The organism is Faecalispora jeddahensis (genome assembly GCF_000577335.1).
Lineage (GTDB): Bacteria > Bacillota > Clostridia > Oscillospirales > Acutalibacteraceae > Faecalispora > Faecalispora jeddahensis.
Window position 1 is genome coordinate 1 of record NZ_CBYL010000002.1, and the last position, 57,671, is coordinate 57,671.

Below are 57,671 nucleotides of genomic sequence, written 5' to 3' on the forward strand. Positions count from 1 at the left end.
TATCCTCAACACTTATTTTTATAAGATCGTTATACTGATTATAACATGCAACGCTCATTTTTCGATATCTAATTTAGTAAAGAGAAAAGCTAATAAGACGAAAAATCCTCAGCGTGCTGAGAGCTTTTGTCTTATTAGCTTCTTTAATAAAAATCAATTTTTCCGTTCCTGCTTATTATTTCTCTATATGAATTGGAATTTGATATCATACCATTATGCTCAGAAGGATATCAGTTTCAATTTACTTTTCAGTCTACTCGATTGATCGGCTGTCCTTTGGAAAAAGCTCTGATGTTATCTTGGATCAATGAAACCAAGCGTTGTCTTGTTTCTAATCCCCGCCATCCCATGTGCGGAGTAATGATAACATTATCCATTGTATACAACGGACTTGCATCATCTAATGGCTCTACTTCCTGCACATCTAATCCTGCGCCTGCAATTACATTATTTTGTAATGCGTCAATCAACGCTTTTTCATCAACCAATGCTCCCCGTGCAGTATTGACTAAATATGCTGTCGGCTTCATCATTGCCAATGTTTCTTTATTGATCATATGTCTTGTTGATTCGTTTAAAGGGCAATTAAGAGAAATAAAATCACTTTGCATGAAAACTTCTTCATTTGTTGTAAAGTGAATATTCTCTACATCTGCTCTGGGAGTTCTGGTCGTTACTAAAATTTTCATTCCCAGTGCCTGCGCTACTTTGACGATTTCTTTCGCAATATTTCCATAACCGATAACTCCCAGTGTTTTACCGTTTACTTCTACATGGTTCACCATTAAATGTTTATGGAAATTATCATGATTCCCTTCTGAAAGCATACGAATCTGTTTTTGCATTGAGCTTGCCAGATTTAAAATCATAAGGATTGCTGTATGGGCCACTCGTTCACTGCTATACGCAGGGATGTTGCATAATATGATTCCTTTTTCACGTACCGCGTCCAAATCGATATTATTATATCCGGTTCCGGCTTCACAAATCATCTTTACACTATCAGGGAATTTTCTGATAATGTCACTTGTGACTTTCATTTCTTTCGTTACAACGATTGTAAAACCGTTGACTCGCTCCAAAATTTTATCTTCGGACGTTTCATCATAGATTACCACTTCGGATGCAATTTTTGAGTAATCAACGTTCCCATCATAATTGACCAGGCCGGCATTTAATACCACAGTTTTATCATTCATAATTTTGTCTCCTTCATGTCATCTATATTTCACCTATTTTTAGGAGGTAAAAAGCAGCTCCTTTAGTTCTTTTTCACCTCAAAATCGTCCCTAATCCATAATATTTTGTGATCAAACCCTACGGCTTGCTTTCCGAACTACAACGCTGCAGCAGCACCACACACTCCACATGCCTTGAGAGGTCAAAAAAGATGCCGTTTGAGCTTGGTGGGACCTTGGAGGAAAGTTGCTTTCTCTTATTCTATATTTCGACTTCCGTTAAGGTTAAATTCATCGCTCTCCCTCCGACCTTAACTTCAAAAATTTTATTTTCCTTTACACCTAAAGACACTCGGATTTCAGATGGCCTTTTCATAGAATAACCTTGTTCAAAAATAATGTGTGAAGCTTGCTCCTCGTTGATTTTTCCATAGTGGTACAAATAACAACCAAGTGCACCGCTCGATGTTCCTGTGGCAGATTCCTCCGGGATACCATATAAGGGAGCAAAGTTTCTACAATAAGCGTTAGCACCATGTAAGGATTTCAAAGAAAAAACATGGTATCCAACAGTATTGTACTTTTGGCTGATTTCTTTTACTTTTTTCATATCCGGTCTGATCGAATCTAAAATCTCAATGCTTCTTACAGGAACCATAATATCCCGAAGCCCTGTTGATACAACTTGAACCAACAAGTCTGCTGAAATTTGGGAAGTACTGATGTTCAAGGAATCTGCTACTTCATCTTTATCTATAACTTCCGAAAATACAGGAATCGATTGATCCATCATAACAAAATTATCGTTATGAATTTCAATGCCAAGTATTCCTGCTCTGGTTTCTTGCTCATACTTACCTTGTTTTAACAAATTTAGACTTGACATTGCATAGAAGGTGGCAATCGTAGCATGACCACATAAGTCCACCTCTTCATTCGGTGTAAAGAATCTCACTTTAAAATCTGCCGCGTTTGATTGTAATACAAAAGCAGTTTCACTGAATCCAAGAACAGCAGCAATTTTTCTCATTTCTTCCTCAGATAATGAATCTGCATTCATAACAACACCTGCTGGATTTCCGCCTTCTTTTGTTTTAGCAAAAGAATTTAATGTGAATACGTTTATTTTCATATATTTCCAAGCTCCAATTTATGATATATTACGACTTAATCCGACAATTACTTCTGTATGCTTCGTCCTCGGAAACAGATCAACTGGCGCGATCGGCCCGGCGGCGTAGCCGAGCTCGCGGAACAGCTTCAGATCGCGCGCAAGGGTAGCGGGGTCGCAGGAAACATAAACGATGCGGGAAGGAGCCATGTCGGCCACCGTGCGGATCAGTTCGGGCGCGCAGCCCTTTCTGGGGGGATCGAGCACCACAACGTCAGGGTGCTCGCCGCGCTGTACCAGCAGCTGCGCTGCCTCGGCAGCGTCCATACACAGGAATTCCGCGTTTTCAATATTGTTGAGCGACGCATTTTCACGGGCGTTTTCTACGGCCTGCGCTACAGCCTCAACTCCGATGACCCGTCCGGCGCGGCCCGCCATCGAAAGGCCGATCGTACCGGTACCGCAGTACAGATCAAGTACCGTTTCTTTGCCGGTGAGACCGGCATATTCGCCCGCCAGCGCATACAGCCGCTGGGCCTGGGCATGATTCACCTGGTAAAAGGACAGCGGAGAAATCCGGAACTGCAGGCCGCACATCCGGTCGGTCAGAAAATCCTGCCCCCAGACCGTGCGGAAACGCCTGCCCAGCACAACGTTGGTGTCTTCCCGGTTACTGTTGATCAAAACGCTTTTCAGGCCGTCCACTCTCTCGCGGAGCAGCGCCGCAAGAGAATCCTCTCCTTTGAGGCCGTTCCCATTGACGACCACGCAGACCATCACCTCGCCGGTACCTTCAGCCATGCGCAGGTATAAATGGCGCAGCTTCCCCTTATACGTCGTTTCGTCATAGGCACTCTCTCCGCTTTTACGTGCCCATTCCAAAAATGCATCCAGCGCCTGCTCAAACGGCTTTGGCTGCAAGGCGCAGCGCTCACACTGAACAATGCGGTGGCTGTGGTTCGCATAAAATCCCGCGATCAGATTGCCCTGCTTGTCCTGCCCGATCGGAATCTGCGCCTTATTGCGGTAACCGTCGGCATGCTCCGCCCCCACAATCGGGCGGATATCCGGATTCTGCAGCCCGCCGATCCGCTCTATGGCATCGCGCACGCGGTTTTCCTTTGCCCGCAGCTCCCCGGCATAGGTAATATGGCGGAACGCGCAGCCGCCGCACTGCGCAGAACAGGGACAGTCCGACTCGATCCGTTCGGGAGACGGCTCCAGAATTTCTTCTATTTTTCCAAAGGCATACGTTTTGGCCGTTTTCAGGATACGGACTTTTAAACGGTCGCCGGCCGCCGCACCCGGAACAAATACAGCAATTCCCTCTACCCGGCCCACGCCGCTGCCCTCAGCGGTCATGCCTGTGATTTCTATTTCAACTATCTCATTCTTTTTCAGAAGCATCGTTTTCTCTCCGATCGTTTTTTGCTCTGATATCGATCTCTAATAAAAACAACAAATCATAATCGTGATATCTCCCCCGCGTTCGGCAGGGGAGATATCACTGTTTTCACTTTTTGATCGCAAATAGATTCTTTCAAAAGTTTAGCATTTTCATGCTATAAATACAAGAAAAGAAAATTCTGTAAAAATTTTTTCCTTTTTGAATATTCTAATCTATTGTGTCAATCATAATAAATATTAAATCGCTTCCCCATGCAATTTATGAAAAAAGCAGATTCATTATTAACCTTTTGTTAATTTCTTGACTTTGCTGTATTTAGTGGTTTATACTAAGGATAAAGAAAAAAGATATTTCCATATCCAAATTTTATTTGCTTATAAGACCGCGGCGGATGCCGTACCTTTTTCAATACAACTCCTCCCCAAAAAGGCTGAAACCGGTAACTTTTTACCGGTTTCAGCCTTTTTATCATGCCATCTGTCGTTTTTTCCTGCGCCTCGCCGCTTTCGCCAAACAAAGGCACTGTATCTTGTACTTATTCTTTTTAGAAGAGACTTTGATAATCGATATTTTTTTGCATGAAGCTTGACCCGTTTCCTGCAAAAATTCGCAAGAATAGGATTAATTCTCAAATTTTATCATCATTTGCACAATCCGAAACCAGGCAAACTGCAAAAAACAAACGATGACAACAGCGGCATGCAGAATTCACTCTGCATACCGCGAAACGCAGTGATGAAGAAAAGCCTGTTATTCCTGGGAAAGCGGCAGGCGAACCGTAAACGTGCTGCCTTTACCGACCTCGCTCTCTACGCTCACCTCGCCATGATACAGCGCCGCCAGGTGTTTTACAATGGAAAGCCCCAGGCCCGTGCCGCCGATTTCGCGCGAACGGCTGGTATCAACCCGATAGAAGCGCTCGAACAGCCGGTCCAGATGCTCCGGAGCAATCCCGATGCCTGTATCGCGCACGCGCACAATCGCCATATGCCGCTGCTGCCGGGCAGTTACAGTAACCTTGCCCTGCGGAACATTATACTTGATCGCATTTTCGATCAGATTAATAAACAGCTGCCCAATGCGCGTGGGAGAGCAATCGCAGTACAGCGACGGGTCTGCGTCCAGCTCCAGCGTAACCGAAGCTTTTTCGGCAACGGGATGCAGCCGTTCTATGGTGGCCATCAGCTCCTCCTTCAGATTGCAGCGGCGGGCGGATGGATCTTCTTTCGCGTTTTCGATCTGGGAAAGCACAAGCATATCGTCGATCAGATGGTGCAGACGCTCCGCCTCAATATCCAGCACATCATAAAAGTACTGACGGGTCTCTTCATCCCGGTCGCCGCTGCGCAGCAGCTCGATGCTTCCACGGATCGAAGTCAGTGGCGTTTTCAGCTCATGCGTCACATTGGCCACAAATTCGCTGCGCAGCTGCTCCAGCCGGCGCATACGGGTCACATCGGCAATTACGGCCAGCACCTCGCCATCCTCCCGCTTCCCGGGGATCGGCGCGATATACACGTTATACTGCTGCTCCTTGGGGCCTCCGGTCGTCAGCGTTTCACGGCGCGCGGCCTCCTCTTCCCCCTGCTCTCCGGCGCTGCGCATCCGGTCGGCAAGCTGGCGGATGAGCAGGCTTCCATCCAGAATACCGCCTTCCTTGAGGTCGCGGGCATTCAGCAGTTCGCGCGCACGCTGGTTCAGGAACACGATCCGGTTATTGCGGTCAACGCATAGCACGCCGTCATCCATTCCCTGAAGCACGCCCTCCAGCTGCTCCTGCTTCTTCTGCGTCTGCAGCACCGCCTGCTCGGTGCTTTCCGCCATAATATTGAACGAATGGGTCAGATCGCCGATTTCGCCGGTATACTGTCCCTGCATGCGTCCCGAAAGGTCGCCTTCGGAAATCCGCCGCGCCACCTTGGTCAAGCTGCGGATAGGCAGGGTAAAGCGGTCTGCCATAAACCATGTGACAGTACAAATCAAAATCAGGCCCAGCAGCAGGCTGAGCAGAGAGCCGACCCAGAATTTCCGCGTTACACGGTCAAGATCTGCAATCGAAAGCGCCGCGCGCAGATATCCCTGATCCGGCAGCCGCACTGCTGCATAATAAAAACGCTCGCCGGCATTTTCAGAAAGGCGGACGTCGTAACCGCGCCCCGATTGATCCGCCTGAAGAATTTCAGGCCGGCTCAGGTGGTTTCCCTTGACGGTATCGTCGTCCACATCTCCCGGCTGTTCGCTGTCCCCGAGCACATTTCCTTTGGAATCAAGCACCGTAATGCGGATCTGCTGCCCCACAGCGGAAAGACGGTCGCTTTCCTCCCGGGCATATTTCTGGGGATTCGCCCAGATTTTACTGCCCTGCGTCTCCATAATCGCAAGGGAAGCGTCGAGCCGCTTGGTAAACTCCTCCTGATACTGCTTCTGTACCAGCAGCGCCACGAGCGCAAACGCCAGGCAAAAGCCCACACACAGGATGATGGAGCTCGACAGCATCAGCCGCTGCTTGACAGAGCCGCTTGAAAAATGGATACGGATGCGGTTCTTCTGTTTCACCCGCAAATCCCTCCTTTTCTATTGGGAAAAGCATATCACTTTTCCCGAAAATATGCTATGATATTATTCAGCCGAAAGAGCGAAAGTATTTATTTTCCCCTTGCTGCCGGCAAGAGGGAAAGAGATACGGTTTTATGTGCGGATGACAATGAGAAAGGGTGGTCCGATGACTTCAGCCGAACGACGTGAAAAAATCCTACAGCTTTTGCAGCACAGCCGCCAGCCGGTCAGCGCCGGGGCCATCGCCCGGCAGTTTCAGGTCAGCCGGCAGATCATTGTTGGGGATATTGCCCTGCTGCGCGCCGCCAACGAAAAAATAGCGGCCACGCCCCGGGGCTATGTATTGGAATCCGATGTTCCGGCCGGGGAATACCGTGTGATCATCGCCTGCCGCCACAACGGCAGTGAGATGGAAGATGAGCTGACCACAATTGTGGACAACGGCGGCAGGGTGCTGGACGTAACGGTGGAGCACGCCGTTTACGGGCAGCTGAGCGGCCAGCTCCGCATTGGTTCGCGCCATGACGTACAGGATTTTATAAATCGCCTGAGCGCCAGCAATTCCGCCCCGCTTTCCGACTTGACCGGCGGCATCCACCTGCATACCGTCGCGTTTTCCAATTTGCAGGACCGTGACCGCACACTGGCCGCACTGACTGAAAGAGGGTATCTGCTTGAGCAGCGGGAATCCGACTAAATGATTTGAAAAACAAAATTTTTTACAAAGGTGTCTTGACACCTTTGTTTTTTTGTTCTAGAATACTGTCAAGACACATGTATAGTCAATTGTTATGGAAGTGGCTATACGGGGAGGAAAGCAAACGCTTTTTGAAAGCGGCAACCCTGTAAAAACTTTTGAGGTGATTGAAATGAAACAAACGAATCAAAAAATTCTGACGATGGTGATCGCGGCGCTGCTTTGCGCGGTGGGTATTGTGATCCCCATGTTTGCGCCGAAAATCGTACTGGAGCCCATGTCGTTTACGCTGGCCAGTCACGTGGCGATTTTTATTGCGATGTTCATTTCGCCGCCGGTAGCGGTGGCGGTTACGCTCGGCACCAGTGTGGGCTTCTTCTTTGCGGGCCTACCGCCGGTGATTGCGCTGCGCGCGCTGAGCCACCTCGGCTTTGTGGCAGTCGGCTGCCTGATTTTGAAAAAGCACCCCGATGTTCTTCTGCGGCCCGCGTCTACCGTGCTGTTCAACTCGATTCTGGCGGTCGTTCACGCCATTTGTGAGGCGCTCGTCGTCACACTGTTCTATTTTGGCGGCATGCTGAACAGCGGCTTTTACAACAAGGGCTTCGCGTTCTCCGTCCTTTTGATGGTCGGTGTGGGCACGATTGCACACAGCATGATCGACTTCGGCATCGCGCTGGTCGTGTGGAAGCCCGTCAGCCGTGTGATCCAGATTCCCGTCAGCGCCCCCATGGCTTCCTCTCAGAAGCGCGCGGCACTGTAAGGAACACAACCCCCAAAACAAAATATCTCGCCCGGTAAATCTGATTCCAAAGGATTTACCGGGCGTTTCTATTTGGGCAAAAGGGTCACTCCTGCTCCGTGAATTTATAGCCGACGCCGCGCACCGTCTGCACCAGACGGGGGGACTCGGGGTCTTCCTCAATTTTCTGCCGCAGGTAGCGAACGTGAACATCCACCGTGCGGGTATCGCCGTAATATTCCACGCCCCACACCTTGTCGAGCAAGGCGTCACGCGTCATCACCCGGCCCCGGTGCTTCATCAGCATGACGAGAAGATCAAACTCCTTCGCCGTCAGCTCGCGCAGCTCGCCGTTTTTGGTCACCGTATGGCGTGCAATATCCACTGTCAGTCCGCCGCCGGTAAGTACCTCTTCCTCTACATCCTGCGCTGCGCGCTCGCTGCGGCGCAGCACGGCACGCACGCGGGCAGCCAGCTCTTTCATACTGAACGGCTTGACAACATAATCATCCGCGCCGATCTCCAGCCCCAGCACACGGTCGAATTCCTCTCCCTTGGCGGTCAGCATCAGAATCGGCAGATGCTTTCCCTCGGGGCTTTCCCGCAGGATGCGGCAAACTGCCAGCCCGTCCGGGGGCGGCATCATCCAGTCCAGAATCACGGCGTCGGGCCTCTTTTGCCGCACCGCCGCCAGCAGAGAGGTTCCGTCGGCAAATTCCGCGCTCTCGTACCCCGCGTCTCTCAGGCCAAAGGCCACCAGCTTACGGATATTCGGTTCGTCGTCGGCGATATAAACCAGCGCCATTCCTTGTTCTCCTCTCGATTTTAGGATAAATTCCGATACAAACTCATAACGGTTCCGCCCGTTTTCCGGAATCATGCGGCCGACGATTCAATGCTCTTCAGCCACCCGAAAATACGATTCGGTTTCGTGGACGATCTATCTGCTATATCTTTTCATTCAGCTCAGGGTGCACGCCGTTTTCGATGTAGATGACCCATTCGGCAATATTCGTGGCGTGATCCGCCGTGCGCTCAATATATTTCGTAATAAAAATCATGTCGACCTCACACATCACATTCCGGGGATTCTGCGTGATGATGTCGCAGACCTCCAGAATGATTTTGGAAAACATGGAATCTACCACGTCGTCGTACTGGCAGATCGCTTTCGCCTCTTCCACATCGCGGGAAATAAACACGTCGATCGAGCGGCGGAACATGCCGCGCGCCTCTTCCAGCATGCGCACCACATGCGACAGCGCCAGACTGTTGCCGTTGAAATCGCCGCCCGCGACAATCTCGCAGATATCGGCACACTGGTCGGCCACACGTTCCATATCCGTCAGGATTTTCAGGCACGCCGCGATCATGCGCAGATCGCCCGCGATCGGCTGCTGCAGGGCGATCAGGTTCAGGCACATTTTTTCGATCTGATGCTCCTGAATATCGATCTGTTCATCACTCTGCGCCACCTGCTGGGCTTTTTCCAGATCCAGCGTGCGCAGGGCCTCAATCGTTTCAAGCAGGCGGCCGTCCACGTCGTTTCCCATAGAGATCATTTCCTGCGCAAGCTCCTGCAGCTCGCGCTCAAACATTTTCCTCGCCATCTATTCCTCTCTTTCCGCCGCAGGCCGCCGGCGCTTGTCTCTTTTCATAGTATCAGACCGACCTGGAAAAATCAACCGAAGCGACCCGTGATATAGCGCTCGGTGCGCTCATCCTTAGGCTGCTCGAACATCAACTTGGTTTCGGTGAACTCCACCACCTCACCCAGCAGAAAGAACGCCGTCCGGTCCGAAATACGCGCGGCCTGCTGCATGTTGTGGGTAACGATAATCACCGTGTATTGGCCGCGAAGCTCGTCGAGCAAGTCCTCGATTTTCTGTGTGGAAATCGGGTCGAGCGCACTGGTGGGCTCATCCATCAGCAGAATGTCGGGGTCTACCGCAAGCGCACGGGCAATACAAAGGCGCTGCTGCTGACCGCCCGAAAGGCCGAGAGCCGACTTTTTCAGGCGGTCTTTCACCTCGTCCCACAAGGCGGCGCTGCGAAGCGACTTTTCAACGATCTGGTCGAGCTGGCTCTTGCTCTTGACTCCGTGCACGCGCGGGCCGTAGGCAATATTGTCATATACGCTCATGGGGAACGGATTTGGCTTTTGGAACACCATGCCGGCGCGCCGGCGCAGAAGGTTAACGTCGGTGCGGGGGTCATAAATATCCTCCCCATCGATGGAGACCTTCCCCTCGATACGACAGCCGGTGATCATATCGTTCATGCGGTTGAGTGTTTTCAGGCAGGTGGATTTTCCGCAGCCGGACGGGCCGATAAACGCCGTGATCTGATTTTCCGGGATTTCGAGCGAAATCCCGTGCAGCGCCTGAAAATCATTATAAAACAGATCCAGATTTTGAATCGAAATTTTTGTCGCCATATTTGTTGCCATAAATTATTCGGTTCCTTTCTGCAGAGTTTTCGATAAAAGCCCTGCCAAGCGATTGAGCAGAAATACCAGAATCAGCAGAACCGACGCAGTGGCAAAGGCGATGTTCATGGCGTCGGGAGTGGTGGCCTCGCGGGCCGTCTGGTACAGGTGCAAAGTCAGCGTACGGCCGCTGCTGAAAATCTGCTGGAAAAAGCCCTTGGGCATCTGGTATGCAAGGCCCGAGGTAAACAGCAGAGCGGCGGATTCGCCGACGATTCGCCCCATGGCAAGGATGACCGCCGTCAATACACCCGGCATGGCGCACGGCAGCACAATGCCGAGAATCACACGCAGCTTGCCCGCGCCGAGCGCAAACGCCCCCTCTTTATAAGAGGACGGCACCGAAATCAAGGATTCCTCCGTGGTGCGCACGATCGTGGGCAGAATGCACAGCGTCATGGTCAGGCAGCCGGCCAGAATCGAAATCTGCAGCCGGAACAGGATGCAGAATACGGTATACCCGAACAGTCCGAACAGAATCGAGGGAATGCCGGAAAGAATCTCGGTGGTAAAACGAATCGCCTTTACGAGTCTGCCCTGCTTTGCGTACTGCGTGAGGTAAATCGCAGAGCAGATGCCGATCGGCGCCGCGATCAGCAGCGTGATCACGACAATGTACATGGTATTGATGATCATGGGCAGAATGCCCTTCAGATTCGCCTTGGTTTCGGAGTACGGGGTGGAAAGGAACTTCCAGCTGACATACCCGAGGCCGTTGACGAGAATATAGCCCAAAATGCCGACAAGCACCACCACGCACAGAAAGGCCGCGCCGTTGATCAGCAGCTTTAAAACAACGTCCACGGGCTTGGCGCGGCGGTTATAAAGGGATTTGCCTTCCATGACAAAATTCGCGTTCGGGGCGTTTTGCTCCAATACTCCGGATTTATTCGGCATGAATCTGCACCCCTTTCTTTGAAATGTAGTTAAACAGCAGGTTGACGATCATGATAAACACAAACAGCACCAAGCCGATGGCGAACAGCGCCTCGCGGTGCAGGCCCGACGCATAGGACATCTCCATCGCGATGCCGGTGGTGAGCAGGCGCACCGTGCCAAGCAAAGTCGGCATGTTGGCCACGTTGCCGGCCACCATGATGACCGCCATCGTTTCGCCGATGGCGCGTCCCACGCCCAGAATCACGCCCGCCAGAATTCCGGACTTTGCCGCGGGCAGCGTTACCTTGAAGATGGTTTCGGTCTGCGTGGCGCCCAGCGCCAGAGACGCCTCGCGGTAGGCGGCCGGCACCGCCCGCAGAGAGGTTTCCGTCACGCTGACGATCGTCGGCAGAATCATGATCGCCAGAATCAGAATCACGGCGAGCAGGCTGTCGCCGATCGTATGCTCCGGGAACATATTCCGAATCACCGGCACGACCACGAGCATTCCGAAAAAGCCGTAGATGACGGACGGAATGCCCGCCAACAGCTCCACGGCGGGGCGCACCAGCATGGCCAGCCGAGGGCTTGCCGTTTCAGACAAAAACACCGCCGTCAGAATTCCGACCGGCACACCGAGCACGATCGCGCCGATCGTACCGACGATCGACGAGAGGATCATCGGCAGAATGCCGAAGATGTCGGACGCGGGCCGCCAGCTCTCCCCGAGCAGGAACTGTGTCAAGCCGATTTGCAGAATCGCCGGCAGACCGGCGGAAATAATGTACACCGTCAGCAAGATCACGGAACCGATGGAAACGCAGGCGAACACCTGAAACACCGATTCCGCCAGCCGCTCCGTGCCCTGCGTGCGCAGCGCCAGAACAGACGATATAAGGCCGCCCAGCAGCGTGCAGAAAAACGGCCATAAAAACTGCAATTCAATCTGGCTGACATTCAGGCTCGTCACCGCAGTCTGAATCGCCCCCGAAGCCGCCATGACCAGCAGCGGAGAAATACCGGACAGCAAAAACAGCAGGCCGGCTGTGACCGGCTTCTTCAGCAGGATCAACACAAACCCGCCCACCGCACAGAGCAGCCCCAGCACAATGCTGGCCCGCACGGCCAGCGGAATGGTAACAAGGCCGCTCTGCTGCGGGCCCACCACCCAGAAGCCTTTTACAAACGCCAGCTGAATCCCGCTGACGGTATAGGTTAATCCGCGGAACACAAAGGTGATATACGGTAAAAAGAACGATAAAATCATTACCGCTCCCAGCCCGGCGGCGATCCACCGGTATGCCGCGTTGCGCCTTTTTTCCCGCTCCCGGCCCTCCTGGCCGTCCATCGTACGATCCATTTGCACCCTCCTTCGCCCGATACCAAAGCAGCCCGGGGTATCCTTTTAGATACACCGGGTGCTTTTGTTTTCAATCAGGGTCAGTCATTTATTTGATTACCAAACCGGCTTCTTTGATGATCTTCTGTCCTTCGCTCGAAGCGATGAAATCGAACCATGCTTTTACCAGCTCATTGTCGCTGCCTTTTTTGTAGATTTCAATAAAGGGTCTCTGCAGCTTGTAAGTACCGTCTTTTACCGTATCCTCCGAAGGCTTTACATTGTCCACAGTAACCGCCTTGACGGACTCGTTCACGGAATCCAGAGAAATGTAGCCGATCGCCGCAGGGTCACTGCCTACCTTGGAAACCACCTCGCCGGTGGAGGAAAGCTCGGCAGCCAGCTTGGTTTTCTCTTTGATTTTCAGAATGGACTCGAAGCCGTCGCGGGTACCGGAGGTAGCCTCGCGGCCGATGACGGTGATCTTCTGATCCGCACCGCCAACATCCTTCCAGTTGGTGATCTCGCCGGTGTAAATCTTTGCGATCTGCTCGCTGGTCAAGGTGTCAACCTTGTTCTGGGGATTGACCGCAACAGCAATACCGTCGATCGCGATCTGTACGATCTCAAAATCAGCAGGCTTTTCCTCATCCTTCAGGTTGCGGGAAAGATCGCCGATCAGTGCGGTGCCGCTGTTGACTGCCTTTACCGCGTCGCCGGAGCCCGTGCCGCCCTTTTCTACCGTTACCTGGGGATATTTCTCCATAAATCCTTCGCCCAGCGCCTGGCATACCTTCGCCATGGAAGTGGAACCGTTCAGTGTCAGCTTGCCGCTCAGGGACGCGGTGGACTCTGCTGCGGATGCGGTAGACTGTGCGGGTGCGGCGGACGGTGCATCACTTTTTCCTTCAACCGTGGAAGAGCAACCTGTCGCCGCAGTGGCTCCCACCAACAGCATTGCAAGCAACGCCATCATTTTTTGTTTCATATTCCTATTTCCTCCTGATTGTTTTAATTTCTCTTTTGCGCATTCTTATCTTAAAGGACAATTGTTAAATTTAGGTTAAACGCGATTTAGAAGTCGTTAAAAACGAAAAAGAGATTGATTTTGCGTAAAGTTTCTTTTCCTAAAGAATTGATTTTCTTCGGAAATAAGGAAATGTGCCTGCAATTTGTTTTTGATTTTAGAAGGAATTGACAAATAGGCAACTTATGCTTATAATATAAGTTGTTACTTGACAGGAATGACCAATTCTCCGCCGGTCATTCGCAGACGCTTACGATTACTTTCAGAAAAAGGAGTGAGAACATTGTCGAAGCAAGATACCGTGAACGTAGGAATTGGCTTCGCCACGGGGCGAAGGAGCTTTCGGAAGGTTTTGAAAACCAACATACTGAGCTGGCGGGAATGCGGACTGACACAGAACCCGAAATTTAACCTGAATCTGTTTGTGGCATATGACCTGAAATATGCGAATACCAAGGTAACGGACTACACCGGCATTCCTCCGCACCTGCTCGGGGACCTTAACGGAACCTTTTTTCTGGGGAAAACAGCGCAGGCCCGCGAAATCCGCAGCCTGGTGCGCAGCGGCGTTCTGTCGCCGGAAGAGGCGCGCCTCTTCTTCTGCGCAGGCTACGCCGGGCAGCGCAACACCGTCCTTTACTGGGCGATGAAGCAGCGAATGGACTACCTGCTGTTCCTGGACGACGACGAATACCCCATGGCGGTCACCAATACCCGCAACTGGGCCATTTGGAGCGGGCAGCATGTTCTGCTCTCTCACCTGCGGCAGATGATGGACACCGGAGCCGACATCACCCACGGGCACCACTGCGGTTATATTTCACCGATCCCGTCCATCGAATTCAGCAGTTCGCTGACAAAAGAGGATTTTCGGAACTTTATTGAGGCGATCAGCAACGACATCATCAACTGGCAGTCGCTGGAATCGCTGATGCGGCAGGGCGGCGTCACCTATGCGGATACCGCCATACTGACCGGCGATGAGCCGCAGGAGGTTTTGTCAGTCAATCACTGCAAATTCATTTCCGGCTCGAATTTGTGCATCAATTTAACGGACAGCGCCCGGGTTCATCCTTTCTACAACCCGCCCGGGGCCAGAGGCGAAGACACCTTTTTGAGCACCCTGCTGGAAGACAGCAAAGTGCTTCGCATCCCCTGCTATACCTTCCACGACGGCTTTTCCGCGTACGACCACCTGATGGACGGCGTGCTGCCGATCCGGCTCAAGCCCGTCTGCGCCGACCTGAGCTTTGTGACGGACCGCTTCTGCCGCGCCTGCGTGGGCTGGGTGCGCTACAAGCCCCTGCTGCTCTACCTCACGCAGCGCGAGAACTACGAAAGCAGAATCGAAGAAATGCGCCGCCAGCTGGCGGCCACCCTGCCGAAGCTGGCCGCCTACCTGGGCCGCGAGGAATTTTTGAGCATTGCCGACGAGCTGGAACGCTACCACCAAAACGTAGAGCTTCACGCCCGGCAGTTCCGGCAGACGATTGAAATCTGGCGCAAGCTGGTTTCTTATCTGGAAGCCGAACGAAAAACACAGGGATTCCCCGCTATGGGGAGGGGACTTCCGGCGGACGATCCCCTTCGCAGTGCGCTGTAACAAGCAAAACGCCTCCCTTTGTCCGCCAAACGGCAGGCAGGCCGTATTGGCGGCAAAAGGAGGGCTTCTTCTGGATATTAAAACACCGTCTTTCCGCAGCCGCAGCAGAAAGACGGTGTTTTATTCGGACTTTGCCCTCCAGTAGCTGGAGCCGTCCGCCTTACGGCACAACAGGCCGCAGTCGATCAGCTCTCTCCTGATCAGAAAATAGTCCCCGAACGTATGCGAGGCTTCGCAGATGGCGTTGATCTCCCGCTCGGTATAGCGGCGCCCCGGCTCAAATTTCTGTGCCAGATATTCCAGCACCGCAAACCGAACACTGCTTTTCTGGGGCAGCCGCGTAATTTTTCCCTCGGGATTCAAAAAGGGGGCGATCTTTTTATTCTGTTCCATCGCTTTCCCTCCCCTCGCCCTGCTTTTCGTTCCAAAGCTCCAGCAGAGCCGATATATCCTCTGAAAATTCGCGCGGCGTCTGCGTTTCTTTCTTCTTGATTTCTTCCAGTATTTCAAAAGTGAAGCCGGCGGCTCCGTAACGCTTCCAGGCCGGCGACATGGCCGTTTCGGGGCACAGATTGGTAGCGCACTGAAACGCGAAACGGTTTTTGGCCCCCTGTAAATCCGCGCTCGCGCGAACCCAGCTCTCGTCCGCCCCATCACAGCGGATGCGGTAGATGCCGCCGATCTGCCTGCTGTTCTTGTATTGGTTCTTCATTTCTTTTTTGGATGCTTCCTTCATCTCTTTTCCTCCATCCCCTCGCAATATTCCTGCTCCCGCAGGTTGAATTCTACGGCGGTACAGGATTATTGTAACGCGCCCCGGCTCCGAGCGCAATCAACGCTCCGTAGAGTATGCGCCGAACCGGGGCAAAAAATCAAAAACGGGGCCTCTTTTCCAACCAGAAGAAAAGAGGCCCCGGGAATTATTCGGCTTTCGGTTTGCTTTCGGTTGATAAAATGAGGACATCGTCCAGCCTGCGCTTCGGAACGTAATGCACATCGTTCTCGTCGCGGTAATAGGCGACGCTCTCGCCTTTTTCCACCTCCGTGAGCACGATGGTTTCCTCCGGCTTGCCGACGGCGACGATCAGCATCGGGATCAGGTGAGCGGGAAGGCCAAGCGCTTCCTTTAACGCGTCGGCGGAAAACGCGCCCAAAATGCACCCGCCAAGCCCCATTACCCGGGCGGAGAGTGCGATTGTCTGGCAGACGATCCCCACGTCGCGCACAAACCCCGGGCCAGCCGCGGCGATCTGCGTATCGTGGCAGACCACGATAAACGCGGGCGGGCAATGCCCCTCGTGCGGCAGGTGAATCCCCTTGAGCGCGCCGGCCCACTTGGTGAGCGACTGCACCTTTGCCACCTCGCCGGGCTCAAATACCAAACGGTAGCGCAGGGGCTGCATATTCATGGTAGACGGCGCATACCGCGCGCAGTCTACGAGCTCCGTGAGCTCCTCACGGCTGACCCTGCGGCTTTCGTCATACCCGCGCGTACTGCGGCTGCTTTTCAGCAGGTCTTTCCATTCATTGAACTCCATGAATCATTCTCTCCTTTACCGGTTTCTGTTTCAGCCCTCAGGCAAAAAACGGACGGCTGCAAAAAGGCCGTCCGTTTGTTAAAAACACGTTTGGCAGGATCGGGCAACCCGCGATACGGCACCCATAAAATCCGCTTGTTCCGGAAAGGGCGTTAGAAGCAGCTTTCCGGCTCCGGACGGAAACCCCGAATCACGCAAAGACAACAACGGCCTGTTTCTGCTTGATGCGCGGCAAAACGGTTTCGAGCACGCGGAAGCTGTGATTGAGATCTTTCTGCTCCAGATAAGCGGTCGCCATATCCTGGCCGATCACAAGATCCATGTTCTTTTCGTCGGAAGCGACCAGCACCGCCTGATCCGCGCCCAAAACCTGAGATTGGTAAAGACGGCCGCCCACAAGCCTGGAAATCCGGTCGGCTTCCAGAAGCCCGGTCCCCGGCTGCAGCCTTTGCAGCTGCATGAAAAGGCGGGGGCTCACCACAAGTGCGTAATCCCCGTAGATGCCCTTTTCCGCAAAATAAGCGATCCCGGCGGCGATATCCTCAAAAGCGTTTTCGCCGGCGCTCCAGTCCTTCTTTTTGATCCGATTTGCGCCCGACACGGTCAGAAGGCCCTCATATCCCAGCTTTTCATTCCCCAAAAAGATGAGCTTGTCTTCCTTGATGGCGCATTCCTGCGCCGCCTTGGCCGCTCTGGAAAGATCCAAAGGGAGAGAGGATGCTTCCGCTCGTTCCAGATCCTTCGCAAGCAGGGTAAAATCCGCATAGACCATCGGGATCTCAACAAATTTTCGGCCCCTGGTCGTGATCAGACCATCCGTTTCCGCTTCCTCCACCGCGTCAATGTCGTCGAGAGCGACATCCGCGACGCCGGCGCCAAGCGGCCCGAACACAGAAAGAAATCTTCTTCCGGTCAACATTTTTCTCGCCGACGCTACGACGGTGGCGTCAATTTTTTCCCATAATTCTTCCGGCAACGGGGAAGACTCTCTGGATAAGTAACTCATTGTCAAAACCTCCTTCAGCGATACGTTCAGGATTTATCGAGCAGACTGCCCACGGTTGCAGGCGCAGAAAAGCCGGAACCAGATTTGTCCTCGGGAACGGCGATCCCCAATTCGCTCAGCATTTCGCGAACCTCCGCTTCGCCGGATGCAAATAGCTCCGCTTCCTGAGGATCAAGCGTGCGCAGCAGCGTCATCAGCTCACCGATGTGGGCCTTTTCCTCATCACGGATATCCGCGAGTACTTTCTTGGCAATTTCTATATCGGTTGCCTGAACGTGCGCATCATACAGATAAATTGCTTCCAGCTCGCCCGCGATATCCAAACGGAGCGCCTGAATCAGTTCCTCTTTGTTCAGTTTACGGTCGACATTCCCTTGAAATGGATTTGCAAAAGCCGGCATGTGTATCATCCTCCTATCAGTTTCTGCTGACAAAGCTGTCATCGGTGTTTTTTCAACGAATCACCTGCATTTGGCCGTGATCCATCCGAATGGATTCTGCATAATGAACACTCGGTATCCATTCAAAATTTTGTGTTTTTATTCTAGCACTGAACTTTTTATCTGTCAATCATTGCGGGTCTTTCCGACTGATGGCCGCAGCGCGATAAATTTCTCATTTGACTGTTGAAAAATTGAAATTTTACGCGGCGCGTGGTATACTGTCAAAGTATTTTCAACATTGTAGTCAATTCAATTAAAAAGTGCGAATCTCTTCCCTCACCACAGACGGGGGAAGAGATTGCCGTGCCTGTATCATACTATATTTAAATTTCATTTACTATACTGGATAGACGGAGGAACCTGACTTGAGTGACTATCGATCTTTGATTCAAAAGCGGAGAACCTTTGCGATCATCTCGCACCCTGACGCCGGCAAGACAACGCTGACCGAAAAATTCCTGCTGTACGGCGGAGCAATTGCGCTGGCCGGCTCGGTAAAGGGAAAAAAGAACTCCCGGCATGCGGTTTCTGATTGGATGGAAATCGAAAAGCAGAGAGGAATTTCCGTTACCTCTTCCGTTCTGCAGTTTCAATATGAGGGATATTGTATCAATATTCTCGACACCCCCGGGCATCAGGACTTCTCGGAGGATACGTACCGCACGCTGATGGCTGCGGACTCGGCCGTGATGGTGATCGACGCCTCGAAGGGCGTTGAGGCGCAGACGAGAAAGCTGTTCAAGGTCTGCCTGCTGCGCGATATCCCGATCTTTACGTTCATCAACAAGATGGACCGCGAGGCGCGCAACCCCTTTGATCTGCTGGAGGAAATCGAGCAGGAGCTGGGCATCAAAACGTACCCGATGAACTGGCCGATCGGCTGCGGCAAGGAGTTCAAGGGCGTGTACGACAGAAACAACAACCAGATCATTTCGTTCCGCGGCGACAGCGGCAAGCATGAGGCTGAAGCCACCGTATCGGGCCTCGATGACCCCGGCCTGAAGGATTTGATTGGGCCGTACCTGCATGAACAGCTGTGCGACGACATCGAGCTGCTTGACGGCGCGGGCTATGAATTCAATATGGACGCCGTGCGCCACGGGCGTCTCTCTCCCGTGTTTTTCGGTTCCGCCCTGACCAACTTCGGCGTGGAGCCGTTTCTGGAGGAATTCCTTCGCATGACGAGCTCGCCGCTGCCGCGCAAAACCACCGACGGCGAGGTAGACCCCTTTGACCCGGATTTCTCCGCCTTTGTGTTTAAAATTCAGGCCAACATGAACAAGGCTCACCGCGACAGAATCGCATTTATGCGCATCTGCTCCGGTAAATTCGAAAAGAACATGGAAGTCCTGCACCAGCAGGAAGGCAAAAAGATCAAGCTGTCGCAGCCCCAGCAGATCATGGCGCAGGAGCGCGAGATCATTGAGGAAGCCTATGCCGGCGACATCATCGGCGTATTCGATCCGGGTATTTTCTCCATCGGCGATACGCTGTGCGCGCCCGGCAAAAAAATCCTGTTTGAGGGCATTCCCACCTTTGCGCCGGAGCATTTTGCCCGCGTGCGCCAAATGGACACCATGAAGCGCAAGCAGTTTGTTAAGGGCATGTCGCAGATCGCGCAGGAAGGTGCTATTCAGATCTTCCAGGAACTCGAGGGCGGCATGGAGGAAGTGATCGTGGGCGTCGTCGGCGTTCTGCAGTTCGATGTGCTGGAATACCGCTTAAACCACGAATACAATGTGGACATCCGACTGGAGTCTCTGCCGTATCAGTATATCCGCTGGATTTCGAACGACGCTGTCGACCCCAAAACGCTAACGGTTACCTCCGACACGAAAAAGATACAGGACCTCAAGGGACATCACCTGCTGCTGTTCACCAGCGAATGGAACATCCGCTGGGCGCTTGAGCGCAACGAAGGACTGGAGCTGACCGATTTCAGCCGCGGATAAACCCGTCATACTATTATAAAAAAAGACCCGCCTTTTCACAGGCGGGTCTTTTTTTATATCAATACAGGTATTGGTTACAACATTTTAACTAAAAAAGGGGTTGAAAAATAGAGGAAAGAGGAATATTATGTGATTACTAGTTATTAATTATTGATAAATAACTAGTAACTATTATATTTTATTTAAATAATTTTGTATTCTTGCCAATCGGGCCGGATATCCGTAATAGAAAAATTGATTGAGAAAGCGTGATGCCATGAATTTCGCCCAGCATCCTGTTCTTTGTACGAATAACTGCTGAATGCGGGGTTTCCTTTGCGTAAAGTCAGAAACAACCGCAAACAATCAAAACGGAGGATGAAAACAATGAAAAATTCAAAAAGAGTATTGAGCCTTGCCTGCGCGGCCGTTATGCTGAGCGCTGTCTTAGTCCCCGCAAGCGCGGAAACCCTTGTGGAACAACAGGGGAATTCCATTGCTTTGACCAGAGAATCTGCGGCCGCACAGCAATTGCAGGCGAGAAATTACAAAAAATATGGGTACACAAAACTGGTAGCTGTAAGCTCTAATGGAAATGCTAAGACGTTGGTACAAGGCAATAAAGAAGGGAAATATTCCAGTGTGGCAGAACACGTTGTTGAGACACTGCGTAATGTGGATACTTTGGATTTTAGAGTTGCTGTGGCTAAAGAAACAAGAACTGATTGGTATACTGCTGGTGAAGAAGAATTTAATATGGAATATAAATATTATGGTAACCAAGGGTATACCGGCAATGCTACTCTTGAGGCGCGTAACTTTGAAAAAAACACCGCAAGAGTCAAAGGAAAGATACAGTTCAATTAGTAACCGGACAAGGTCTAGAACCGTACGGAAACGTGCGGCTCTGGACCTAATCTGTAAGAATCGAGGGTTAGAATGGAGTATTTTTCGAAATTATTCCGATTTCAGTTTAAGTATATGATAAGCCGTAGACGCTTTCATTTTCTATTTCTCTTTGTCGTTATCATTATTGCACTGTCTTTTTTAGAGATCTGTTTTCGATACTACGGTATGGACATCAGCATCATCCCTTCCGCCGCTTTGGGCTGGATTGGCCGAACGCCGAAAGGAACAGGAGACGTATGGAATCCATATATTTTTGCTGAATTTTTAGACTATCTGCTTCTACCGATTGGCGCTCTGGTTTTTGCGGATTTTTATTTAACGGATCAAAAAGAAGGAGCTTATTTTATTATTATAACGAGAAGTTCCTCTGACACATATCATCTTTCCGGCGCACTTCTTTGTTTTTTGGGCGCCTTTGGACTTGTTCTTATTCCTTTTCTGATGTTTTATCCCGTCTGCTTTGTGTTATTTCCACATGAAGCAATGATAAATCCATTTTCAAATACAAGATCTCTTTTGGAGCTCAGCTACATAAAAGAAAATGCTGTGTTGTATCCCAATTTGTTTTACACCCACCCCCATCTTTCTAACTTAATCTATATTTTTTACAACAGCATGCTTGCTGGAGCATGGGCTTTGTTTTCATATACCCTGAGCCACTTTTTGCAGTTCAGCCGAATCCTTATTTACGTTTTACCAACAGCGGTGCTTCTCTTTTTGGGAAATCTAACGAATCTGTTGGATTGGAGAAATTCTATCTCAATCGACCTTTATATGAACCCTACCTGGTATAGCGGCCCCAGATACCCCTCCATCTTTTGGGCCTATCTTCTAATCCCCTTGTTTTTTTCTGCCTTTGTCATTATGGTACGGATCCACAAAAGGAAGGTGGATGAGCTGTGAACTATTTTTACCGGCTGTTCCGGCGGCAAAAGCTGACATGGTTTTTATTGATCGCTTTATTGGCTATTTCATTTGGGGAAACCTACCTATATGTTTATGACAACTTTATTTCTCAAAATGAAATATTTACAGGACTCGAAGAAGACGCTTTCTTTATCTATTATAGCTTTTTTTATTTTATGGCTACTGCTCTTATGCATACTCCCGTATATGCCATGTGGATTTACGCAATGACACGTTTTTCCATGGACATTAAATACTGCACACGGACAAAGTCGCGCTCGAGCTGGCTGCTGCGTTACCTTTGTCTGTCCGTCGGTCTGGCAGTCACTTATCTGGCCATTTTGAATATTCCCGCCCTGATCGGCGCTTATATTGCAGGGGGTGTTTTCTGGGCGGTATTCCCCTACTACCTGTATAGCTTTGTTCTGGAATTAATTCTGCATATGACCTTTTCATTGATCTATTTTCTCGCTTACTTATTGTCTGACAGCCCGGTCGTTGCCTTTTTGGCCCTTGTTCTTTATGGCAGTTGGGACTCATTTTATGGATTTTTAGAGGTCAATAAAGGAATTACGTTCAATGTGAATTTATCCGTTGGCTGGGGACGAGCCATTACCGATTATACTTTGTGGATGGAAGAACGAACCCTGGATTGGTTTGCCTTCTTTCTGTTGGCCGGCATTTTCCTTTTGTTCTTTGCGCTGTGCCGGCTCGCGGTACGCCGCAAAGACTTTTTAAGTGTGCAGGAGGCGGCACAAAAAGCATGACGACCGCCGGAATGAAAAAACAAAGGAGAGAAGGATATGAAACAGATTACGGTAACCGGCGCAGCCAAAACGCTGAAAAAACGTCTGGTACTCAACCATATTAATTTGGAGCTGGAAGAGGGCGGAATCTACGGTTTTTTTGGCCCCAACGGTTCGGGTAAGACTATGTTGTTCCGGGCCATCTGCGGACTGATTTATTTGGACTCCGGCTCAATTGATGTATTCGGACAAAAAGTAGGAGAAAAAAGGTTCCCAAAAAATTTGGGACTGGTTATCGAATCCGTAGGATTTTGGAATGAATTTACCGGATTTGAAAATTTAAAATTTTTGGCTTCGATCAAACAAAAAATCGGAGATCAGGAAATCAATCAGGTTCTGGAACGGGTCGGCCTTGACCCCAAAGATTCCAGAAGCTATAAAAAATATAGTCTGGGCATGAAGCAGCGCCTTGCCATCGCACAGGCCGTGATGGAGCAGCCCCGGCTTTTGGTGCTGGACGAGCCCACGAATGCTTTGGATGAAGACGGAATTCAGGCGGTACATCAAATCATCCGCGAAGAAAACCAGCGCGGATGCACCGTACTGATTGCAAGCCATAACAAAACAGATTTAGATCTTCTGTGCCAAAAAAAATTCAAAATGACGGAGGGCCGTTTGGAAGAGACACCGGCAGAACAGAAATCTCCGCAAGCGGAGGACACAATATGAAAAAATACAGTTGGGTCTTTCTCTGCCTGTTTTTATACCTCGTCTGCATTGGGGCCGGAGTTGCAACTCGAAATTCTTACACCGATATTTGGGCAGAGGTTCCTGCACAGCCACAGGATCGGATAAAATATGTATTTCGCGAAGATAAGGACGCTTACTTTACCGCTTCTCCACAATCCATACTGGATCAGGCGGCGGTGATCGTATCGGCTACCGCCAATTCCGAAGGGGAAAACAAAGGCAAAACCTTTTTAACCGAAATGACAGTCAACAAAATCTACAAAAACGACGGCAGCTTCATCGGCACCACTCTGGTCGTCTGTGAACCGATTCGACTCAATAAAATAACGAGCCAAAAAGACGGAAAACCGCTTTATACCATGGAAATGCTGCAAGGAAGAGGACACCGCGCCAGAACCAAAATTACACCCGGCAAAAACTACATTTTGTTATTAAGGGAATTTCTGCCGAAAGGATACCGTACCGAAATACCAACCTACACCATGATAGAAAGCCCTTACGCGAAACTGTCCCCAGATTCCATTACCACAGCGGAGCAATACGCAAAGCCCACTTGGCCTATCGACTATGAGCAATCAAAAGAATACGAAATATTATTGCAGGACAAAAATCAAACGAATACCTTTTTTGATACAAAGAAAAAGGTTTTATCCTTATTACAGTAATTGATTTCAGAAAGCATCACGCCCCGGTTTCTCCCTTAAAGAGCAGCAAAAAAACCGGGGCGTGTCTTTTTATTTTATGCGGCTTTTTCAGCGGCCTGTGCCAGAGCGGTTGTTCGATTGCGTTTGGTAACCCCCAAAAACAGCAGGAGCAGCACTGTGGTAACGAGATCAGCCACAGCCTGCGTGTACAGGATTCCTGTTACCGCAAACAGGCGGTCAAACAGGAACAGCAGCGGCAGAAACGCCAGCCCCTGCCGGAAAATGCTGAATACAAAGCCCGCCTTGCTGTACCGAATGCAGAGCAGGTACACCGTCGCCATCGACTGAAAGCCATAGGTGAAAAACAGCAGGCTGCCCGCGACCAGCGCCTGAATGCCCACGGAGATCACCTCGGCATCGTTCGAAAAGGCGGACACGATTCCGCCGGAAAAACCGATCTGTACAATGGCAATCGCGAGACCGCCCAGCATGCCCCACAGATACGCCGTTTTGGTGGCCTGCCGGATGCGGTCGGGCCGGCCCGCGCCGTAGCAATAAGAAATAAAGGTCTGGTAACCCCTGGAAAAACCTGTTACCGCCAGTGTTGTCATGCCGATCACTCGGTTGGCGATTCCGAGTCCTGCCACCACCGCGTCGCCATACGGCGCAGCGGCAATGTTTGCAGCCGCCATCGAAATGCTTTGGAACAGGTTGATGCACAGAAGCGGCACACCGATTTTCAGAACCGGCTCCAGAATCCACCACTGGAAACGCACCTTGCGGAAGTCGAGCTTTAAATAGCTTTTGCCGCGCAGGTAATACTGCGCTAAAATGCAGAACGCGGTGAACTGTGCCACCGCCGCCGAAGCTGCGGCCCCGCGGATTCCCCAGCCGAAGCCGAACAGAAAAATCGGCGTGAGCACCACGTTCAGCACCGCGCCGGTCATCTGGGAGATCATGCTCAGCGACGCGTTACCCTCGGCCCGCACCAGATTATTCATACAGACGGAAGGGATGTGGAATAAAAACGAGATCACCAGAATCTGACCGTACTGCACCGCAAGCGGCAGAACCCCGGAAGACGCGCCCATATGAACGAGCAGAACCGGCATCACCGGCAGCAGTAGCTGGGTCATGATACTAAAGAAAATACAATAAAACGCAGTGGAGGCCAGCACGGTTTCCGCTTTTTCCTTTTCCCCTGCGCCCAAAAGTTCCGCCATGTAAGCCGCTCCGCCATTGCCGAACAAAAGCCCGATACCCGGCATAATCAGAACCAGTGGGTACACAATGGAGATGGCCCCCATGGCCTGCGTCCCCATTTGCGCCACAAAAAAGCTGACAGCCAGCTGATAAAAGCCCGTTACGGAAAGCCCGACGATCGTCGGCAGCCCCAAATAAGCCAGCGCCTTACTGACCGGCGCGCTCTTCATAATTTCAAGTCTACGATTCATTTCCTACCCTTTCAAACGGCTGATCGTTCAGCGCTGCTGCGCATGGAACACACAGCGGATTCCCCTGGTGCGCGGCAAAGCAAAGCACTGGTTGCAGCTGATGCACCGCGCCCTTTCCCCCGAAAGCAGGCGGGGGATCAGATCGCCCTGGCAGATCAGCGGCCGGCTGAGCGAAACCATCGGGATACCGGCATCGATCACCTTGGCGATGTCCTGCAGCGAGCGCACCCCGCCGACCAGAATCAGCGGCATACTGAGCTGCTGCTGCACCCGCGCCGCCCTTTCCAGATAGTATGTCCGCTCGTTGGCGCTCTTCTTTGTAAAATCGCAGCCCGAAAGCTCTGCGGCGGCAACCCCGAGCGATTCCATTTGCTGCAGATAATACAGCAGGTCCTCTTCATATTGGCGATCGTTTGCCTGAACATTGCTGTTGATCTTTACGAGAATCGGGAAACTCTCGGAGGTGGCGCGCCGTACCGCCTCGATGATCTCCGCGCAGAAGCGGAAGCGATTTTCAGCGGAACCGCCGTATTCGTCGGTTCTGTTGTTCATCATCGGCGTTAAAAACTCGCCGAGCAGATAATCGTGCGCCATGTGAATCTGCACGCCGTCGAACCCGGCCTGATACGCGCGGGAAGCCCCTTCGGCAAAGCACTCGCGGATTTCGTCCATCTCTTCCCTTGTTAGCGCGCGTGCAAGTCGTCCCCTGGAATACACCCGCTCCGACGGAGCCACGGGCTCCTCCACATCCGCGTTGCCGCCCGCGTGGTTCAGCTGCGCGACGATGCAGCCCTCTTCCATGTGAACCACATCTGTCATCCGCCGCATCCCTGGCAGAAAGCGCCCGTCATAGATGCCGTTCTGCGAGGGGGAGGCCTGTCCCTGCGGATGCACATAGAAATGCCCGGTGATGATCATGCCCACCTCATGCGATGCGAACGTGCGCATAATCTGCAGCTGGCGTTCGCTCACGGTGCCGTCCTCGTTCTCCACGCCGTCGCGCGTAGCGGAACGCACCAGATGATTCCGCAGCTGCAGGTTCCCCAGCCACATGGGTTCAAGCGCTTCGGAATAGCCCATGCTCTTGGCGATCATTTCATAGGTAGGCAGCTCCACCTGATAGCGCTTGCCCAGGCGAACCACCTCGAACAGAAGCTCGTTGATTTCGGACGGGCCGCCCTTTTGCAGATCTCTCTGCATAGAGGTTGTGCTGTCCGGTGCGGAGTGATCCAGAATCTCGAGATTTTCCTGAACCACATCGGTGGAAAACGGAATTCCCATCGCCTGCGCAAGCTGGCCGATCTCCCCCACCAGGCTGGCGAAAACCGCTCTCTTTCTGGGATTTTCTCGGATCTCGCCCATGGTATTCTGAAAGAACACACCCGCGGCCGCCATAGGAGAAACACAGGAAAACTTTTGAAACGCGTCGCGGATAATATTCGTGGATACGATTACATCGATCCCGCTCTCGCGCAGATCGCTCTCAATGTCATAGAAAATATCTGGGCAGCTCGAATCGCGGTTGCCGTACACAACACGGAACAGCGGGCCCTTCTGCGTGATTTCGCCGGGGGCTGAAATGTAGGACACGATGTAAACACAGCCATCCGCCACCGTAAGGCCCGGCATGCGCACCGCCAGTTTTCCGCCGGTGCCGTACACGTTCAAAATCGGCACAATCATGGTATCCGGTCGTGCAACGCGGCGGAGGAACGGACAGACCTCATCCATCGAATACCCTTTGACACATACAAAAATCACATCGGGGCTGTCCTCGTAGCTTTCCATATCGAACGCCTGCGCATTCTCAATGTGCAGCCGTCCGCGCAGCTCAGAATCGACTACCAGCCCGTTCTGACGGATCGCTTCCAGATGACTGCCTCTGGCGATGAACGAAACATCCTTGCCGCTCGCGGCCAGAAATCCGCCGATTGCGCCCCCTGTTCCTCCTGTTCCTACAATCAAGTACTTCATGGAAATCCCTCCGGTGATAAAATGACGCCGGCCCCGAAGAGCCGGATTTTTCAGCGATTTTTCCTTATCATAGCACCTTTTCCGACTCTTTGCAAAGCGCCCCGCACTTACCGGATGACAACGATTGTCTCTTCCCTGCTGAAGGCGAGAAGCGGCACCTGTTTTTCACTGTTTCATCGCGGATTAGAACCTGCTATCAAGCAGGGATGCCATTCCGGAAAAAGAGCGGGACGGGATAGTCCCGCCCCGCTTTGATCTAAAATCTGATTGCTGTCTTGCACGGAATTATACTTTGGTATTTCTGGCCGGTGCCGAAGAGGAAGAGCGAAGCTGGAACTGAGACACCAGCGATTTCATCATCTGGGCCTGACTGGAAAGCTCCTCGCTCGCCGCCGCGCTTTCTTCCGCTGTGGCAGAATTGGTCTGCACCACCGCAGAAATCTGATCCATTACCGTAGTCAGGTGATCTACCGCAGTGGACTGCTCTTCGGTGACCTCCGCAATCTCGCGGTGCTCTCTCTGCGTTTCTGCCATGCTCTTTGTCACGGCCTGCAGGGCATCCAGCGCTTCTCCCACCATTCTGGAACCTTCCGAAACCGCGTTCAAAGAGTCCGAAATCAAAGCGGAAGTACTCTTCGCGGATTCCGCGCTCTTCGACGCAAGACTGCGAACCTCGTCCGCAACAACAGCAAAGCCCTTGCCGGCTTCTCCCGCACGGGAGGCCTCAACAGCGGCGTTCAGCGCCAGAATGTTCGTCTGGAACGCGATATCTTCAATCGCCTTTACAATGTTGCTGATCTGAGAGGAGGTCTGCTCAATGCGCTTCATGGCCTGCACCATGCTCTGCATTTTATCGTTGCACTGACCAACCTCACCCATTGTCTGGGTAGCCCATTCACCGGCCTGAACCGCATTCAGGGCGTTTTCCTTCACCTTGTCGGACAAATGGTGGATCGCCGCGGCCAACTCCTCAATGGAAGCCGTCTGCTCCGAAGCGCCCTGCGCCAGATTCTGCGCACCGTAAGATACCTGCTCGGATTCATTGGACACCATACCGGCAGATTGATTGATCTGGCTCAAGGTATCGTTCAAAGAAAGTACGATTCTCTCAAAATGGTCGGACAGCGGCTTGAAATCTCCGCGGTATGCATCCTGCGCCTGAGATCTCACATTGAAATTCGAGCGCGAAAGAGCTTCCAGCAGCGAAACGAGATCTGAAATGATGGCGCGCAGATTCGAGACAATCACTTCTGTCGCGTCGGCCAGGCGTCCCGTTTCATCCTTGGTATGTATCTGCGGCACAGGAGACTTCAAGTCGCCCTCCGACAGCGCATATAGGCGATCCGCACAAATGGAAATCGGTTTTGCAATTTTACCCCCAATCCAAAAGGAAACCACAACACCTACCAGACAGTACACCACAGTCAAAATAATGATCCAAAAAATTTCGTCGGCCCCGGATTTGATTACCAAAGTACTGATAGTACCAAAAGATACACTTAGCAAGACAATAATTGCCAATAGAATTGAGGCGATTCTGAAACGGATGCTTTTCATCATAAACCAGCTCCCTTAACCTGATGTTGTGGGGGAAAACCTCCATATGTAATTCGTTCCGATTATCCTTGATATAGGCTTTCATGCACAAGTCGACAAAAAGGATAGAAAAAAATAGAACTTCATTTAGTAATTTCGTCCCTATTGCGAAAAAATTTAGTGATTTTGAAAAAGAAATAATAAAAACCACTTTAAAAACACAAGATTTTATTTATTGACTCATTTTTAAGCTTTCATTTTTCGCATTACGCCGAATGGCTTGACGAATCGTTCATTTTCCGCTATAATTTCGAAGCAAGTATGCTTTCTAATATCCTGATCAAATATTTCCGGGTGTGGCGCAGCTGGTAGCGCGGGTGGTTTGGGACCATCAGGCCGCAGGTTCGAATCCTGTCACTCGGACCAAAAGAAAAAGACCCCTTTGTGGGTCTTTTTTCTTTTGGTATCACGGGGCTGAGGGGTCGAACCTTCGTGCAGGTGCAGAGAAACGGAACGGGAACAATTATATGAAAAAATGGAGGGACTTGCGGAACGCGGGTTCAACGCGTCAACACCCGAACCCTGTCATTCGGAGCAATATAAAACGTGTTCATAAAGACAAAAAAGTTGATGCCATGTCAGCCTGCTTTTGTTTACATATATTTCTTTATATGTCTTTCTTTCTTATTGCTCCTCAATCAGTTATAATGTTACTGATATAAATAGAAATTGAATTATCGTTTATGTATATTAGGCGAAGCAAGGGGTAAAAGAATGAACAAGAAAATCGGAATGTATGCTTCCATAATAAATGTATGTGCAGTAATAGCATTTGCTTTCTGTATGCTGATAGGAAACGACTTCGGAAGTTACCTTGTTTGTATGTTCATTGCATTTAGCTTTGTTCCAATGATTTGTACTTTTACTTTTTATAGCAGTTTCGAAAAGAAAGTTGCTGGAAATATCGCAATGGTATTTGCAGGAATGTACGCTGTATTTATTTTATTCGTCTATTTTGCGCAAGTGACGACAGTGAGACTTGATAACCTGAATGAACAGGCAATACAAATCCTTTCTTATCCAAAGTTTGGTTTATTTTTTAGCTATGATTTACTTGGCTATGGGTTAATGGCCATATCAACATTTTTCACGGGACTGGCCGTAGAGGTTAAAACAAAGCCAGATAAATGGCTGAAATGGTTGTTGCTAATTCATGGAGTTTTTGCGATTGTCTGCTTTATTTTGCCGATAATAGGTTTATTTCGTACTGGTATGGAAGGTGCTGAATGGATTGGAACCGCAGTATTGGTATTTTGGTGTGTTTATTTTACACCGGTTAGTATTTTATCCTTCCTTCATTTCAAAAATCAATAATAAGAGTGTAAGCATAATGAGAATCTGACAAACTTCAATTCGTCGGTTTACTTGGCTAATATAGTGATGCAATATCCGTTTGCCTGATGCCAAAAGCCTTTATTTTATGCGGGTTTCCAAGTTGTTTCTTATGAACGCTCGCACCATAGGAATAGCCCCAAAACGAAGATTTCGTTTTGGGGCTATTCCTATTTGTAAACAGTTTCGTTAGCAAACCGACTTTTTTCTGAAATGAGTAAAATGAATATTTTTTTTAAAAATATCTCCTATACAAGCCGCAGACTTCTGCAACGCGATATCTTTTTTCTTTGGACCGTTTCTTTATCCGGCTTAATAGAATGCTCTCTCGCTGCGCTTTATTTTTGCAGCAGTCGCCACAGGGTGGTACGACTGATGCCCAGGCGTTTGGCGGCGGCGGTATGATTGCCGCCGGTTTCGTCGACCACTCGGATGGCGATGTCCTGGCTGATCTCTGTCAGCGTCCGGTTCAGATCCAGAGGAGCGGCGGCATTTTCTTTCTGGGAGGAGAAGGCGCCGACGTGCCGCTCCTTCCGCAGCACGCGACGGACGTTGTCGGCGGTGATGATCTGGTTGGCGCTCGTCACCGCCAACTCCTCAATGACCCGGCGGAACTGGGTGTAGTTGTGGGGCCAGTGGTAATTTTGCAGCAGGGACAGAGACTCTGGGTCTGCGCCCAGAATCTGCCGGGGCATGTTGACGTTCATATGGCTCAGGCACAGATTTACCAGAGTGGGAATCTGCTGAGAAATCTGCCGCAGAGGCGGCAGATACAGCGAGAGACAAGAGAGTTTATCCTGGAACAGAGCACCTACTTTAGAAATATACTCGCCGCTCTGGCAAACACAGGAGAACATCACCCGGTTTCGCCGGCATACATCCATCTCCGTCAGCACGGCGATGAGCTGGTACTGTCGCTCCCGAGACAACACATCCACATTGGCAAAGTAGATAGTGCTTCCCTCATCTGCCAGAGGGGAGTTGTGGTGCTCCATGAGAAAAGCCCAGCTGCGGTCGTTCAACAGGCTGCAGTTAATGGATACCAGCGGGTTATTCCGCAGAGGCCCCCGAATGTAAAGCATGCGGACGATGGATTCCTTGCCCGTACCGTCCTCGCCGGTGAAAATGACCGGGGCGGTGCTTTGATTGATTTGGTCAATTTCCTGCTGAGAACCGTGCAGGTTCCCGGCGAAGCTGAAAATGCTGTTGTAATAAGCCGCCTCTGCCTCGGCCTGACTGGAAAAACGTATCCCCACCTGGTTGGGGGATACGGGCAATTTTCTGGCATCGAAGAAGAAGGCGGTATAGTGCAGAGCGCCGCTCCTAATTTGCCGGACACGAATGGAATAGAGCATGCCCCCCAGGGAACGGCTGATCCGCCGATCTCCCTCCTGCAAAGATTGGGACAGCTCCTCGCGCAGCAGTTCCAATAGTTCGGGTTTTAGATCGTCCAGGGTGGACAGAAACAGATTTCCCTGACTGTCAAAGACAACGGTCTGTCCGATCTGTCCTCGAATCAGCTCCCGGAAGAACAGGTTTTCATCCCGCAGGTATTGCTGGCTGTCACACAGCAGCAACGCATGGTGAAAGGCATTTCGGATACTGTCGATACCGGAGGTGATCAGGAAGGAATTGATCCCCAGCCGCTGGGCGGTGGTGTTGACAATCACGTCGCAGAGAATGGCGTGATATTGTTTCTCCTGAAGACTGCGCAGGGTCGGCTCCACGGCCTCAACGGTATCTACCGTGTAGATATCCATGTCGCATTCCAGCAGATCGCACAGGGACAGCACCTGGTTTCGGATGTTGGCGAAGAAGATCATGGCGGTCTTTTCTTTCAGCCCGTTGGCCAGCTTGATGGCACAGAGAATGTCATACATGGAAATGTCAATCTCAATCACCGGGATGGTCAGGTGCTGCCGCAGCATCTGTGCCGTAGCACCACGGGAGATGACCACATCGTAATCTCCATGAAAGTTGTTCTGAATGATGACAAGACCCTGCTCCAGATCACCGACATAGACGGTCAGATCGATCTGAGGATATTCTTCCACCAGATTGAGCATTTGGATTTTCATTCCCTCGTAGGGCGCAATGCCTAAAACACGAATATGCTTCTTCATGGACGCCTCCATTATGCGTTTCAATTATGGACATATTATATCAAACATACAAAAACGAAGCAATACTTTTCCATTTGTTTCAAATATAAACGATTATAGGAATCAAAAAAGATTGCACAGCAGCAGTTAAATATGTAAAATAAACACAAAAGCAGATAAATAAGGATTTATAATTTTCAAAATAAACAAAAGATGGAATTAAGCCTTCTAATCTGTTTCAAAATAAAACGACCGGGAGGTGCATATATGGTAAAGCTTCTGATCATTGCAGATGACTTCACAGGAGCATTTGACACCGGCGTGCAGTTTGCAGCCAAAGGAGCAGCCACAACTGTGGTCACCGATTCGACCTATGATTTCCGGTCAATTGGAAAAACGGCGGAAGTTTTGGTAATGGTGGCAGAAACCCGGCACCTGCAGCCGCAGGAGGCCTACGAGATTGTGTATCACACAGTGCGCAAAGCACTGCAAGCCGGGATTCCTTACATTTATAAAAAGACGGACTCCGCGCTGCGGGGAAACGTGGGCAGTGAACTGACGGCGCTGATGGATGCAGCAGGCGTCGATGCCCTTCCGTTTCTCCCGGCCCTTCCGAAGCTCAACCGGATCACCAAAGCGGGAATTCACTATATCGACGGCGTACCTGTAGCCCAGAGCGTGTTCGGCCAGGATCCCTTTGAACCGGTTTTAGACTCGGAGGTGGCAGAGATTCTTGGACGGCAGACAGCTGTACCGGTGGTGATGCACTCACAGATGGAGACCAATGGGATTTCGAATCCCGGCATCCAGATATTCGATGCGGAAACGGATGCCGATCTGAGGCGCATCGGCAGGCAGCTGGGGCTGGAGCGGCTGCGATTCTGTGCAGGATGCGCCGGATTTGCGGCGGTTCTGGCAGATCTGCTGAATCTGAAGGGGCAGGCTCCGGAACTGCCTGAGCTGGAAAGCACGCTGTTCATATCCTGCGGCAGCGTCAACCCGGTCACCATCCGCCAGATGAAGGCGGCACGGGAACAGGGCTTCCCCCATGTCAATTTGGACCCGGTTCAGAAGCTGGAACGGAGTTGGGTGAACAGTGATTCAGCCGGAGAATGTGTTCGGCAATGGCTGGCGCAGGCATCCGCGGAAAAGCGGTTTATTCTGGATGCAAATGATCCGGAAGGGTGTGAGGATACCGAACTCTACGCCCGGGAACAGGGGCTGACGCCGGAACAGGTTCGGGTGCGGATTCCGGAGAACCTGGCAGCTTTGATGAAGCGAATGCTGGATGACGGCCTGAAGGCCACTCTTTTGTGCACCGGCGGCGACACGCTGCTGGCGTTGATGCGAGCGGTCGGCGTTTCGGAACTGACGCCCATTTGTGAAATGGCAACCGGCGTTGTTTTGACCGAATTTGTTTACAAAGAAAAAACCTACCATATTATTTCAAAATCCGGCGGTTTCGGCGACCAGGATTTATTTGTAACATTGGCAAAAAGGATTTCCCGGAAATCCACAATATATTAACTGGAGGTACATCTTATGAATTATCCTACTCTCCCCGGTCTGACTTTGGACGGACGAATCTTCCGCAACGAAGAAACGGGTACTGTGGAATCCATGGTGCCTCCCGGACCCTTCGCTACCTGCCATTCCCCCGCCATGCTGGAACTGCCCAATGGCGACATGCTGTGCTGCTGGTTTGCAGGTACTTATGAAGGGGATGCAGACGTGCACATCGTCTGCGCCCGCCTTCCCAAGGGCGCCGATCGCTGGACGGAGCCGGTCGCCGTTTCCGGTGATCCCCGGCGCAGCGAGCAGAATCCTTCTCTGTTCTATGGTCCTGACGGCGCTGTTTGGTGTATGTACACCGCTCAGCTGGATCGTGTTGCGGGCAAGGACAACATGCAGTTCACCTCTCAAATCCGCTGCCAGAAGAGCTTTGACGGCGGACTGACCTGGAGCGATTATGAGACCATATTCCCCAGAGAGGGCAGCTTCTGCCGCCAGCCCATTCAGGTTCTGAAAAATGGCCGCTGGATCTTCGGCAACTGGCTGTGCACCGACTCTGAGGAAGGCCTGTCCGGTGACCCCAGCGTGTTTCAGCTCTCTGATGATCAGGGCAAGACATGGCGTATGGTAGAGATGCCCAACAGCCGCGGTCGTGTCCATCCCACCGTTGTGGAGCTGGATGACGGTCACCTGGTCGCTTTCATGCGCAGCCGTGAGGCCGACAACGTCTACCGCAGCGAGTCTCTGGACTGGGGCGAAACCTGGTCTGAGCCAAAACCCACCCCTCTGCCCAACAACAACTCCTCCATCAGCGCTATCCGCACCAAGAGTGGTCGTGTTGCTGTGGCATACAATCCCACCTGCACGCCCTCTCCCGTTCCCGGGAAGGCTGCATGGCCCGGTCTGCGCTGCCCTGTTGCCGTGGCACTGTCCGAAGACGACGGCCTGACCTTCCCCTTGATCCGTTGGATGGAGCGCGGCGAGGGATACATCGGTGAGGAAAACAAAACCAACAATAAGCAGTACGAGTACCCCTACCTGATGCAGAGTGCCGACGGCAGACTGCATCTGACCTACGCAGCTTACACCCGCAAGTGCATCAAATATGTCAGCTTTACGGAAGAGGACGTGATTGGTGCAAAGCGCGAGCGCATTGGCGTGTATAATCCCACCTCCGGCGAGGGTACAAAATAAGACGATATCCGCACGGAGGGATGCCAAGTAATTGTTACAAGGAGTGATATGAGATGCAGACTGTATACAATTTGAAAATGCCCCATGCTGTTTACGGCGGCGAAAATGCAATAGACAATATTACCTCCATCCTGAAAAATGATCAGGTGAAGCGTGTGGCCATGTTCACCGATAAGGGAATTCAGGCCACTGGCCTGTTTGCTCTGCCGGAAGCTGCGGTGAAGGCTGCGGGAGCCGATTACTATGTTCTGGATGAGATTCCTCCCGAACCCTCCTACGCAGCGGTGCAGAACATTGTGAATCAGTTCAAGGCAAGCGGCGCCGATATGATCGTTGCCTGCGGCGGCGGCAGTGTTATGGATGCCGCCAAGCTGGCCAGCGTGCTTGTCACCGAGGAATACGGTGTAAAGGAACTGCTGGATGAGCCCGGACGCGCCAGAAAGTGCGTTCCCATCATTCTGATTCCCACCACCGCCGGTACCGGTGCGGAAGTAACCCCCAACGCCATCGTCGCCGTTCCGGAAAAGGAGCTGAAGGTCGGCATTGTCAATGAGAATATGATTGCCGATTATGTGATTCTGGACGCCCGGATGATTAAAAACCTGCCCAGACCGATTGCCGCATCTACCGGTGTGGATGCTCTGGCGCATTGTATTGAGTGCTTTACCAGCAACAAAGCCAATCCTTTCAGCGATCTGTATGCACTAGAAGGGCTCGATCTCATCCTGAATAACATCGAAAAAGCCTGCGATGACCCCGAAGCGATGGCCGAAAAAAACCGGATGCAAATTGCCGCGTACTACGGCGGGCTTGCCATCACGGCTTCCGGTACCACCGCTGTTCATGCCCTAAGCTATCCTCTGGGCGGCAAGTACCACATTGCCCACGGCGTTTCCAACGCCATCCTGCTGGCGCCGGTGATGCGTTTCAACGCACCAGTCTGCCAGGATCGTCTGGCTCAGGCCTACGACCGCTGCTGCCACGACACCTTAAAGACCTGCCATACCGCGCAGGAAAAGGCAGAATGGATCATCGGGCAGCTGGAGCGCATTGTCCGTCATCTGGACATTCCCACCAGCCTGAAGGAATTCGGCGTCCCCCGTGAGGATCTGGATGGCCTGGTTGCGGCCGGTATGCAGGTGCAGCGTCTGCTGGTAAACAACATGCGCCCTGTCACTGCCGAGGATGCGAGAAATCTATACTTGGAAATCATGTAAATAATTTTTAAGAAGGAGAGCGCTACTATGAAGCATGTTGAACTGAAAGGCATTATTACTCCTATTCTGACCCCCATGAATTCCGATGAATCGGTTCATTTAGACGAGCTGCGCAACCAGATCGACCGTCTGCTGGAGGGCGGTGTTCACGGCCTGTTCCCCTTCGGTACCAACGGCGAAGGCTACATCCTGAACGAAAAGGAGAAGATTGAGGTTCTGGAGGCTACCATCGACCAGGTGAAGGGTCGTGTACCTGTGTACGCAGGCAGCGGCTGCATTTCTACGATCGACACCATCCGCATGAGCAAAAAGGCTCAGGAGCTGGGCGCCGACGTGCTGTCCATCATCACCCCCAGTTTCGCTTTGGCATCCCAGAAAGAGCTGTACGACCACTATGTGGAGGTTGCCAAGCATGTGGATATTCCCATCGTGCTGTACAACATTCCCGCACGTACCGGCAACAAGCTGCTGCCCGAAACCGTTGCCAAGCTGGCGAAGGATGTAGATGTCATCATGGGCGCCAAAGACTCCAGCGGTGACTGGGATAACCTTCTGGCCTACATCACCCTGACGAAGGAGCTGGATAAGGACTTCCGCATTCTGTCCGGAAACGACTCCCTGATTCTGCCCTGCCTGAAAGCAGGCGGTGCAGGCGGCATCGCAGGATGCGCCAACGTATATCCCCATGTTCTGGCATCCATTTATGATTTGTTCCAGGCCGGTAAGCTGGAAGAAGCCGAGGTCGCTCAGGATTCCATCGCTTCTTTCCGTGCCGTATTCAAGTACGGCAACCCCAACACCGTTGTGAAAAAAGCAGTTTCCCTGCTGGGCTACCCCGTAGGCGACTGCCGCCGTCCCTTCAATTACCTGTGCGACGAAGGCATTGAAGCTCTGAAACTGGTTTTAAAGGAAAATGCCGACAAGGGCATGCGCTAATAAGGAGAATATCATGATGCAATTGAGACCTGTTCTTGGTATTTCTATGGGTGATCCCTATGGAAACGGCCCCGAAATCACTGTTCGTGCACTGGCGGACGCAGAAATCTACCAGCGCTGTAAACCCCTAGTGGTGGGCGACGAGACCTCCATGCGTTACGCTCTGAAGGTGGCCGAGAAGCTTCACGGTATCCATCTGGAGCTGAATGTGGTTTCTTCCCCCGCCGAAGGCAAATACACCTGCGGCACCATCGACCTGATGGATCTGGGACTGGTGCCCGCAGACAAGATCCCGGATACCTCCGAACTGAAAGAGCCCAAACCCTTTGGCGTAGGCGCCTGCGCTCTGGGCGGCGAAGCGTCCTTCCAGTATGTCGTCAAGGTGATCCAGCTGGCGATGGACGGTCAGATCGACGCTACGGTGACCAATGCACTGAGCAAGGAAGCCATCAATATTGCCGGCCATCACTACTCCGGTCACACCGAGATCTATGCGGATTACACCAAAACCCCCAAGTACAGCATGATGCTGGCTCACGACGAGCTGCGAGTGGTCCATGTCTCTACTCATGTGTCTCTGCGTCAGGCCTGCGATCTGGTGAAAAAGGATCGTGTTCTGGAGTGCATCCGCATTGCCAACGAAGGCTGCAAGTCGCTGGGAATCAAAGAGCCCAAAATCGCAGTCGCCGGCCTGAATCCCCACTGCGGCGAGAATGGCCTGTTCGGCACGGAGGAAATTGAAGAAATCCAGCCAGCCATCGATATCGCCCTGGCTGAGGGCATTAATATCCCTGATCAGAAGCCCGTCCCTGCTGACACTGTGTTCTCTAAGGCACTAGGCGGCTGGTATGACATCATTGTGGTCATGTACCACGACCAGGGACACATCCCCCTGAAGGTGAAGGGCTTTGTCTATAATCGGGAGGAAAAGCACTGGGAGGCTGTCGCCGGGATTAACGTGACCCTAGGTCTGCCCATCATCCGCGCCAGCGTGGACCACGGCACCGCCTTCGGCCATGCAGGCAGCGGCCATGCAAACGAGCTGAGCCTGATCAATGCCATGGATTATGCCATCCGCATGGCCAATGCTAAGCAAGAACGCTAATATTTTACAGTCTATGTTCTGCTGTGGGCTGCAAAATCAGGCAGCCCACTATTTCTCTCAGTCAGTGATCAAGCATCTCGCCGAACTGGAAGCTTGGATTCATACAGTGTCTCCCGCAAAAAACAATCCAAAATAGTAGAGAGGAGATTAAACAAATGACAGTCCCTATGATTATTGCTCTTGCAATCACTGTGCTCATGATTATCCTGATCATGACAGAGAAACTCCCCTTCGGTGCACCTCCCCTGCTCGCCTGCCTGCTTCTGGTGCTTTTCGGCGTAGCCGATATCAAAACTGCTTTCGCGGGCTTCTCTAACGCCACGATTGTTATGCTTGCCTCTTTTATGGCAATCATAGCCGCTCTGCAAAAGACCAGCTTTATTACTGCCTTCAAGAACACGATGTACAACATGGCCAGCAAGGGTGGCTATAAGTCCTATGTACTGCTGGTTCTGGTGGTTATGCTGGGGACCAGCCTGTTCGGCACCGGCTCCACCGCATACTATGTTCTGACCCTGGGTTTGCTCTCCGCCATCCCTTACAATCCAAAGCTGCCCAGTTCAAAAATCATCATGTCTGCCGGCTTCGCTGCCAACCATCCCCTGATTCCTTTGAATGTGGCGTTGCAGTACGGCATTGTTGTCGCTGTTCTGCAAAGTGCCGGCGCTGCTGTGGGCGAGGTTAACATCGTAAGATTCACAATTGTCAACCTCATCCTTTCTCTGGCTTTTCTGGCATGGTGCCTGGTTGCGTACAAATCTTTGCCGGACCATCCCATTGCAGAGACAACGGAGGATGCCAAGGCCCCGGGCGAGAACGCTGCTGGAATGCCCAAGTGGAAAGAGTACACCACCTATTTTGCTTTTCTGGCTGCCGTTGTCGGCATGATCCTTCAGAGCAAGGTCGGCGATGCAGGCTATGTGGTTCCCGGCCTGGCTGTTGTTCTGCTGCTGGCCGTTGGCGCCATGGACTTCAAGGAGATCCGCGACGCCATCTGCTCCCCCATCATTTTGATGTCCGCAGGTGTGATCGGTGTTGCCGATGCACTGGGCAATACCGGCCTGACCGCTCTGGTTGGTGAGAGTGTAGCGAATATGCTGGGCAACAGCATCAATCCTTTCGTTCTTGTTTTCGCCTTCTGTGTGCTGACCAGTGTTCTGGCAACCCTCACCGGGTCCACTCTGGGTACCGTTTATGTTTTCGCTCCTTTGGCCATTTCCACCTGCTTGAGTCTGGGTCTGAACCCTACCGCTGCCGCTGCCGCCATCGTGGTTTCCGGCTGGAACGGACACTTCCTGCCCATCGACGGTATGCCCGCTATGATCATGGGCATAGGCAAATACAAGCTGACCGAGTTCTGGAAATTCACCGTTCCGATGTACTTTATCCGTTTGCTGGCTCTGTCTGCCGGAGCTCTGCTGATGTTCCCCATGTAAGCTTCTGAATGACTGCAACGAACAGTAATCTTCTGATCCATTCTCTTCTTTCCTGCATAGGAGGGCCCTACAGGTCCTCCACATATCGCCCAAGTGAATTGCCGGCCAAACCGGCGGTAACCAAACGCTTTTGCAGTATATCGAAAATCATATCCAGCTTTACATAAAAAGGATCATTTTCCGACATTCGGAGAAAGAGGTATGATTATGAACAACAAATTCGAACTGGAACACATCGGCATCAACACCCCCAATGCGGAGGAGGCGGCAAAGCTTGCCCAGCTTCTGAGCATGATGTTTAACCTGGAGCCCCGTCACGGACAAAAGTCCGAATTCAGCGGCCCTTATTTCGAGTGTATGAAGGCTCCCTTTCTGGGCACAAACGGTCATATCGCTATGCGCACGCCGGATCTGACCGCTGCCGTGGAAGAGCTCAAAGAAAAGGGCTTCTCCTTCAACATGGATACTGCCGCATACACCGAGGAGGGCAAGCTGAAGAACGTCTACCTGGACGGCGAGTTTGGCGGCTTTGCCATCCATATCATGCAAAAATAACGATAACATTCCTTCTAATCACTCAGCAAAAAGCAGTCCCGGATGGGGGCTGCTTTTTGCATTCTTTTTACGGAACGTGCTTTTCGGCTTTCCGTGCAATATGGACAGTGAGGGCCAAAGGCCGAAAAGAGAAAGGGGCTTTTGTTTCTCTGTCCTGATAACCACATATCAATAAAAACAGGAGGTTTTGCCGGCGGTCTTTTGTTTTGTCTGTGCTTATGCGGATTTTGGACGCGCCAAAATTCCTACGGATACATTTCGAAAGCAAAATTGAGGGATGAGATTATTTATAATTCTATAATCGATCAGAAACACTTACCTAATCCATCAGAAGAATTCGGAGCTGCACGCTTGTTCTTCCGGAATCAAATGCTGTTTTAAGGGCGGAAATCACTTAATCGCACGTTTGCTACGCAAAGTAGCAGATTTTTCATCAGATGCAAGCGATGATTGCTTGTTTCTTGATGGAACAAAGCATATCATGAATGCAGTGAATCTTTTAGGGGGATGAAAAGTGAGTTTAGCGGAAAAGATCAAAGAGCTGCGCAGGCAATACAATTTATCACAGGAACAGGTCGCGGGCAAAATCGGTGTTTCAAGGCAGGCAATTACCAAATGGGAAACGGGCGGCGGTCTGCCGGATATCGAAAATCTTATTTCCATCGCAGCGCTGTTCCATATTTCTGTTGATGAGCTTCTGTCTGCGGAAAAGCTGAAAGAGCATTCTGACGTGTTTCTGAATGAAAGCGTGACCGAGTACGACATCGACCTTTCAAAGCACTATGATTTTCATATCGGCGACGCCCATGAAGTGGTAATTCAGGGCAGCGATACGGAAAAACTAAAGGTGCGGCTGGCATCCAAGCTGCTCGACAAGCTGGAAAGCAAATATAAAATCAAACTGGATGACCGCAAAAACCGGATCGACATCAACGTGAAAAACATTGACGTCGGAAAAGCACAAACGCAAGATGCGCTCTATGTCATCCTCTCTTTACCGCAAAAGTTTCTTGCAGGTCTCGAAATTTCAGCCTTTGCATCGGTCTTAACGATTCGCAGCGTTGAAATCGGATTGATGGAGTTCAGCGGCAGAGTAAAATCCGTTCAAATAAGCGATTTTCACGGCCATTTGGAACTGGACTCTTCCTGCAATATGGAAATCACCTGCGGCGATCTTCATGGTCAAATCGATGTCAACCAAATCTCCGCCGCTTCTGTGATCCATATTCCTTCAGGAACGAGTTACTTTGCAAAGGCGAAGGGACGTTCGAACCATCTCTTGTTTACGCGTGACGGGAAAGAAATCGAGCCGTTTTGGACGTTCAATCGGATCGTCGGATCGAACTGAGCGGGATGAATTCAGAACTCAGGATCGACGAGTACACCAAGCTGCCGGAAAAGACGAGGGAGGCATCTTTATGAGCGTAAATAAATATCGTCGTCCGATTCTATTTTACGGTTTAGCCGTAGGAATCCCCTGGGTGTTTTGGTTTATCGCAGCCTATGTCAGCCACATAACGCCGGGCAACGATTTAAATACAACGCTGGCAAGCGTATTTGGAATCATTGGTCTGTCAGGCCCCATGGTCGTCGCCGCCTTTTTCATCCTCCCGGACAAAGAACTGCGCGATGATTTTCTTGGCAGGTTCTGTAACTTCAAAGGGATCAAACCCGTCTATCTTTTGGCGGCATGTTTTCTGATGCTTGCAAGTATTTTGCTCGCTCAGGCCATTTCCCTGCTGTTTGGATTCAGCGCGGATCAATTCCGCTTTTCGGGGACATTTTCCTTTTCCGCAGGTATTTACCCAGCATGGTTTATCCTGATCCTTGCACCGTTATTGGAAGAGATGGCCTGGCATACCTATGGCACAGACTGCCTGCGGGCGCGATTCAGCCTTTTCAGTGCTTCCATCCTGTTCGGAATCATCTGGATCACATGGCACATTCCGCTCAGCTTCATCAAGGATTATTATCAAAGCAATCTGGTTGCGTCGGGTTGGCTGTTTACCGCAAACTATGCAATTAGCATTATCCCCTTTGTGATCCTGATGAATTGGCTGTATTACAAAACGGAGCGCAATATTTTGGTGGCGATTGTTTTTCATATCACCGCAAACCTGTTTAACGAAATCTTCATGACGGATCCGCACAGCAAAGTCATTCAAACGCTTCTGCTGATTGTGCTGACAATTTTCCTCCTCATAAAAGAAAGAAATTTCTTTTATGACCCGGCCGGCTGCGCCGACGGCATGATTCCCGCATAGCTTTCTGCTGTTTTGATGTCAATGCTACTTGCGAATTACCTTCCAACCATCGATATTGTTGGATCTCTCCAAGTCCTATTCTTTTACTCGGATCAACAAAAAGCACCGCATAAGAATGCAGTTTCTTACGCGGTGCTTTTATTTGACAAACCCACTTTGATATGCACCTTAAGACGTTACGATCAATCCCTTGTTGACGCACGAACAGGTGCGGTATTACGGGCCTGTTTCGCATTTCAGGACAAAGATCGGCGGCCTGTCAAGGCGGCTCTTTTGCTTTTTGAAACCTCTGTCATGAAGAAGGGATTATTTTGGGGTATACAAAGGCATCTGCTTTCTGATCGCCTCTGCGAGCGCGGGAGAAGCCTGCTCCACGTTCCGCAAGACGGCTCGTTGGGTATCAGGCTGCGCCGCCACAAGTTCCGACGCAATATTATCCGCCAGGTTCTTCTTTTCCACATCAGAAAAAGCCTCGTACCTCTGGCCTGCTTGCGTAAAATTATCCGGGTTGGGGATTTCAGCGCGCATAATCTCGCCGGAGATATGTCTGCCCTCCCCGCTGGACACCATGGATGCGGGGGACCACCCCGGCTGTTTGTTGACGGGGATATTGCGATAATCGGGGCCCAGCCGATGACGCTGAGCATCCGAATAAATAAAGGTACGTCCCTGCAGAATCTTATCATCGGAAAACTCCAGCCCGGGAAGCAGATTCGCCGGATTGAAGGCCAATTTTTCAACCTGCTCGGCATAATTGTCCGGGTTGCGGTTTAAAACCATCTGCCCGACGGGGATAGAGGGATACCGCGCTTCGTCCCACACCTTGGTATCGTCCAAGGGATCGAACGGAAGCGTCTTTGCATCCTCGGGGTCCATCAGCTGTACACGCAGCTCGTATTCGACGGTCTTGCCCTGCGCGATACTGTCATACAGGTCGCTCCCGGCGATGTTCGGGTCTTTGCACGCCAGCTGCTGGGCCTCCTTGCGATCAATATACTCCTGCCCCGCTGCAGGAATCCAAATATATTTTACATAGCGCCGAACACCCTGCGCATTCTGCCAGACATAGGTGCTCACACTATACCCCCGGATATGGCGCAGGCTTTTGATCGTTCCCAAATCCGAAAAAAACCATACCAGCATATTGGTTGCCTCGGGATATTTGGCAAACATACTCCAGACCCGCTCCGGATCAGCCAGATTATTCACGGGGGAGGGCGAAAGATGGGCGATAACATCCGGTACACGGATCGCATCGCGTACAAAAAAGACAGGAAGATGGTTGCAGAGCAGATCGAAGTTTCCCTCGTCGGTATAAAACCTGGTACTGAACCCGCGCACATTCCTTAAGGTGTCCGGCGTTCCCTGATTGCCCGCCGCCAGAGAGAAGCGCACCGCCACCGGTACCTGCTGACCGGGCGTTTGCAAAAAACCGGCTTTGGTATATTCCTTCATTGAATGAGTGGTGCGAAAATAGCCAAAAGCGCCATACCCTTTTGTATGTATGCGCCGTGGAAGCGTGGTGGAGGATACAAAGTTCCCTAAAGTCTCATGCAGGGCGGTATCCTGCACAAGAACAGGCCCCCGTACACCCACTGTCTGCGAATGGGTTACATCCGGACTCCCGGTTTTTGCGGGTGCTGCGTTTGGGCGGGGCGTTTCGGCAGCCGTCGGCTGACTGCTCCTGTTGGCCCCCGGAGAAGACGATTGAGATTGATTCCGCTTGATTTGCTGGTTTTGTCTGCCTCCTTCGCGCATGGCTTTCTCTTGCTCTAATCGAAACCATCCGTTATTGTTGTTCACGTACACTCCTCCAAAGCGTGCAAAAAGCACAATGATAATACAGTATATTCATCATTATCATTCCTGTTGCGCATATTGCGATCTTCCATAAACCGATTCGTCAGATGGATGATGTTATCATCTGAAAGCAGTAAACTAACAGAAGAAATGATTTTGCAAGAGGATTGTGCAGTGCCCGCATCTATATGAAACGAATCAATTGATATAGCTACCGCCCGTTGCTGCCTGTACCCCATTGATATGACCGGATTTCTGCAAGCCCTATCGCCCCGTCCCGACCAAGTAAAAATACCAGCCGAAAGACTGGCGTTTTACTTGGCGCCGCCTGCGCACTGGTTATCCGTTCACTTTGCCCATACACGCCCTCGGCCTCCGGATTCTGATAACGTACAGAAATATCCGAAATCATTCTGAACGCCAAAAAGACATCGCTTTCCGTCAAGGAGAAGCGATGTCTTTTTTCATTCGGGAAGGTATGGTATGATGATAGATGTCAGCTTCATATAACCACACGATACGGACAAAATAAAATTTGTCGAGCAGTTTTGAGCCGGGATTTATGGATCATCCGGCATAAAAACGCCGTTGCAACCACCGGTTGACAGATCTCCAAGTGCAGATGGTGGCGACGCAACTGCCGGATTTCTTATAATGACATTACCAAACGAAAGGGGTGTCAGTCATGAACATCGCAGACAGAATTCAAAACTTAAGAAAAGCAAAGGGAATTTCACAGGAGGAACTGGCAGACAAGGTTGGCGTATCGCGTCAGGCCGTATCCAAATGGGAAAGCGAGCAGAGCGTCCCCGATTTGGATAAGGTCATCATTATGAGTGAATATTTTGATGTGACGACGGATTATATCCTCAGGGGCATCGAGCCGGCGGTCAATGACCAGGGAGCGCACGCCGTTTTAACCAGCAAAATCCTGTACATCGCATCCACTGCCTTTCTTGCGATCGGCCTGTTTTGCGCGTTCGGCGGTTGGTATGAACAGCAGACGGCGGACATTATTTGGGGATCTATGATTATTCAGGCCGTTGGCGTGGCGGGATATTTCATCGGCACGCTGTTATCAGGCGCAAAAGCGTCGTTTGCGATAAATTGGCTGAATATTCTGCTGGCCGTATTTATGCCGCTCAGTCTGATTGTCGCCGTTTGTTTCAGAAGTATCGCCGCGCCGTATCCGACAGAGATCACCACCGGCGTTGTGTTTGCAGCAGTATATTTGATTACAGCCGGACTGAGCTTTGTGATTCTGAAAAGGAAGGCCAAAAAAGAATAGCAGGCGTGCTGTAAATTCCAATACATCTATTGTCAATTTGAAAGGCCGCCGATTTCATCGGCGGCCTTTCAGTTTATCTTTATCCATCTGCTTTGTTGGCAACCAATACTATAATGACGCTCTCCCAAAAGTAAGTAATTACATTTTGGAGGGGTATACTTCTAAATTAATAATAAAACTAAAAGGGTGGATTTTATGGCTCAGCCTAGGAATCATCACTTTGTACCACAAACATATTTGAGGTATTTTTCTGCATATGACGGAAAAATTGGAGTTTTTGATAAAAGCACTCAAAAAAGATTTGAAACGACTACTCACAATATTGCTGCAAAAAGGGATTTTTATCGTGATACTCTTTTAAAAGATGAATTCTATTGGGAGCATTTTTACGCACGAAAAGCTGAGCCACTTATACCACATACATTTGACATGGTTCGATTTGCCAACTATTGTACTGACAACGCATGTAAAATTTTGAATAGTGATTTTAGGGTGAAACTATCTTATATAATATTTTCACAGATAATACGCGCAAATAAAGCCTATCAAACATGGTTAAATTACGGTTCACAGGTCAACAGGGAAAGGTTTCTTTCCCGTGAAGGGTCATACTTGCTGTCAAATAAAGAAATTCGGTCGCGTTTATTACGAATGATCAATTCCAATGATTTTGTTTTATCAGAAATGGAATCTTTGCTTAGTATGATTTGGCTCGTATATAGAACGGCAAGCAAGTCAAATTCTTTTCAAACGAGTGATAATCCTGTGGCGTTCTACCATATTCCTTCAAAATCTTGTAATATAGTAGAATATGGGCCTATTTATAAAAATTGTGTCATTCTTTTCCCAATTTCCGATGAATTATGTATCGTTCTATGTCCCCCTGATAACACGGAAAGTCACATTCTCATGCCTTATTCAAACTGTATTCTTGAAGCACCTGTGGACTTAATAAATGCATGTAATGAAATTCAACTACAGCAATGCATTCGCCAAACTTATTATAAACCATATCAAAAGCCTTCCACAAAATATTGATCGTATTTGTTCTTGTAATACGAATTGCTTACTTCTCATTGATATTACTGGATTTCTTCAAGTCCTATCATCCTACTCCAACCAAGAAAAGACCGCCGATTTCATCGGCGGTCTTTTTTGCTATGTCCATCCCTCTCAAGGGCAGGTATAACATATAAATTTACAGTACATAAAGCCAAAATCACCCGTGAAGAAACAGAATTCTCTTTTTTCCAAATTTATCCTATTATCATCTTGACTTTCGGACTCCGTAAGTGCTATGCTTAAGGAGTCCCGAAGTGAGGTGATAATTTGGGAACAAAAAAGATGGGCCGTCCAACGGACAACCCCAAAGCGCATCAAATGACCGTTAAGTTCGACGATGAATGTATCAAAATCCTCGAGATTTACAGCGAACAGGAGAATGTTCCAAAAACGGAAGCGGTCAGGCGCGGGGTTATGAAGTTAAAGGATGACCTCAAAAAATGAAAGGAAGCGGCGCACACTCAGCAAAGCAAGCCGCCACTTCCCCAACCGACAATTGCCCAAGGGCAAATGCAGTGTAAATATTGTACCATACGCTGCAACTCCTTTCAAGCAATGTCGGACGACATACAGAAAGGAAGGAGAAAGAGGATGATTTGGCAGCGAAAGAAATCACTCTCCAACACGGTCTCCCTTTAGCGAGTAGTTCGGATTTTTGTTTTTTTCAAAATATTCCAAATAAACAGTTGACAAATAGGGTCACCCGCTCTTATAATCAAGGTGACCCTATTCTACTGGGAGGTGTTATACTGGAAACGGGTAAAAAGAGAGGCCCCAAAACAGATAATCCAAAGCTGTACCGAATGGCAGTGAAGTATGACGAAGAGTGCAAACAGATTTTAGATGCTTACTGTGAGCAGGAAAACGTCAACAAAATGGAAGCCGCCCGGCGCGGGATTAAGAAGTTGAAGGATGACCTCAAAAAATGAAAGGAAGCGGCGCACACTCAACAAAGTCACACGCCACTTCCCCAACCGACAAATGCCCAAGGGCAAATGCAGTGTAAATATTGTACCATACACTGCAGTTCCTTTCAAGCAATGTCGGGCGACATACAGAAAGGAAGTTTTAAAATGATTATTCGGCAGCTAAAAAAAGACCAGTTTGAAAGCCTACACAGCTCCCTGATCAGAAAAGCCCGTTCCGAACCGCTGGAAGCAAGCTACACCGTCACGATGACCATCAATGGCGCGGAGTATGCCGTTAAGGTTCAGCCGGAGCCGCACAACAAAATCGCTATTTTGCAGGCATTGCGCATTTACCGCGAGGAGCACGGGCCCAACTTTGAATTGATCACGCAGGGCAATGTATTATCTTCTCTGCTGGAACTGCTGATCTATCAGGGCGTCGCATAGAAATGATTCAGGAAAAGCCCCGGAACGGAACCTTCGTTTTGGGGCTTTTGATTCGCTCTTAGGCAGATTTGCGGCTCAAACCCGGTGCGGGTTCGGGCCGCAAATCCCGCAGGGCTACTCCCTAGCAAAATGAAGTGACAGGCCTGCCTTTCTATGGTACAATTTGGGTAATCCCTGTTTTCCAAAGCGGAACAAAGCCCCTGGCATCAAAAAACATACTTGGTCGGAGGAAGCGTATGTTTGCAGTCAACACCTATGAACAGATCGAAAAAATAGAGCGCGAGCTTGGGGAACAGCACATCGTGATCCTGCTGTTTGTCCGGCCGAGCCTGCAGGGCGCCAAAGAGATCATCGATGAATTTGATTATATCCATTACAATTCCGGGAAGCTCTGCTCGATTTACGCAGTGGGATACACCAATGATTCGGAGCTGGCCAAGACGAACGGGTATCGCAAGCTGGACCGAAAGTACGGCGCCGACTGGTATTTCAGCGATAAAGCCTTTGTCGACTTTAAAAACAATCTGGAAGGCCGGCTGAACTGGAAATACTCTGGCGAAATCGAATTGATCGTTCTTCAGAGCAACCCCAATGGAAGCAGAATTCTGAACTTTCAGAACTATGTCGCCATTGATGTGAATTATGGAATCCGGAAGGAATACATTGATTCCTTTCCCAGATTGATGGAATCGCTGATTCGAAGCTCGCGTTCAGAGGTCACCGCGATTGAAGCCATGAAAAAAGTCGGGCATTCCCGCATCAGCGTCAAAAACGTGGTACTCAATACGATTGAAGAGTGTAAAAAAGTGCCGACCCCTGTGAAGAACATTGTGAAGGATCGGCTGTTCTACCTGACCTCGACCCATCAACCGAACAGCTAAAAGGAATGCAGCCTGCTGACTGCTGCCAACCGTTTACAGAAGCACGAATAACACAAGGGGCCAAAAAGAGCATGCTCTTTTTGGCCCCTCTTATCTGGATTCCGCCGCCCGTTCTGGAAAGTTTAACATGTCAGAAGAGTGGGCGGAACCATATGATTTGAATGAAATATCGCTGTTTTGCAGATCACATCAGCAATCGACTCCGCCGTCAACCCGCAAAAGCTGCCCTGTGACAAAGGAGGAATCCTCCGTCGCAAAAAACAGCGCCACGGTTCCGATTTCTCTGCCCTGACCAATCCGTTTCAGGGGGGACATTTCTTTCATCCCTCCTACAGCGGCTTCTCCGCCTGCGCTGTCGAGCATTGCCGTACTGATTGCTCCGGGCAGAATGGCGTTCACCCGGATTTCCGGCCCCAATTCACGGGCCAGTGCTTTTGTCAATCCGTTCATCGCGTGCTTAGAGGTGCAATAGGCCGCCGCGCCCCATCTTGCCGAGGTTCCCGCGATAGACCCTGTATTGATGATATAGCCTTGTCCCTTCGCTTTCATGATGGGGGCAACCTTCTTCGATAAAAGCAAAGCGGCCGTCAGGTTGACCTGCATGATCTTATCCCATTCTTCAATGGGAACATCGATGGAGCTCTTGATGCTGAGCAGCCCGGCGTTATTGAATAATATGTCCACCGTTCCATATTTTTCAAGTGTCTCGTCCACGATCTGATCCAACGACTGCCTGTCGGAGAGGTCGGCGATGACATAGGATGCTTCTCCACCGCTTTTTTTGATTGTCTCCACGACTTCTTTCGCTCTCGCTTCATCTCTTCCGGTGATCACGACCTTCGCGCCCTCTTCCGCAAACACATAAGCCGTATCTCTGCCCATGCCTGAAGTCGCTCCGGTAATAATTGCTACTTTTCCGTCTAATCTGCCCATTTTCTTCTCTCCTTTATCTTGATATGATTTTGGTAGTCTGTGATGGATATTTTTATAACAATCCATTTACTCACTATAGTATATTGTTTTCAAAAGGATTTCAATATATGGAACGTTTTCAGAAGATAGAATTTTGGGTCCTCGCCATTGTTTATATTGCCTAATTTTACCAAACTTACTCTTTTTCACTTTATCATTTTTATAAAATTTTGTAAAACAGGAATACTTTTGGCTGAATGATGCAGTTCACTGAAATGTGCACTCTGACTGTACCCCCACACAGGGCAGTGAGCGCCGGAGGTACAATTGAAATCTTTGTATATGCATGTCCGAAAATGGCTGGCTTTTGAAGAAATAGATGATATAATAACCTCACAGTGCAAACCAAAGCAAAGCTTCGGGCACTGAGAGAGCATTGAATCATCTTGGTGATCGCGATGATTTCAAGGCTCTTTGAAGAGCAATTTCAAATTCATGATATTCATTCCAGTCAAAAGGGGGCGTGATGATGCAGACAGCTGAAGACAGGGCCCGGTATGCGGCATTTGAATCCAAAGACGCACGATTTGACGGACGCTTTTTCGTGGGAATATCCACGACGGGCATTTATTGCCGCCCGGTATGCCGGGCAAAGCTGCCAAAGCCCGAAAACTGCTCTTTTTATACCACCGCAGCCGCGGCGGAGCTGGCCGGTTTTCGCCCCTGCCTTTTATGCCGCCCGGAGCTTGCCCCAGGCAACGCGCGTGTGGACGCCGTTTCTTCTCTTGCGCACCGGGCTGCAAGGCTGCTGGAAGAAAACTGCGGGAACGAGCAAAGCATAGCGGAGCTGGCCGGGCAGCTTGGCTGCACAGACCGCCACCTGCGCCGGGCATTTGCAGCGGAGTATCACGTCACTCCCATTCAATACCTGCAAACCTGCCGACTGCTGCTCGCCAAAAATCTGCTGACGGACACAGAGCTCTCGGTCATCGACGTTGCGATGGCCTCCGGCTTCGGCAGTTTACGGCGCTTTAATGACCTTTTCCAAAAGCATTACCGGCTTGCGCCTACCGCACTTCGCCGACAGGCTGCGGGCAAAAAAGAACCGCACAGCGATGTGACCGTAGCGTTAGGGTACCGCCCACCCTATCAGTGGCAGCAGATGCTGGACTTTCTGGCGCTGCGCGCGATCCCCGGTGTGGAAATCGTCAGCAACGGGGAGTACCTGCGCACCGTGTGCCTGAAAACCGGTGACCGGCAGGTGTATGGCTGGGTGCGGATAGGCCATCAGCCGCAAAAAAACGCGCTCACTGTTACAATGAACGATTCCCTGCTGCCTGTGCTGCCACAAGTGCTTTCCCGGATTCGTCACCTGTTCGACTTATACTGTGACCCGGATGCGGTCTACGAAGGTCTTGCTTCCATGAACCAGATCCACCCCGGCCTTTGCGTTCGGGGCACCCGTGTACCCGGCAGCTTTGACCCCTTCGAGATGACTGTGCGGGCAGTGCTCGGGCAGCAGATTACCGTAAAAGGTGCGCGCACGTTAGCCGCAAGGCTTGTGGCGGCTTACGGCACCCCCATTCAGACCGATATTGAGGGCTTGACTCATACCTTTCCCTCACCGGAAGCAATGCTTGCTTTTTACGGAACGATCGGCGATCATCTCGGCCCGCTCGGAATTACCGGAGCGCGGGCAAATACGATTCTGGAGCTGGCGCGGGCCTTTCTGCTGGGAACCATCGATTTCAGCTTCTGCCCTCAGCCGGAAGCAGAGCTGCAAAAGCTGATGGCACTTCCCGGTATTGGGCCATGGACGGCACAGTACATCTCCATGCGCGCGATGGGATGGACCGACGCTTTCCCGCACACGGATTATGGCATTCAAAAAGCACTCGCCCCCCGTACATCAAAGGAAATATTGGATTTGGCCGAAACGTGGCGGCCCTGGCGCAGCTATGCGACGGTGAATCTATGGAACTCTTTCTAAAAACAGGAGGGAAATATGTTTTATTCAACACAGCATTCATCACCCGTAGGGACAATTACGCTGGCAAGCGACGGTAACAGCCTTGTCGGCCTGTGGATACAGGATCAAAAGTACTTTGGCGGCAGCGTAGCGCAAGCCATGACCGAAAGCCCCGATCTGCCGATTTTCACCGCCGCAAAAGAATGGCTGGACAAGTATTTTTCCGGCCAAAAGCCCGCAATTGCCGAGCTGTCCCTGGCCCCGAACGGAAGCGAGTTCCGCAAAGCGGTATGGGAAATTCTCTGTGAAATCCCCTACGGCGAAGTCACCACTTACGGGGAGATCGCCAAAAAAATGGCGGCCCGGATGAATCAGAAGCACATGTCTGCGCAGGCAATCGGCGGAGCTGTGGGTCATAATCCCATCTCGATCATCATTCCCTGCCACCGGGTTGTGGGGTCAAACGGCAGCCTGACCGGTTACGCCGGCGGCATCGATAAAAAAATCCGGCTGCTGGAGCACGAAGGTGCAGATTTATCGAAGCTATTTATCCCTGTCAAGGGAACCGCGCTCTGATGATCATATTATCTAATATCCGCTCTCCAAATCTGGATAAAAATAGTCAAAATGGAATTTATTTGATTTGGACATTGACTTTCAAAAAACGCTTTGTTATGCTAATTTATAAAGTTAGGTATAGCTAACAAAATTCATCTGAATTGATTTTCTTCTATCCATTCTGATTATGAGGGCGGACACAATTTCATTTTATTGTGTCTGAATGTTAGTTTTAACTAACCCAGTGATGTGCAGGATTGGATGTGACAGACTTGTATAAAATCGCCATTTATGGCAAGGGCGGAATCGGGAAATCCACAACAACCTCGAACCTTTCCGCCGCACTGGCTCTGCAAGGCTACCGGGTCATGCAGATTGGGTGCGACCCCAAGGCCGACTCTACGAAAAACCTGATGAAAGGCCGCCGGATCCCTACCGTGCTTGATCAGATTCGTGAAAAAGGGAATGGCCTGAAGCTGGAGGATATTGCGTTCTCCGGATTTTCCAACGTGATCTGTGTGGAATCCGGCGGGCCGACTCCGGGCATCGGATGCGCGGGACGCGGCATTATTACGGCCTTCAACAAGCTGGAGGAGCTGAACGCCTACGAGGTGTATCGGCCGGATATCGTCTTCTACGATGTGCTGGGAGATGTGGTATGCGGCGGCTTTGCCATGCCCATCCGCGGCGGATACGCAGACCGCGTTTTTATTGTGACCTCCGGTGAAATGATGTCTTTATATGCCGCCTGCAATATTTCGCAGGCGATCAAGAATTTCGGGAATCGCGGTTACGCGGAATTTTCCGGCATGATTCTCAATTCACGGAACATTGAAAACGAGCTGGAGCTGGTACAGAAAGCGGCCCAGGAAATCGGAACCGACATTGTAAAAGTGGTTCCGCGCAGCCCGGATGTACAGCGTGCCGAAAACGATGGAAAAACAGTGATTGAAGCGTTCCCCGACTGCGAAATGGCAAAGGAATACTTAGACCTTGCTTCAAAGGTAATGGAGGTGTGCGGCCATGAATAGCTGCGGGTGCTTTGAATCCACGCTGCATTATGCCACCCCTGCCCACGGCGGATGGGGTGTTGTCCGCATGGGGATGCTCGCCCCAGAAAGCTACCAGCTTTTCATCTGTCCCTTTGCCTGCGGCCGGCACGGCGCGCTGGGCGCACTCAAGCAGGGACTGAAAGACCGGATTTCTTACTATTATGTGGATCAGAGCGACATCATCAACGGATACGACGATCTGATTCTAAACGCAGTGGAGGAACTGCTGCGTGTGCTGAAAAAACGCCCGCGCGCCATGTTTGTGTTTGTCAGCTGCCTGGACGACCTGATCGGCACGGACTGCGATGCAGCAGAAGCCGAACTGGAGCTGCGCCACCCGGATATTCAGTTCCGCATGGCGCACATGAACCCGATCACTCTTGGTTCGGACGAACCGCCGCCGATCGGGATTCAAAAAAGGATTTACAGCCTGCTCTCAAAACAGCCTGAGCGTGACGGCGGGGTCAACAGCATCGGCAATCTGGTTGCGGTCGACCTAGAATGCGAGCTGCACAAAATGCTGACGCAGGAGGGCGTTTCCGGCCTGCGTCACGTCAGCCAGTATCAGGATTTTGACAAGTGGCAAGAAATGGCCAAAAGCTCCGCCAATCTGGTATTAATGCCTCCCGGAATGAAGGCCGCAAAAGAAATGGAAGCGCGCTGTGGAATCCCCTATCGGTTTTTCCCGGTCAGTTACGATCTGGATGTGGTTGCTGAGCAATATCGGGGCATTCACGAGTTCCTTCGCCCAAACACCGCCCCCATTTATGATGTAACCGCGGACAGAGAAGCCGCCGAAAAGGCCGTTGAACATACGGTAAAAAAGCTGGGCAAGCTGCCCTTGATTCTCGATTCCTCCGCCGTGGTGCGCCCGTTCAGTCTGGCAAAGGCGCTCGGCAAATACGGCTTTACCGTTCACAGAATCTTTGCGCAGGAGGTTATTCCGTCTGACCGCGAGGCCTTTGAATGGGTGACGGAGCATATGCCCACGGTGGAGATTTTACAGCCGGAGCACAACGACATCGTGAAATTCGACAGGCGCTTTCCGGGCAGCCTTTCCATCGGCGTGAACGCCGCTTACATTTCCGGCTCTGAGCATGTGATCGACTTATTTGCCGACGAGGGTCTGTTCGGGTATTACGGCATCCGAAGGCTGATGGAGCTGATGGAAGAGGCCGCGGATACTGTGATTGACCTGCGCGTGCTGATTGAAGACTATGGATTGGTGGTGTAATCAGAATTGGGTAAACTCTGCGTGAAGCTCCCCCCATTTTCACCTGATTATTCGGGGGTATGCTCTGCGATTTTTGATCTGAACTGCGTTGCGGTGATCCACGACGCTTCCGGCTGCACCGGCAATTATACCGGGTATGACGAGCCGCGCTGGTATGGATCGAAAACCGCGATCTTCTGCTCCGGCCTGCGCGAAATCGATGCGATTCTGGGCGACGATGAAAAAATGATCCAAAAGGTGCTGGACGCTACCGAAAGCCTGAATCCGGAGCTGATCGTGCTGATCGGCAGCCCGGTTCCGATGGTGATCGGAACGGACATGAAGGGAATTGCCGCCGATATTGAGGCACGCACCGGGATTCCGTGCCTTGGCTTTGACACCACCGGAACCAGATATTATTCCGACGGAATTGCAGAGGCCTGCCTTGCGCTGATGGAACGCTTTACTCGAATGCCGGAGCAGAAGATACCGAATGGAGTGAATCTGCTGGGGCTGACCCCGCTGGATTTTGGGAGCAGTGCGGCGAGCGACCTCAAGGCAGCCCTTGCGCAGAATAGTCTGGAGCTTATCTCCAGCTTTTGCGACGGCCTGACGATGGAGGCGGTTCAAAATGCCGCACAGGCTTCTCTGAATCTGGTGGTTTCACAGTCCGGCCTGCAGCCCGCCCGCTATATGGAACAGCGGTTCGGCATCCCTTACCTTGTTCAAATCCCAATCGGGAGAAAAGCGCAGGAGAATTGGCTTAAAGCCGTACATAATTGTCTGAACGAACAGAAATCCCTGGTTCCGTGCGCAGCGGGCGGAGAAACCGATATCCTCGTGCTGGGGGACGAAATTCTCTGCCGGAGCGTTCAATTGGGGCTGGAAGCCGACTTTGGCCTTACCGCCGACTGTGGCTGCCTGTTCGGCACGGAATCCGAACTCCCGGAAACAAACATCCTGAATTTAGAGGACGAGCAGAAAATCGAAGAGGCCATCACCTGCGGAAAATACCGTAGGATCATTGGCGACCCGATGCTGCGCATGCTGATTCATCCGGAAACAGAGGTGGATTTTTTCGATCTGCCCTCGTACTGCATCTCCAGTAAAATGTCCGGCATGTCGCCGGTCAGCTGCATTGGGGAATGGTTCAACGCGTTCCTTGCTGAAATACGATAATGATCGCCGAAAGGCGTTTATTATAATAAAAAATAAACCGGCGACGGCCTGAACGCATTTTCTCACTCTGCATTCAGGCAGGCACCGGTCAGGAAAGTTGGTAGAACATGTTCAAGTTCTCAAAAAGAATCCTTTCCGCGGCAGTCAGCGCAATCATGCTGACCTCGGCCCTTGGGGGCTGCGCGGGCACTGCAAACCAGACCTCCTCTGAGGCAGCCGCTCCGTCTGAGGCGGTTTCCTCCGCACAGGCAGGCGGTACCCGCACGGTGACAGACCACGCGGGGAATACGATCGAGCTTCCCGCTGAAGTCAATCGCATCGTCATTTCCTCCATCATGCCCCTCCCCTCTGTTGTGGCCCTGTTCGACGGTGCAGCGGAAAAGGTGGTCGGCATGGATCCTTCCTCCATGGCGGCGGCGAAAAACTCCATTCTGCCGAATATCCATCCTGAAATTCTGAATGCGACCACAGATTTTCTGAAGGACGGCAACCTCAACATTGAAGAGGTGTTAAAGCTGAAACCCGACGTTGTATTCTACTCCGCCGATAACACAGCGGACTACGAAGCGCTGACCAAGGCCGGGATCCCCGCGGTCGGTTTCAGCACCAGCAAATTCAAATTTAACACGGTAGAAACCTTCGACAACTGGGTCACGCTGCTCGGCGAGGTGCTCGGCCAGGCCGACACAGCCAAACAGATTGCGGACTACGGCTATCAGGTGGAGGACGAGGTCACCAGCGTTATCAAGGCGGCTGGCGACTCTATCCAAAAGCCGAAGGTGCTGATTCTGTTCCGCTATGACAACGGCACCATCAAAACCTCTGGCAGCAATTTCTTCGGCCAGTACTGGCTTGACACTACCGGCGCGGAAAACGTGGCAAAAGACCTGAAAGGCCAGGCGGAAATCAATATGGAACAGATCTATCAGTGGAACCCTGATATGATTTACATCACGAACTTTTCCCCTTACCAGCCCGACGACCTGTACAACAACTCCATCGAAGGCTTTGACTGGAGCAAGGTAAAGGCGGTTCAGGACAAAAAGGTCTACAAATTCCCGCTCGGCATGTACCGCTGGTTCCCGCCGGCCTCCGACACGCCTTTGGCCATGAAGTGGCTCGCCACGAAAAACCAGCCGGAGCTGTTCAAGGATGTCGACATGGAGAAGGAAGTCAAGGAGTACTATAAAAGATTCTATCACTACGATCTGAATGAGGATGAAATGTACCAGATCTTCCATCCCTCCAGCGAGGCTTCCGGTTTGAAGAAATGAGCAGAGCAGCACTGAGTATTCGGAGCAAACTCCTTTTGTTGCTGCTTCCCTTTGTGGTTGCGGTTATATGCCTTGGCATCGGCCGGTATTTCATCAGCGTTCCGGATACCGTGAGAGTTCTGTTTTCTCCCCTGACGGGAACCGCCGCGGAAATGGACTCCACACAGCTTTCCGTGCTGTTCGGCGTTCGTCTGCCGCGCGTGATACTGGCGATGTTCATCGGCGCGGGACTGGCTGTTTCCGGCGCGGCCTTTCAGGGACTGTTCACCAATCCGCTTGCGACCCCGGATACGCTCGGGGTTGCGAGCGGCGCTTCCTTCGGCGCGGCGCTGGCCCTGATGTTCTCGAAAAATCTGCTTGCGGTTCAAATCTCTGCGTTGGTTTTCGGTATGTGCGCGATCATACTGACCACCCTCATCAGCCGCCAGAAGGGCAAAAGCACGATCATCATGGTCGTGCTGAGCGGCATGGTGGTTTCGTCGCTGTTTCAGGCCCTGGTATCTCTTGTGAAATATGTGGCTGATCCGCAGGATGTTCTGCCGAGCATCAC

General features: G+C 51.1%; 53 protein-coding genes and 1 tRNA gene (1 of these 54 running past the window's edge). 33 read left to right on the plus strand and 21 right to left on the minus strand.

The window, feature by feature from the left end:
* Positions 1 to 248: 248 nt before the first annotated feature.
* The 4 genes from TY09_RS00815 to TY09_RS00835 form a co-directional block, all read right to left on the minus strand.
* Entirely contained in the window at positions 249 to 1,199 is a 951-nt protein-coding gene (locus tag TY09_RS00815) for a 2-hydroxyacid dehydrogenase (protein WP_042430150.1), read from the minus strand.
* 241 nt (positions 1,200 to 1,440) lie between these two features.
* Entirely contained in the window at positions 1,441 to 2,310 is an 870-nt protein-coding gene (locus TY09_RS00820) for a PhzF family phenazine biosynthesis protein (RefSeq protein ID WP_042430155.1), read from the minus strand.
* Between the two features lie 18 nt (positions 2,311 to 2,328).
* Positions 2,329 to 3,696 carry a 23S rRNA (uracil(1939)-C(5))-methyltransferase RlmD gene (gene rlmD, locus TY09_RS00825; RefSeq protein ID WP_052335530.1) on the minus strand — a complete coding sequence of 456 codons (1,368 nt, stop codon included), beginning with the start codon at positions 3,694 to 3,696 and terminating at the stop codon, positions 2,329 to 2,331.
* 751 nt (positions 3,697 to 4,447) lie between these two features.
* A complete protein-coding gene (locus TY09_RS00835; RefSeq protein WP_042430158.1) occupies positions 4,448 to 6,253 on the minus strand; it encodes a HAMP domain-containing sensor histidine kinase in 1,806 nt (601 codons plus the stop codon).
* Between the two features lie 166 nt (positions 6,254 to 6,419).
* Here TY09_RS00835 and TY09_RS00840 point away from each other — a divergent pair, with 166 nt between their 5' ends.
* Positions 6,420 to 6,950, plus strand: coding sequence for a transcription repressor NadR (locus tag TY09_RS00840; protein WP_009062711.1), 531 nt, complete (start codon positions 6,420 to 6,422; stop codon positions 6,948 to 6,950).
* Between the two features lie 172 nt (positions 6,951 to 7,122).
* A complete protein-coding gene (locus tag TY09_RS00845) occupies positions 7,123 to 7,713 on the plus strand; it encodes a hypothetical protein (protein ID WP_035316736.1) in 591 nt (196 codons plus the stop codon).
* 85 nt (positions 7,714 to 7,798) lie between these two features.
* Here the strand turns inward: TY09_RS00845 and TY09_RS00850 are convergent, their stop codons facing one another.
* From TY09_RS00850 to TY09_RS00875, 6 genes are all read right to left on the minus strand, one after another.
* Positions 7,799 to 8,497 (minus strand): response regulator transcription factor, encoded by a 699-nt coding sequence (locus tag TY09_RS00850; RefSeq protein ID WP_009062509.1) that lies wholly within the window; start codon positions 8,495 to 8,497, stop codon positions 7,799 to 7,801.
* 142 nt (positions 8,498 to 8,639) lie between these two features.
* Complete coding sequence (gene phoU, locus TY09_RS00855; protein WP_009062774.1) at positions 8,640 to 9,302, minus strand: phosphate signaling complex protein PhoU; 663 nt, start codon at positions 9,300 to 9,302, stop codon at positions 8,640 to 8,642.
* A 71-nt stretch (positions 9,303 to 9,373) separates the two neighbouring features.
* On the minus strand, positions 9,374 to 10,129 hold the full coding sequence (gene pstB, locus TY09_RS00860; protein WP_081487990.1) for a phosphate ABC transporter ATP-binding protein PstB: 756 nt from the start codon (positions 10,127 to 10,129) through the stop codon (positions 9,374 to 9,376).
* Between the two features lie 15 nt (positions 10,130 to 10,144).
* Positions 10,145 to 11,077 (minus strand): phosphate ABC transporter permease PstA, encoded by a 933-nt coding sequence (pstA, locus tag TY09_RS00865; RefSeq protein WP_042430162.1) that lies wholly within the window; start codon positions 11,075 to 11,077, stop codon positions 10,145 to 10,147.
* Complete coding sequence (gene pstC / locus TY09_RS00870; protein WP_020073660.1) at positions 11,067 to 12,419, minus strand: phosphate ABC transporter permease subunit PstC; 1,353 nt, start codon at positions 12,417 to 12,419, stop codon at positions 11,067 to 11,069. The genes pstA and pstC overlap by 11 nt, the downstream gene beginning before the upstream one ends.
* An 88-nt stretch (positions 12,420 to 12,507) precedes the next feature.
* Positions 12,508 to 13,386, minus strand: coding sequence for a phosphate ABC transporter substrate-binding protein (locus TY09_RS00875; RefSeq protein ID WP_020073661.1), 879 nt, complete (start codon positions 13,384 to 13,386; stop codon positions 12,508 to 12,510).
* A 313-nt stretch (positions 13,387 to 13,699) separates the two neighbouring features.
* Here TY09_RS00875 and TY09_RS00880 point away from each other — a divergent pair, with 313 nt between their 5' ends.
* Positions 13,700 to 15,028 carry a hypothetical protein gene (locus tag TY09_RS00880; RefSeq protein WP_242841412.1) on the plus strand — a complete coding sequence of 443 codons (1,329 nt, stop codon included), beginning with the start codon at positions 13,700 to 13,702 and terminating at the stop codon, positions 15,026 to 15,028.
* 120 nt (positions 15,029 to 15,148) lie between these two features.
* On the opposite strand, the gene TY09_RS00885 is transcribed toward TY09_RS00880, so the two are convergent.
* From TY09_RS00885 to TY09_RS00905, 5 genes are all read right to left on the minus strand, one after another.
* Positions 15,149 to 15,421, minus strand: a complete 273-nt coding sequence (locus TY09_RS00885) for a DUF2087 domain-containing protein (RefSeq protein WP_020073663.1) — start codon at positions 15,419 to 15,421, stop codon at positions 15,149 to 15,151.
* Positions 15,408 to 15,764 (minus strand): GIY-YIG nuclease family protein, encoded by a 357-nt coding sequence (locus TY09_RS00890; protein ID WP_020073664.1) that lies wholly within the window; start codon positions 15,762 to 15,764, stop codon positions 15,408 to 15,410. The genes TY09_RS00885 and TY09_RS00890 overlap by 14 nt, the downstream gene beginning before the upstream one ends.
* Positions 15,765 to 15,948: 184 nt before the next feature.
* Entirely contained in the window at positions 15,949 to 16,566 is a 618-nt protein-coding gene (locus TY09_RS00895) for a nitroreductase family protein (protein WP_042430171.1), read from the minus strand.
* A 190-nt stretch (positions 16,567 to 16,756) separates the two neighbouring features.
* Positions 16,757 to 17,572 (minus strand): family 1 encapsulin nanocompartment shell protein, encoded by an 816-nt coding sequence (locus TY09_RS00900; protein ID WP_009062825.1) that lies wholly within the window; start codon positions 17,570 to 17,572, stop codon positions 16,757 to 16,759.
* Between the two features lie 26 nt (positions 17,573 to 17,598).
* Entirely contained in the window at positions 17,599 to 17,973 is a 375-nt protein-coding gene (locus tag TY09_RS00905) for a demethoxyubiquinone hydroxylase family protein (protein ID WP_009062536.1), read from the minus strand.
* A 407-nt stretch (positions 17,974 to 18,380) separates the two neighbouring features.
* On the opposite strand from TY09_RS00905, the gene TY09_RS00910 reads away from it, so the two are divergent.
* The 6 genes from TY09_RS00910 (at position 18,381) to TY09_RS00935 (ending at position 23,922) form a co-directional block, all read left to right on the plus strand.
* The gene (locus TY09_RS00910) at positions 18,381 to 19,967 is read left to right on the plus strand and encodes a peptide chain release factor 3 (protein ID WP_042430175.1); all 1,587 of its coding nucleotides are present in this window, start codon (positions 18,381 to 18,383) and stop codon (positions 19,965 to 19,967) included.
* A 366-nt stretch (positions 19,968 to 20,333) separates the two neighbouring features.
* Positions 20,334 to 20,813 (plus strand): hypothetical protein, encoded by a 480-nt coding sequence (locus tag TY09_RS00915; protein ID WP_042430178.1) that lies wholly within the window; start codon positions 20,334 to 20,336, stop codon positions 20,811 to 20,813.
* Positions 20,814 to 21,020: 207 nt separating this feature from the next.
* Positions 21,021 to 21,758: a hypothetical protein gene (locus TY09_RS00920; RefSeq protein ID WP_147584569.1), complete on the plus strand. Its 738-nt coding sequence runs from the start codon at positions 21,021 to 21,023 to the stop codon at positions 21,756 to 21,758.
* Positions 21,755 to 22,528 carry a hypothetical protein gene (locus TY09_RS00925; protein WP_042430183.1) on the plus strand — a complete coding sequence of 258 codons (774 nt, stop codon included), beginning with the start codon at positions 21,755 to 21,757 and terminating at the stop codon, positions 22,526 to 22,528. The genes TY09_RS00920 and TY09_RS00925 overlap by 4 nt, the downstream gene beginning before the upstream one ends.
* A 36-nt stretch (positions 22,529 to 22,564) precedes the next feature.
* Positions 22,565 to 23,236: an ABC transporter ATP-binding protein gene (locus tag TY09_RS00930; RefSeq protein WP_042430186.1), complete on the plus strand. Its 672-nt coding sequence runs from the start codon at positions 22,565 to 22,567 to the stop codon at positions 23,234 to 23,236.
* The gene (locus tag TY09_RS00935; RefSeq protein WP_042430189.1) at positions 23,233 to 23,922 is read left to right on the plus strand and encodes a hypothetical protein; all 690 of its coding nucleotides are present in this window, start codon (positions 23,233 to 23,235) and stop codon (positions 23,920 to 23,922) included. The genes TY09_RS00930 and TY09_RS00935 overlap by 4 nt, the downstream gene beginning before the upstream one ends.
* A 74-nt stretch (positions 23,923 to 23,996) precedes the next feature.
* Here TY09_RS00935 and TY09_RS00940 read toward each other — a convergent pair whose 3' ends face one another.
* The 3 genes from TY09_RS00940 to TY09_RS00955 form a co-directional block, all read right to left on the minus strand.
* Entirely contained in the window at positions 23,997 to 25,355 is a 1,359-nt protein-coding gene (locus tag TY09_RS00940; RefSeq protein ID WP_042430192.1) for an MATE family efflux transporter, read from the minus strand.
* Between the two features lie 27 nt (positions 25,356 to 25,382).
* Positions 25,383 to 27,329, minus strand: coding sequence for a 2-dehydropantoate 2-reductase (locus tag TY09_RS17540; RefSeq protein ID WP_052335531.1), 1,947 nt, complete (start codon positions 27,327 to 27,329; stop codon positions 25,383 to 25,385).
* Positions 27,330 to 27,614: 285 nt separating this feature from the next.
* Positions 27,615 to 28,889, minus strand: a complete 1,275-nt coding sequence (locus TY09_RS00955; protein WP_042430195.1) for a methyl-accepting chemotaxis protein — start codon at positions 28,887 to 28,889, stop codon at positions 27,615 to 27,617.
* Between the two features lie 326 nt (positions 28,890 to 29,215).
* On the opposite strand from TY09_RS00955, the gene TY09_RS00960 reads away from it, so the two are divergent.
* Positions 29,216 to 29,291, plus strand: a tRNA-Pro gene (locus TY09_RS00960).
* A 348-nt stretch (positions 29,292 to 29,639) separates the two neighbouring features.
* Positions 29,640 to 30,239 carry a hypothetical protein gene (locus TY09_RS00965; RefSeq protein ID WP_042430198.1) on the plus strand — a complete coding sequence of 200 codons (600 nt, stop codon included), beginning with the start codon at positions 29,640 to 29,642 and terminating at the stop codon, positions 30,237 to 30,239.
* Between the two features lie 356 nt (positions 30,240 to 30,595).
* On the opposite strand, the gene TY09_RS00970 is transcribed toward TY09_RS00965, so the two are convergent.
* On the minus strand, positions 30,596 to 32,380 hold the full coding sequence (locus TY09_RS00970; protein ID WP_042430201.1) for a sigma-54-dependent transcriptional regulator: 1,785 nt from the start codon (positions 32,378 to 32,380) through the stop codon (positions 30,596 to 30,598).
* A 246-nt stretch (positions 32,381 to 32,626) separates the two neighbouring features.
* On the opposite strand from TY09_RS00970, the gene TY09_RS00975 reads away from it, so the two are divergent.
* The 9 genes from TY09_RS00975 to TY09_RS01015 all read left to right on the plus strand — a co-directional run bounded on the left by TY09_RS00975 (position 32,627) and on the right by TY09_RS01015 (position 42,578).
* Positions 32,627 to 33,886: a four-carbon acid sugar kinase family protein gene (locus TY09_RS00975; protein WP_042430204.1), complete on the plus strand. Its 1,260-nt coding sequence runs from the start codon at positions 32,627 to 32,629 to the stop codon at positions 33,884 to 33,886.
* Between the two features lie 15 nt (positions 33,887 to 33,901).
* Positions 33,902 to 35,065: a sialidase family protein gene (locus TY09_RS00980; RefSeq protein ID WP_042430207.1), complete on the plus strand. Its 1,164-nt coding sequence runs from the start codon at positions 33,902 to 33,904 to the stop codon at positions 35,063 to 35,065.
* A gap of 53 nt (positions 35,066 to 35,118) precedes the next feature.
* Positions 35,119 to 36,282 (plus strand): iron-containing alcohol dehydrogenase, encoded by a 1,164-nt coding sequence (locus tag TY09_RS00985; RefSeq protein ID WP_042430210.1) that lies wholly within the window; start codon positions 35,119 to 35,121, stop codon positions 36,280 to 36,282.
* A gap of 27 nt (positions 36,283 to 36,309) precedes the next feature.
* Positions 36,310 to 37,218 (plus strand): 4-hydroxy-tetrahydrodipicolinate synthase, encoded by a 909-nt coding sequence (gene dapA / locus TY09_RS00990; protein WP_042430213.1) that lies wholly within the window; start codon positions 36,310 to 36,312, stop codon positions 37,216 to 37,218.
* Positions 37,219 to 37,231: 13 nt separating this feature from the next.
* Positions 37,232 to 38,323 carry a 4-hydroxythreonine-4-phosphate dehydrogenase PdxA gene (gene pdxA, locus TY09_RS00995; protein ID WP_081759574.1) on the plus strand — a complete coding sequence of 364 codons (1,092 nt, stop codon included), beginning with the start codon at positions 37,232 to 37,234 and terminating at the stop codon, positions 38,321 to 38,323.
* A gap of 155 nt (positions 38,324 to 38,478) precedes the next feature.
* Positions 38,479 to 39,759 carry an SLC13 family permease gene (locus TY09_RS01000; protein ID WP_042430218.1) on the plus strand — a complete coding sequence of 427 codons (1,281 nt, stop codon included), beginning with the start codon at positions 38,479 to 38,481 and terminating at the stop codon, positions 39,757 to 39,759.
* A gap of 207 nt (positions 39,760 to 39,966) precedes the next feature.
* Positions 39,967 to 40,314, plus strand: a complete 348-nt coding sequence (locus TY09_RS01005; RefSeq protein ID WP_042430444.1) for a VOC family protein — start codon at positions 39,967 to 39,969, stop codon at positions 40,312 to 40,314.
* Between the two features lie 514 nt (positions 40,315 to 40,828).
* Positions 40,829 to 41,662, plus strand: coding sequence for a helix-turn-helix transcriptional regulator (locus TY09_RS01010; RefSeq protein WP_052335532.1), 834 nt, complete (start codon positions 40,829 to 40,831; stop codon positions 41,660 to 41,662).
* Between the two features lie 70 nt (positions 41,663 to 41,732).
* Positions 41,733 to 42,578 carry a CPBP family intramembrane glutamic endopeptidase gene (locus TY09_RS01015; protein ID WP_042430220.1) on the plus strand — a complete coding sequence of 282 codons (846 nt, stop codon included), beginning with the start codon at positions 41,733 to 41,735 and terminating at the stop codon, positions 42,576 to 42,578.
* Between the two features lie 306 nt (positions 42,579 to 42,884).
* Here the strand turns inward: TY09_RS01015 and TY09_RS01020 are convergent, their stop codons facing one another.
* Positions 42,885 to 44,381 (minus strand): catalase, encoded by a 1,497-nt coding sequence (locus TY09_RS01020; RefSeq protein ID WP_242841413.1) that lies wholly within the window; start codon positions 44,379 to 44,381, stop codon positions 42,885 to 42,887.
* A 682-nt stretch (positions 44,382 to 45,063) separates the two neighbouring features.
* On the opposite strand from TY09_RS01020, the gene TY09_RS01025 reads away from it, so the two are divergent.
* The 6 genes from TY09_RS01025 (at position 45,064) to TY09_RS01040 (ending at position 48,964) form a co-directional block, all read left to right on the plus strand.
* A complete protein-coding gene (locus TY09_RS01025) occupies positions 45,064 to 45,666 on the plus strand; it encodes a helix-turn-helix domain-containing protein (protein ID WP_009062444.1) in 603 nt (200 codons plus the stop codon).
* A 195-nt stretch (positions 45,667 to 45,861) separates the two neighbouring features.
* Positions 45,862 to 46,704 carry a DUF4238 domain-containing protein gene (locus TY09_RS17815; protein ID WP_074432599.1) on the plus strand — a complete coding sequence of 281 codons (843 nt, stop codon included), beginning with the start codon at positions 45,862 to 45,864 and terminating at the stop codon, positions 46,702 to 46,704.
* A gap of 291 nt (positions 46,705 to 46,995) precedes the next feature.
* Positions 46,996 to 47,172 (plus strand): ribbon-helix-helix domain-containing protein, encoded by a 177-nt coding sequence (locus TY09_RS18500; RefSeq protein ID WP_187119567.1) that lies wholly within the window; start codon positions 46,996 to 46,998, stop codon positions 47,170 to 47,172.
* A 152-nt stretch (positions 47,173 to 47,324) separates the two neighbouring features.
* Positions 47,325 to 47,657 (plus strand): hypothetical protein, encoded by a 333-nt coding sequence (locus tag TY09_RS01030; protein WP_042430223.1) that lies wholly within the window; start codon positions 47,325 to 47,327, stop codon positions 47,655 to 47,657.
* Positions 47,658 to 47,801: 144 nt separating this feature from the next.
* Entirely contained in the window at positions 47,802 to 48,083 is a 282-nt protein-coding gene (locus tag TY09_RS01035; RefSeq protein ID WP_009062811.1) for a hypothetical protein, read from the plus strand.
* Positions 48,084 to 48,319: 236 nt separating this feature from the next.
* Positions 48,320 to 48,964, plus strand: coding sequence for a beta/alpha barrel domain-containing protein (locus tag TY09_RS01040; protein WP_042430226.1), 645 nt, complete (start codon positions 48,320 to 48,322; stop codon positions 48,962 to 48,964).
* Positions 48,965 to 49,153: 189 nt separating this feature from the next.
* Here TY09_RS01040 and TY09_RS01045 read toward each other — a convergent pair whose 3' ends face one another.
* Positions 49,154 to 49,897, minus strand: coding sequence for an SDR family NAD(P)-dependent oxidoreductase (locus TY09_RS01045; protein WP_042430229.1), 744 nt, complete (start codon positions 49,895 to 49,897; stop codon positions 49,154 to 49,156).
* Between the two features lie 505 nt (positions 49,898 to 50,402).
* Here TY09_RS01045 and TY09_RS01050 point away from each other — a divergent pair.
* The 7 genes from TY09_RS01050 to TY09_RS01080 form a co-directional block, all read left to right on the plus strand.
* The gene (locus TY09_RS01050; RefSeq protein ID WP_187119568.1) at positions 50,403 to 51,866 is read left to right on the plus strand and encodes a DNA-3-methyladenine glycosylase 2 family protein; all 1,464 of its coding nucleotides are present in this window, start codon (positions 50,403 to 50,405) and stop codon (positions 51,864 to 51,866) included.
* A gap of 15 nt (positions 51,867 to 51,881) precedes the next feature.
* Positions 51,882 to 52,421: a methylated-DNA--[protein]-cysteine S-methyltransferase gene (locus tag TY09_RS01055; protein WP_042430235.1), complete on the plus strand. Its 540-nt coding sequence runs from the start codon at positions 51,882 to 51,884 to the stop codon at positions 52,419 to 52,421.
* 254 nt (positions 52,422 to 52,675) lie between these two features.
* Positions 52,676 to 53,434, plus strand: a complete 759-nt coding sequence (locus tag TY09_RS01060; protein ID WP_147584571.1) for a nucleotide-binding protein — start codon at positions 52,676 to 52,678, stop codon at positions 53,432 to 53,434.
* Positions 53,427 to 54,689 (plus strand): nitrogenase component 1, encoded by a 1,263-nt coding sequence (locus tag TY09_RS01065; protein WP_042430239.1) that lies wholly within the window; start codon positions 53,427 to 53,429, stop codon positions 54,687 to 54,689. The genes TY09_RS01060 and TY09_RS01065 overlap by 8 nt, the downstream gene beginning before the upstream one ends.
* 6 nt (positions 54,690 to 54,695) lie before the next feature.
* Positions 54,696 to 55,847, plus strand: a complete 1,152-nt coding sequence (locus tag TY09_RS01070; RefSeq protein WP_042430241.1) for a nitrogenase component 1 — start codon at positions 54,696 to 54,698, stop codon at positions 55,845 to 55,847.
* 107 nt (positions 55,848 to 55,954) lie between these two features.
* Entirely contained in the window at positions 55,955 to 57,121 is a 1,167-nt protein-coding gene (locus tag TY09_RS01075) for an ABC transporter substrate-binding protein (RefSeq protein WP_042430242.1), read from the plus strand.
* Between the two features lie 35 nt (positions 57,122 to 57,156).
* Positions 57,157 to 57,671, plus strand: the 5' portion of a protein-coding gene (locus TY09_RS01080) for a FecCD family ABC transporter permease (protein WP_411918136.1). The gene runs 463 nt beyond the window's last position; only the first 515 of its 978 coding nucleotides appear in the window; its start codon is at positions 57,157 to 57,159; its stop codon lies off the right edge, out of view.

Excerpts from the sequence above, each read along its gene's own strand:
- TY09_RS00815 (WP_042430150.1), bottom strand. The coding sequence starts at position 1,199 with ATGAATGATAAAACTGTGGTATTAAATGCCGGCCTGGTCAATTATGAT.
- TY09_RS00820 (WP_042430155.1), bottom strand. The coding sequence starts at position 2,310 with ATGAAAATAAACGTATTCACATTAAATTCTTTTGCTAAAACAAAAGAA.
- rlmD (WP_052335530.1), bottom strand. The coding sequence starts at position 3,696 with ATGCTTCTGAAAAAGAATGAGATAGTTGAAATAGAAATCACAGGCATG.
- TY09_RS00840 (WP_009062711.1), top strand. The coding sequence starts at position 6,420 with ATGACTTCAGCCGAACGACGTGAAAAAATCCTACAGCTTTTGCAGCAC.
- TY09_RS00845 (WP_035316736.1), top strand. The coding sequence starts at position 7,123 with ATGAAACAAACGAATCAAAAAATTCTGACGATGGTGATCGCGGCGCTG.
- TY09_RS00850 (WP_009062509.1), bottom strand. The coding sequence starts at position 8,497 with ATGGCGCTGGTTTATATCGCCGACGACGAACCGAATATCCGTAAGCTG.
- phoU (WP_009062774.1), bottom strand. The coding sequence starts at position 9,302 with ATGGCGAGGAAAATGTTTGAGCGCGAGCTGCAGGAGCTTGCGCAGGAA.
- pstB (WP_081487990.1), bottom strand. The coding sequence starts at position 10,129 with ATGGCGACAAAAATTTCGATTCAAAATCTGGATCTGTTTTATAATGAT.
- pstA (WP_042430162.1), bottom strand. The coding sequence starts at position 11,077 with ATGCCGAATAAATCCGGAGTATTGGAGCAAAACGCCCCGAACGCGAAT.
- pstC (WP_020073660.1), bottom strand. The coding sequence starts at position 12,419 with ATGGATCGTACGATGGACGGCCAGGAGGGCCGGGAGCGGGAAAAAAGG.
- TY09_RS00875 (WP_020073661.1), bottom strand. The coding sequence starts at position 13,386 with ATGAAACAAAAAATGATGGCGTTGCTTGCAATGCTGTTGGTGGGAGCC.
- TY09_RS00885 (WP_020073663.1), bottom strand. The coding sequence starts at position 15,421 with ATGGAACAGAATAAAAAGATCGCCCCCTTTTTGAATCCCGAGGGAAAA.
- TY09_RS00890 (WP_020073664.1), bottom strand. The coding sequence starts at position 15,764 with ATGAAGGAAGCATCCAAAAAAGAAATGAAGAACCAATACAAGAACAGC.
- TY09_RS00895 (WP_042430171.1), bottom strand. The coding sequence starts at position 16,566 with ATGGAGTTCAATGAATGGAAAGACCTGCTGAAAAGCAGCCGCAGTACG.
- TY09_RS00900 (WP_009062825.1), bottom strand. The coding sequence starts at position 17,572 with ATGAGTTACTTATCCAGAGAGTCTTCCCCGTTGCCGGAAGAATTATGG.
- TY09_RS00905 (WP_009062536.1), bottom strand. The coding sequence starts at position 17,973 with ATGCCGGCTTTTGCAAATCCATTTCAAGGGAATGTCGACCGTAAACTG.
- TY09_RS00915 (WP_042430178.1), top strand. The coding sequence starts at position 20,334 with ATGAAAAATTCAAAAAGAGTATTGAGCCTTGCCTGCGCGGCCGTTATG.
- TY09_RS00920 (WP_147584569.1), top strand. The coding sequence starts at position 21,021 with ATGGACATCAGCATCATCCCTTCCGCCGCTTTGGGCTGGATTGGCCGA.
- TY09_RS00930 (WP_042430186.1), top strand. The coding sequence starts at position 22,565 with ATGAAACAGATTACGGTAACCGGCGCAGCCAAAACGCTGAAAAAACGT.
- TY09_RS00935 (WP_042430189.1), top strand. The coding sequence starts at position 23,233 with ATGAAAAAATACAGTTGGGTCTTTCTCTGCCTGTTTTTATACCTCGTC.
- TY09_RS00940 (WP_042430192.1), bottom strand. The coding sequence starts at position 25,355 with ATGAATCGTAGACTTGAAATTATGAAGAGCGCGCCGGTCAGTAAGGCG.
- TY09_RS17540 (WP_052335531.1), bottom strand. The coding sequence starts at position 27,329 with ATGAAGTACTTGATTGTAGGAACAGGAGGAACAGGGGGCGCAATCGGC.
- TY09_RS00955 (WP_042430195.1), bottom strand. The coding sequence starts at position 28,889 with ATGATGAAAAGCATCCGTTTCAGAATCGCCTCAATTCTATTGGCAATT.
- TY09_RS00965 (WP_042430198.1), top strand. The coding sequence starts at position 29,640 with ATGAACAAGAAAATCGGAATGTATGCTTCCATAATAAATGTATGTGCA.
- TY09_RS00970 (WP_042430201.1), bottom strand. The coding sequence starts at position 32,380 with ATGAAGAAGCATATTCGTGTTTTAGGCATTGCGCCCTACGAGGGAATG.
- TY09_RS00975 (WP_042430204.1), top strand. The coding sequence starts at position 32,627 with ATGGTAAAGCTTCTGATCATTGCAGATGACTTCACAGGAGCATTTGAC.
- TY09_RS00980 (WP_042430207.1), top strand. The coding sequence starts at position 33,902 with ATGAATTATCCTACTCTCCCCGGTCTGACTTTGGACGGACGAATCTTC.
- TY09_RS00985 (WP_042430210.1), top strand. The coding sequence starts at position 35,119 with ATGCAGACTGTATACAATTTGAAAATGCCCCATGCTGTTTACGGCGGC.
- dapA (WP_042430213.1), top strand. The coding sequence starts at position 36,310 with ATGAAGCATGTTGAACTGAAAGGCATTATTACTCCTATTCTGACCCCC.
- pdxA (WP_081759574.1), top strand. The coding sequence starts at position 37,232 with ATGATGCAATTGAGACCTGTTCTTGGTATTTCTATGGGTGATCCCTAT.
- TY09_RS01000 (WP_042430218.1), top strand. The coding sequence starts at position 38,479 with ATGACAGTCCCTATGATTATTGCTCTTGCAATCACTGTGCTCATGATT.
- TY09_RS01005 (WP_042430444.1), top strand. The coding sequence starts at position 39,967 with ATGAACAACAAATTCGAACTGGAACACATCGGCATCAACACCCCCAAT.
- TY09_RS01015 (WP_042430220.1), top strand. The coding sequence starts at position 41,733 with ATGAGCGTAAATAAATATCGTCGTCCGATTCTATTTTACGGTTTAGCC.
- TY09_RS01025 (WP_009062444.1), top strand. The coding sequence starts at position 45,064 with ATGAACATCGCAGACAGAATTCAAAACTTAAGAAAAGCAAAGGGAATT.
- TY09_RS17815 (WP_074432599.1), top strand. The coding sequence starts at position 45,862 with ATGGCTCAGCCTAGGAATCATCACTTTGTACCACAAACATATTTGAGG.
- TY09_RS01035 (WP_009062811.1), top strand. The coding sequence starts at position 47,802 with ATGATTATTCGGCAGCTAAAAAAAGACCAGTTTGAAAGCCTACACAGC.
- TY09_RS01040 (WP_042430226.1), top strand. The coding sequence starts at position 48,320 with ATGTTTGCAGTCAACACCTATGAACAGATCGAAAAAATAGAGCGCGAG.
- TY09_RS01045 (WP_042430229.1), bottom strand. The coding sequence starts at position 49,897 with ATGGGCAGATTAGACGGAAAAGTAGCAATTATTACCGGAGCGACTTCA.
- TY09_RS01050 (WP_187119568.1), top strand. The coding sequence starts at position 50,403 with ATGATGCAGACAGCTGAAGACAGGGCCCGGTATGCGGCATTTGAATCC.
- TY09_RS01055 (WP_042430235.1), top strand. The coding sequence starts at position 51,882 with ATGTTTTATTCAACACAGCATTCATCACCCGTAGGGACAATTACGCTG.
- TY09_RS01065 (WP_042430239.1), top strand. The coding sequence starts at position 53,427 with ATGAATAGCTGCGGGTGCTTTGAATCCACGCTGCATTATGCCACCCCT.
- TY09_RS01075 (WP_042430242.1), top strand. The coding sequence starts at position 55,955 with ATGTTCAAGTTCTCAAAAAGAATCCTTTCCGCGGCAGTCAGCGCAATC.